General features: G+C 70.8%; 56 protein-coding genes, 3 tRNA genes and 1 pseudogene (2 of these 60 cut by a window edge). 20 read left to right on the forward strand and 40 right to left on the reverse strand.

Features of this window, described 5'->3' with window-relative positions; all coding sequences use genetic code 11:
* Together AAG827_RS01375 and AAG827_RS01380 are read left to right on the forward strand one after the other, a co-directional pair.
* Positions 1 to 498 carry the 3' portion of an adenosine deaminase gene (locus AAG827_RS01375; RefSeq protein WP_341924039.1) on the forward strand. 540 nt of this gene lie to the left of the window's left edge, so 498 of the gene's 1,038 nt are visible here — the last part of the coding sequence; its start codon lies off the left edge, out of view; its stop codon occupies positions 496 to 498.
* Between the two features lie 51 nt (positions 499 to 549).
* Positions 550 to 1,149, forward strand: coding sequence for a DUF4190 domain-containing protein (locus tag AAG827_RS01380; protein WP_341923979.1), 600 nt, complete (start codon positions 550 to 552; stop codon positions 1,147 to 1,149).
* 9 nt (positions 1,150 to 1,158) lie between these two features.
* Here AAG827_RS01380 and AAG827_RS01385 read toward each other — a convergent pair whose 3' ends face one another.
* The 12 genes from AAG827_RS01385 to AAG827_RS01440 all read right to left on the reverse strand — a co-directional run bounded on the left by AAG827_RS01385 (position 1,159) and on the right by AAG827_RS01440 (position 10,048).
* Positions 1,159 to 2,190, reverse strand: coding sequence for a UDP-N-acetylmuramate dehydrogenase (locus AAG827_RS01385; protein WP_341923980.1), 1,032 nt, complete (start codon positions 2,188 to 2,190; stop codon positions 1,159 to 1,161).
* The gene (locus AAG827_RS01390; protein ID WP_341923981.1) at positions 2,183 to 2,560 is read right to left on the reverse strand and encodes a MaoC/PaaZ C-terminal domain-containing protein; all 378 of its coding nucleotides are present in this window, start codon (positions 2,558 to 2,560) and stop codon (positions 2,183 to 2,185) included. Before AAG827_RS01390 ends, AAG827_RS01385 begins: the two co-directional genes overlap by 8 nt.
* Positions 2,557 to 2,961 carry a MaoC family dehydratase N-terminal domain-containing protein gene (locus AAG827_RS01395; RefSeq protein ID WP_341923982.1) on the reverse strand — a complete coding sequence of 135 codons (405 nt, stop codon included), beginning with the start codon at positions 2,959 to 2,961 and terminating at the stop codon, positions 2,557 to 2,559. Before AAG827_RS01395 ends, AAG827_RS01390 begins: the two co-directional genes overlap by 4 nt.
* A 126-nt stretch (positions 2,962 to 3,087) precedes the next feature.
* Entirely contained in the window at positions 3,088 to 3,258 is a 171-nt protein-coding gene (rpmG, locus tag AAG827_RS01400; RefSeq protein WP_170259177.1) for a 50S ribosomal protein L33, read from the reverse strand.
* Between the two features lie 34 nt (positions 3,259 to 3,292).
* Positions 3,293 to 3,366, reverse strand: a tRNA-Met gene (locus AAG827_RS01405).
* Between the two features lie 38 nt (positions 3,367 to 3,404).
* A tRNA-Thr gene (locus AAG827_RS01410) sits at positions 3,405 to 3,477 on the reverse strand.
* Positions 3,478 to 3,561: 84 nt separating this feature from the next.
* Complete coding sequence (locus tag AAG827_RS01415) at positions 3,562 to 4,965, reverse strand: amidase (RefSeq protein ID WP_341923983.1); 1,404 nt, start codon at positions 4,963 to 4,965, stop codon at positions 3,562 to 3,564.
* Positions 4,966 to 5,023: 58 nt separating this feature from the next.
* Complete coding sequence (locus AAG827_RS01420; protein ID WP_341923984.1) at positions 5,024 to 5,731, reverse strand: LrgB family protein; 708 nt, start codon at positions 5,729 to 5,731, stop codon at positions 5,024 to 5,026.
* Positions 5,728 to 6,084, reverse strand: a complete 357-nt coding sequence (locus AAG827_RS01425) for a CidA/LrgA family protein (RefSeq protein WP_341923985.1) — start codon at positions 6,082 to 6,084, stop codon at positions 5,728 to 5,730. The genes AAG827_RS01420 and AAG827_RS01425 overlap by 4 nt, the downstream gene beginning before the upstream one ends.
* Complete coding sequence (locus tag AAG827_RS01430; protein WP_341923986.1) at positions 6,081 to 6,656, reverse strand: DNA-3-methyladenine glycosylase I; 576 nt, start codon at positions 6,654 to 6,656, stop codon at positions 6,081 to 6,083. The genes AAG827_RS01425 and AAG827_RS01430 overlap by 4 nt, the downstream gene beginning before the upstream one ends.
* Positions 6,656 to 7,627, reverse strand: a complete 972-nt coding sequence (locus tag AAG827_RS01435; RefSeq protein WP_341923987.1) for a pirin family protein — start codon at positions 7,625 to 7,627, stop codon at positions 6,656 to 6,658. The genes AAG827_RS01430 and AAG827_RS01435 overlap by 1 nt, the downstream gene beginning before the upstream one ends.
* 30 nt (positions 7,628 to 7,657) lie before the next feature.
* Positions 7,658 to 10,048 (reverse strand): FdhF/YdeP family oxidoreductase, encoded by a 2,391-nt coding sequence (locus AAG827_RS01440; RefSeq protein WP_341923988.1) that lies wholly within the window; start codon positions 10,046 to 10,048, stop codon positions 7,658 to 7,660.
* Between the two features lie 121 nt (positions 10,049 to 10,169).
* Here AAG827_RS01440 and AAG827_RS01445 point away from each other — a divergent pair, with 121 nt between their 5' ends.
* Positions 10,170 to 11,045: a hypothetical protein gene (locus AAG827_RS01445; protein ID WP_341923990.1), complete on the forward strand. Its 876-nt coding sequence runs from the start codon at positions 10,170 to 10,172 to the stop codon at positions 11,043 to 11,045.
* 21 nt (positions 11,046 to 11,066) lie between these two features.
* On the opposite strand, the gene AAG827_RS01450 is transcribed toward AAG827_RS01445, so the two are convergent.
* Positions 11,067 to 12,254, reverse strand: a complete 1,188-nt coding sequence (locus tag AAG827_RS01450; protein ID WP_341923991.1) for a homogentisate 1,2-dioxygenase domain-containing protein — start codon at positions 12,252 to 12,254, stop codon at positions 11,067 to 11,069.
* Between the two features lie 76 nt (positions 12,255 to 12,330).
* On the opposite strand from AAG827_RS01450, the gene AAG827_RS01455 reads away from it, so the two are divergent.
* The 3 genes from AAG827_RS01455 (at position 12,331) to AAG827_RS01465 (ending at position 15,377) form a co-directional block, all read left to right on the forward strand.
* Positions 12,331 to 13,059: a hypothetical protein gene (locus tag AAG827_RS01455; RefSeq protein WP_341923992.1), complete on the forward strand. Its 729-nt coding sequence runs from the start codon at positions 12,331 to 12,333 to the stop codon at positions 13,057 to 13,059.
* Entirely contained in the window at positions 13,056 to 14,183 is a 1,128-nt protein-coding gene (locus AAG827_RS01460) for a fumarylacetoacetate hydrolase family protein (RefSeq protein WP_341923993.1), read from the forward strand. Before AAG827_RS01455 ends, AAG827_RS01460 begins: the two co-directional genes overlap by 4 nt.
* Positions 14,184 to 14,306: 123 nt before the next feature.
* Positions 14,307 to 15,377: a glycosyltransferase gene (locus AAG827_RS01465; RefSeq protein WP_341924040.1), complete on the forward strand. Its 1,071-nt coding sequence runs from the start codon at positions 14,307 to 14,309 to the stop codon at positions 15,375 to 15,377.
* Here the strand turns inward: AAG827_RS01465 and mptB are convergent.
* Positions 15,306 to 16,862 (reverse strand): polyprenol phosphomannose-dependent alpha 1,6 mannosyltransferase MptB, encoded by a 1,557-nt coding sequence (gene mptB / locus AAG827_RS01470; RefSeq protein ID WP_341923994.1) that lies wholly within the window; start codon positions 16,860 to 16,862, stop codon positions 15,306 to 15,308. The two genes, AAG827_RS01465 and mptB, sit on opposite strands and share 72 nt — an antisense overlap.
* A gap of 96 nt (positions 16,863 to 16,958) precedes the next feature.
* On the opposite strand from mptB, the gene AAG827_RS01475 reads away from it, so the two are divergent.
* A complete protein-coding gene (locus AAG827_RS01475) occupies positions 16,959 to 17,426 on the forward strand; it encodes a nitroreductase family deazaflavin-dependent oxidoreductase (RefSeq protein WP_341923995.1) in 468 nt (155 codons plus the stop codon).
* Positions 17,427 to 17,456: 30 nt separating this feature from the next.
* A complete protein-coding gene (locus tag AAG827_RS01480) occupies positions 17,457 to 18,395 on the forward strand; it encodes a metallophosphoesterase (protein ID WP_341923997.1) in 939 nt (312 codons plus the stop codon).
* 60 nt (positions 18,396 to 18,455) lie between these two features.
* Here the strand turns inward: AAG827_RS01480 and AAG827_RS01485 are convergent, their stop codons facing one another.
* Both AAG827_RS01485 and AAG827_RS01490 read right to left on the reverse strand, forming a co-directional pair.
* Positions 18,456 to 19,172: a hypothetical protein gene (locus AAG827_RS01485; protein ID WP_341923998.1), complete on the reverse strand. Its 717-nt coding sequence runs from the start codon at positions 19,170 to 19,172 to the stop codon at positions 18,456 to 18,458.
* A 162-nt stretch (positions 19,173 to 19,334) separates the two neighbouring features.
* Positions 19,335 to 19,417 (reverse strand) — tRNA-Tyr (locus AAG827_RS01490).
* 106 nt (positions 19,418 to 19,523) lie between these two features.
* Here AAG827_RS01490 and AAG827_RS01495 point away from each other — a divergent pair.
* From AAG827_RS01495 to AAG827_RS01510, 4 genes are all read left to right on the forward strand, one after another.
* Entirely contained in the window at positions 19,524 to 20,015 is a 492-nt protein-coding gene (locus tag AAG827_RS01495; RefSeq protein WP_309648345.1) for a YajQ family cyclic di-GMP-binding protein, read from the forward strand.
* A 143-nt stretch (positions 20,016 to 20,158) separates the two neighbouring features.
* On the forward strand, positions 20,159 to 21,247 hold the full coding sequence (locus AAG827_RS01500; protein ID WP_341923999.1) for a hypothetical protein: 1,089 nt from the start codon (positions 20,159 to 20,161) through the stop codon (positions 21,245 to 21,247).
* A gap of 176 nt (positions 21,248 to 21,423) precedes the next feature.
* On the forward strand, positions 21,424 to 22,071 hold the full coding sequence (locus AAG827_RS01505; RefSeq protein ID WP_341924000.1) for a hypothetical protein: 648 nt from the start codon (positions 21,424 to 21,426) through the stop codon (positions 22,069 to 22,071).
* Between the two features lie 155 nt (positions 22,072 to 22,226).
* On the forward strand, positions 22,227 to 24,485 hold the full coding sequence (locus tag AAG827_RS01510; RefSeq protein ID WP_341924001.1) for an MMPL family transporter: 2,259 nt from the start codon (positions 22,227 to 22,229) through the stop codon (positions 24,483 to 24,485).
* A gap of 101 nt (positions 24,486 to 24,586) precedes the next feature.
* On the opposite strand, the gene AAG827_RS01515 is transcribed toward AAG827_RS01510, so the two are convergent.
* The 4 genes from AAG827_RS01515 to AAG827_RS01530 are packed head-to-tail and all read right to left on the reverse strand — an operon-like array spanning position 24,587 to position 28,187.
* On the reverse strand, positions 24,587 to 25,558 hold the full coding sequence (locus AAG827_RS01515; protein ID WP_341924002.1) for a sulfate ABC transporter ATP-binding protein: 972 nt from the start codon (positions 25,556 to 25,558) through the stop codon (positions 24,587 to 24,589).
* A gap of 34 nt (positions 25,559 to 25,592) precedes the next feature.
* Positions 25,593 to 26,402, reverse strand: coding sequence for a sulfate ABC transporter permease subunit (locus tag AAG827_RS01520; protein WP_341924003.1), 810 nt, complete (start codon positions 26,400 to 26,402; stop codon positions 25,593 to 25,595).
* Complete coding sequence (gene cysT / locus AAG827_RS01525; RefSeq protein ID WP_341924004.1) at positions 26,395 to 27,273, reverse strand: sulfate ABC transporter permease subunit CysT; 879 nt, start codon at positions 27,271 to 27,273, stop codon at positions 26,395 to 26,397. The genes AAG827_RS01520 and cysT overlap by 8 nt, the downstream gene beginning before the upstream one ends.
* Entirely contained in the window at positions 27,270 to 28,187 is a 918-nt protein-coding gene (locus AAG827_RS01530; RefSeq protein WP_341924005.1) for a sulfate ABC transporter substrate-binding protein, read from the reverse strand. Before AAG827_RS01530 ends, cysT begins: the two co-directional genes overlap by 4 nt.
* Here AAG827_RS01530 and AAG827_RS01535 point away from each other — a divergent pair.
* The 3 genes from AAG827_RS01535 (at position 28,186) to AAG827_RS01545 (ending at position 31,638) form a co-directional block, all read left to right on the forward strand.
* Positions 28,186 to 28,317, forward strand: coding sequence for a hypothetical protein (locus AAG827_RS01535; protein ID WP_341924006.1), 132 nt, complete (start codon positions 28,186 to 28,188; stop codon positions 28,315 to 28,317). The two genes, AAG827_RS01530 and AAG827_RS01535, sit on opposite strands and share 2 nt — an antisense overlap.
* Positions 28,318 to 28,588: 271 nt before the next feature.
* Positions 28,589 to 30,538: a 2-oxoacid:acceptor oxidoreductase subunit alpha gene (locus tag AAG827_RS01540; RefSeq protein ID WP_341924007.1), complete on the forward strand. Its 1,950-nt coding sequence runs from the start codon at positions 28,589 to 28,591 to the stop codon at positions 30,536 to 30,538.
* Between the two features lie 29 nt (positions 30,539 to 30,567).
* Positions 30,568 to 31,638, forward strand: a complete 1,071-nt coding sequence (locus AAG827_RS01545) for a 2-oxoacid:ferredoxin oxidoreductase subunit beta (RefSeq protein ID WP_309650172.1) — start codon at positions 30,568 to 30,570, stop codon at positions 31,636 to 31,638.
* A 117-nt stretch (positions 31,639 to 31,755) separates the two neighbouring features.
* On the opposite strand, the gene AAG827_RS01550 is transcribed toward AAG827_RS01545, so the two are convergent.
* The gene (locus tag AAG827_RS01550) at positions 31,756 to 32,142 is read right to left on the reverse strand and encodes a hypothetical protein (RefSeq protein ID WP_341924010.1); all 387 of its coding nucleotides are present in this window, start codon (positions 32,140 to 32,142) and stop codon (positions 31,756 to 31,758) included.
* 64 nt (positions 32,143 to 32,206) lie between these two features.
* On the reverse strand, positions 32,207 to 32,593 hold the full coding sequence (locus tag AAG827_RS01555) for a hypothetical protein (protein ID WP_341924011.1): 387 nt from the start codon (positions 32,591 to 32,593) through the stop codon (positions 32,207 to 32,209).
* Between the two features lie 23 nt (positions 32,594 to 32,616).
* On the opposite strand from AAG827_RS01555, the gene rarD reads away from it, so the two are divergent.
* Positions 32,617 to 33,528: an EamA family transporter RarD gene (rarD, locus tag AAG827_RS01560; RefSeq protein ID WP_341924012.1), complete on the forward strand. Its 912-nt coding sequence runs from the start codon at positions 32,617 to 32,619 to the stop codon at positions 33,526 to 33,528.
* A gap of 6 nt (positions 33,529 to 33,534) precedes the next feature.
* On the opposite strand, the gene AAG827_RS01565 is transcribed toward rarD, so the two are convergent.
* The 15 genes from AAG827_RS01565 to AAG827_RS01635 are packed head-to-tail and all read right to left on the reverse strand — an operon-like array spanning position 33,535 to position 50,142.
* Positions 33,535 to 34,539, reverse strand: coding sequence for a polyprenyl synthetase family protein (locus AAG827_RS01565; RefSeq protein WP_341924041.1), 1,005 nt, complete (start codon positions 34,537 to 34,539; stop codon positions 33,535 to 33,537).
* Positions 34,540 to 34,544: 5 nt separating this feature from the next.
* Entirely contained in the window at positions 34,545 to 36,134 is a 1,590-nt protein-coding gene (nuoN, locus tag AAG827_RS01570) for an NADH-quinone oxidoreductase subunit NuoN (protein ID WP_341924013.1), read from the reverse strand.
* Positions 36,134 to 37,672 carry an NADH-quinone oxidoreductase subunit M gene (locus AAG827_RS01575; protein WP_341924014.1) on the reverse strand — a complete coding sequence of 513 codons (1,539 nt, stop codon included), beginning with the start codon at positions 37,670 to 37,672 and terminating at the stop codon, positions 36,134 to 36,136. The genes nuoN and AAG827_RS01575 overlap by 1 nt, the downstream gene beginning before the upstream one ends.
* The gene (gene nuoL / locus AAG827_RS01580) at positions 37,669 to 39,600 is read right to left on the reverse strand and encodes an NADH-quinone oxidoreductase subunit L (RefSeq protein WP_341924015.1); all 1,932 of its coding nucleotides are present in this window, start codon (positions 39,598 to 39,600) and stop codon (positions 37,669 to 37,671) included. The genes AAG827_RS01575 and nuoL overlap by 4 nt, the downstream gene beginning before the upstream one ends.
* A gap of 16 nt (positions 39,601 to 39,616) precedes the next feature.
* On the reverse strand, positions 39,617 to 39,910 hold the full coding sequence (gene nuoK / locus AAG827_RS01585) for an NADH-quinone oxidoreductase subunit NuoK (protein WP_091113380.1): 294 nt from the start codon (positions 39,908 to 39,910) through the stop codon (positions 39,617 to 39,619).
* Positions 39,907 to 40,734, reverse strand: a complete 828-nt coding sequence (locus AAG827_RS01590; RefSeq protein ID WP_341924016.1) for an NADH-quinone oxidoreductase subunit J — start codon at positions 40,732 to 40,734, stop codon at positions 39,907 to 39,909. The genes nuoK and AAG827_RS01590 overlap by 4 nt, the downstream gene beginning before the upstream one ends.
* Positions 40,731 to 41,318, reverse strand: coding sequence for an NADH-quinone oxidoreductase subunit NuoI (nuoI, locus tag AAG827_RS01595; RefSeq protein ID WP_341924017.1), 588 nt, complete (start codon positions 41,316 to 41,318; stop codon positions 40,731 to 40,733). Before nuoI ends, AAG827_RS01590 begins: the two co-directional genes overlap by 4 nt.
* Positions 41,311 to 42,660, reverse strand: coding sequence for an NADH-quinone oxidoreductase subunit NuoH (gene nuoH, locus AAG827_RS01600; protein ID WP_341924018.1), 1,350 nt, complete (start codon positions 42,658 to 42,660; stop codon positions 41,311 to 41,313). The genes nuoI and nuoH overlap by 8 nt, the downstream gene beginning before the upstream one ends.
* Positions 42,657 to 45,080: an NADH-quinone oxidoreductase subunit G gene (locus tag AAG827_RS01605; protein WP_341924019.1), complete on the reverse strand. Its 2,424-nt coding sequence runs from the start codon at positions 45,078 to 45,080 to the stop codon at positions 42,657 to 42,659. The genes nuoH and AAG827_RS01605 overlap by 4 nt, the downstream gene beginning before the upstream one ends.
* Positions 45,077 to 46,387 (reverse strand): NADH-quinone oxidoreductase subunit NuoF, encoded by a 1,311-nt coding sequence (gene nuoF / locus AAG827_RS01610; protein WP_341924020.1) that lies wholly within the window; start codon positions 46,385 to 46,387, stop codon positions 45,077 to 45,079. Before nuoF ends, AAG827_RS01605 begins: the two co-directional genes overlap by 4 nt.
* Positions 46,380 to 47,126, reverse strand: coding sequence for an NADH-quinone oxidoreductase subunit NuoE (gene nuoE, locus AAG827_RS01615; protein ID WP_341924021.1), 747 nt, complete (start codon positions 47,124 to 47,126; stop codon positions 46,380 to 46,382). Before nuoE ends, nuoF begins: the two co-directional genes overlap by 8 nt.
* Complete coding sequence (locus tag AAG827_RS01620; RefSeq protein WP_341924022.1) at positions 47,123 to 48,457, reverse strand: NADH-quinone oxidoreductase subunit D; 1,335 nt, start codon at positions 48,455 to 48,457, stop codon at positions 47,123 to 47,125. Before AAG827_RS01620 ends, nuoE begins: the two co-directional genes overlap by 4 nt.
* Positions 48,457 to 49,173: an NADH-quinone oxidoreductase subunit C gene (locus tag AAG827_RS01625; protein WP_341924023.1), complete on the reverse strand. Its 717-nt coding sequence runs from the start codon at positions 49,171 to 49,173 to the stop codon at positions 48,457 to 48,459. The genes AAG827_RS01620 and AAG827_RS01625 overlap by 1 nt, the downstream gene beginning before the upstream one ends.
* Positions 49,170 to 49,724: an NADH-quinone oxidoreductase subunit B family protein gene (locus AAG827_RS01630; protein WP_309647172.1), complete on the reverse strand. Its 555-nt coding sequence runs from the start codon at positions 49,722 to 49,724 to the stop codon at positions 49,170 to 49,172. Before AAG827_RS01630 ends, AAG827_RS01625 begins: the two co-directional genes overlap by 4 nt.
* Positions 49,725 to 49,782: 58 nt before the next feature.
* Complete coding sequence (locus AAG827_RS01635) at positions 49,783 to 50,142, reverse strand: NADH-quinone oxidoreductase subunit A (protein WP_341924024.1); 360 nt, start codon at positions 50,140 to 50,142, stop codon at positions 49,783 to 49,785.
* 234 nt (positions 50,143 to 50,376) lie between these two features.
* On the opposite strand from AAG827_RS01635, the gene AAG827_RS01640 reads away from it, so the two are divergent.
* On the forward strand, positions 50,377 to 51,129 hold the full coding sequence (locus AAG827_RS01640; protein ID WP_341924042.1) for an adenosylcobinamide-GDP ribazoletransferase: 753 nt from the start codon (positions 50,377 to 50,379) through the stop codon (positions 51,127 to 51,129).
* Between the two features lies 1 nt (position 51,130).
* Here the strand turns inward: AAG827_RS01640 and AAG827_RS01645 are convergent, their stop codons facing one another.
* Complete coding sequence (locus AAG827_RS01645; RefSeq protein WP_309647170.1) at positions 51,131 to 51,820, reverse strand: demethylmenaquinone methyltransferase; 690 nt, start codon at positions 51,818 to 51,820, stop codon at positions 51,131 to 51,133.
* A 146-nt stretch (positions 51,821 to 51,966) separates the two neighbouring features.
* Here AAG827_RS01645 and AAG827_RS01650 point away from each other — a divergent pair, with 146 nt between their 5' ends.
* Positions 51,967 to 52,872 carry a L,D-transpeptidase family protein gene (locus AAG827_RS01650; protein WP_341924025.1) on the forward strand — a complete coding sequence of 302 codons (906 nt, stop codon included), beginning with the start codon at positions 51,967 to 51,969 and terminating at the stop codon, positions 52,870 to 52,872.
* 15 nt (positions 52,873 to 52,887) lie between these two features.
* On the opposite strand, the gene AAG827_RS01655 is transcribed toward AAG827_RS01650, so the two are convergent.
* Positions 52,888 to 53,508 (reverse strand): hypothetical protein, encoded by a 621-nt coding sequence (locus AAG827_RS01655; RefSeq protein ID WP_341924026.1) that lies wholly within the window; start codon positions 53,506 to 53,508, stop codon positions 52,888 to 52,890.
* A 58-nt stretch (positions 53,509 to 53,566) separates the two neighbouring features.
* On the opposite strand from AAG827_RS01655, the gene AAG827_RS01660 reads away from it, so the two are divergent.
* Entirely contained in the window at positions 53,567 to 54,838 is a 1,272-nt protein-coding gene (locus AAG827_RS01660) for an isochorismate synthase (RefSeq protein WP_341924027.1), read from the forward strand.
* Between the two features lie 169 nt (positions 54,839 to 55,007).
* Here AAG827_RS01660 and AAG827_RS01665 read toward each other — a convergent pair.
* Positions 55,008 to 55,472 (reverse strand): annotated as a pseudogene (locus tag AAG827_RS01665) (MBL fold metallo-hydrolase); the annotation flags it as partial.
* 27 nt (positions 55,473 to 55,499) lie between these two features.
* On the opposite strand from AAG827_RS01665, the gene AAG827_RS01670 reads away from it, so the two are divergent.
* A protein-coding gene (locus AAG827_RS01670) for a GNAT family N-acetyltransferase (protein WP_341924028.1) crosses the window boundary here: on the forward strand, positions 55,500 to 55,646 show its beginning. The gene runs 348 nt beyond the window's last position; only the first 147 of its 495 coding nucleotides appear in the window; the start codon lies at positions 55,500 to 55,502; the stop codon falls past the right edge of the window.

Raw genomic sequence — 55,646 nt, forward strand, 5'->3', positions numbered from 1 at the left:
GCCGACTTCGGCGGCGCCTTCGCGATCGCCGAGCGAGCCGGGCTGCTGCTGGCCCCCCACGGCGGAGAGCTGCTCGGTCCCGACAGCATCCGCACCTGCCTGGACGCGCTGCACGCGGGACGCCTGGGCCACGGGGTGCGTGCGGCCGAGGACCCGGCGCTGCTGGAGCGGATCGTTGAGGCTGGTGTCGCCCTGGAGGTCTGCCCGGTCTCCAACGTCGCGCTCGGGGTCTACTCCGACCTCACCTCGGTGCCGCTGCCCACGCTCATGGCCGCGGGTGCCACCGTCGCGCTCGGTGCCGACGACCCGCTGCTCTTCGGGTCCCAGCTGGCCGCGCAGTACGCCACGATGCGGGCGGCCCACGAGCTCGACGACGCCGCCCTGGCCGAGCTCGGCAGGATGTCGCTGCGGGCCTCCTGCGCCCCGTCGGACGTGCTCGCGGCTGCGCTGGCCGACGTCGACGCCTGGCTGGCGGCGGGCCCGACGGACCCGGCGTAGGGATCGCCCGGCCTCCGTTTGTCCCGGAGGCCACCTGGGAAGATCCTCCCCGTGACCACGCAGGGGCCCTCCGAGCCCGACGAGACGCAGCCGTTCACCCACCAGCCTTACGGCGAGGGGTCGGGCGACGCGACTCCCCCATGGCCGACCTACGAGCCGGGTGCGACGACCCCGGGACCCGGCGGCCCCGACGTGCCGCCGCCGAACCCCTACGGCCCGCCGCCGACCTACGGCCAGCAGCCCTACGGCCAGCCCTATGCCGCGCCGGGCTACGGCCAGCCCTACGGACAGCAGCCGTACGGCGCCCCCGGCTACGGCGTGCCGGGCTACGGGTTCGCCCAGCAGAAGAACAGCACGGCGACGACCTCGATGATCCTGGGCATCATCGCGGTGGTGTCGATCCTCGCGACGCCCTTCTGCTGCATCACCCTCCCGGGCATGCTCACCGGCCCCTTCGCGATCTGGACGGGCGTCAAGGCCAAGCGGGAGATCGACCGCGAGCCCGGCCGCTTCGGCAACCGCGGTCAGGCCGTCGCAGGCCTGGTGACCGGCATCGTCGCGACCGTGCTGGCCGTGCTCCTGGTCATCGTGGTCGTGGTCTTCGTCGTCTCCACCGACTGGGACGGGACCTACGACCAGGGGATGTACTGACCGACCGCGTCAGAGCGTGCACCCGAGCAGCACCGGCTCGTTGACCAGCCGGATGCCGAAGCGCTCCTCGACCCCGTCGCGGACCTCCCGGGCGAGGGCCAGCAGCTCCTCGGTCGTGGCGCCGCCCCGGTTGGTGAGCGCCAGCGTGTGCTTGCCGGAGACGGCGGCGGCGCCGCGTGCATGGCCCTTGCCGAAGCCGGCCCGCTCGATCAGCCAGGCGGCACTCGTCTTGACCCCGTCGTCCACGGGCCACGCGGGGGCCCCGTCGGGCACGGCCCCGGCCGCGACGACCGGGTTGGTGAAGAAGGACCCGGCGCTCCACGTGTCGTGGTCGGCCTCGTCGAGCACCATGCCCTTGCCGCGACGCAGGCCCAGGACCGCGTCGCGCACGGCGGCCAGCGGGGCCCGCCGGCCGGGCTCGACGCCGAGCGTGCGGGCGAGCTCGGCGTAGCCCACCGGAGCCCCCAGCGAGCCCTGGGCGAGCTGGAACGTCACGCTGAGCACGACGTGGCGGCCGGGGGCGGCCTTGAAGCGGGAGTGCCGGTAGGCGAAGTCGCAGTCGGCGTTGGCGAAGGTGCGCACGGCCCGCTCCGTGCGGTCCCACACCCGCACGGAGGCGATGGTCTGCGCGACCTCCTGGCCGTAGGCCCCGACGTTCTGGATCGGGGTGGCGCCGACCGACCCGGGGATGCCCGACAGCGCCTCGATGCCGACCCAGTCGCGCTCGACGGCGGTGGCCACGAGGTCGTCCCAGGACTCCCCCGCGGCCACGGCCACGAGCACCCCGCCGCACGAGGCGTCGTCGCCCTCCACGTCCGGGACCACGCCCGTCGTGGCGACCTGCACGACCGTGCCGTCGAAGCCGGCATCCGCCACGACCAGGTTGCTGCCACCCCCGAGGACCAGGAGGGGCTCGCCGGCCTCGTCGGCCCGTCGTACGGCGTCGACCAGCTCTGCCTCGGTGCCCGCGACGACGAAGTGCCGTGCGGGGCCGCCGAGGTGGAGCGTGGTGTGGTCGGCGAGCAGGACGGACTCAGGCACGGACGACGGCCCTGGGCATGCCGAGCACCTTCTGGCCCTCGCACGTGACGGTCAGCGCGACCGTGGTCAGCCCGTCGTCGGAGCCCTTGACCTCGCCGGCGACCTCGATGTCGACCCCACCCTCGGCGGGGACGACGACCGGGTTGGTGAACTTGCAGCCGAACGTGACGACCTCGGCGCCGGGGAACCACTCGTCGACGGCCCGGGCGGCGAGCGCCATGGTGTACATCCCGTGGGCGATGACACCGGGCAGCCCGACGCTGGTGGCGACCGCCTCGTCCTGGTGGATCGGGTTGTGGTCGCCGCTGGCCGCGGCGTAGCGGACCAGGTCGGCGCGGGTGATGGTGAAGGTGCGGGTCGCGAGGCTCACGATGCCGCCCCCCGGTGCACGAGGGTGGCGCTGGTCGAGCAGACGACGTCGCCGGCCTCGTCGGTCACGACGCTGGTGGTGCCGATGATGTCGTTGCCGGCGATCTGGCGCAGGCTCGCGACCGTGAGCGTGGCCGACAGGACGTCACCAGGCACGACCGGGCGCTCGTAGGCGAACTTCTGCTCACCGTGGACGATGCGGAACAGGTCGACCTGCTCGGCCTCGAGGAACGCGTTCATCGCGTCGAAGGCCAGCACGATGGGGTACGTCGCGGGGGCGGGGCCGCCGTCGTAGGACGTGGCGCCGGTGGCGAGGACGAAGTCGCGGACCTGCTCCTGCGTCACGGCGCGCGGCGGTGTCGGGGGAAAGGTGCGCCCGACGAGTGAGGGGTCGACTGGCATGGCTCCAACCTAGTGCGGCCCGGCCGCGAGACCACAGCCACCCGGAAAACGCACGAACCCGCCACACGTGGTGTGGCGGGTCGGGTCACACCGGCTCAGCGAGCTGAGCCGGCGGGTGCAGCGACGTCAGCGAGTCTCGCGGTGCGCCTTGTGGGTGCGGCAGCGCGGGCAGAACTTCGCCAGCTCGAGGCGGTCGGGGTCGTTGCGACGGTTCTTCTTGGTGATGTAGTTGCGCTCCTTGCAGTCCACGCACGCGAGCGTGATCTTGGGGCGAACATCGGAGCTCTTGCTGGCCACGGGAAGTCCTTCGTCGAAGTGCAGATGTTGTGCGTAGCGAGGGCGGGACTCGAACCCGCGACACCACGATTATGAGTCGTGTGCTCTAACCACCTGAGCTACCCCGCCATGGGGTGGGGCGAGCTCTGGTGGAGCCCTGGACCCAGAGCCCCTTTACGGAATCGAACCGTAGACCTTCTCCTTACCATGGAGACGCTCTGCCGACTGAGCTAAAGGGGCAACGACGGAGAACTGTACAAGAGGTCCTGCCAGGGGAGAAATCGGCCCCCTGGGTGCCCTTCGCAGCGGTCCTGGGGGACCAGGTCAGTCCTGGATCCGGGCCCAGGGGAAGGCCTCCTCCAGCTCGTAGCCGAGCTCGAGCAGCGTCGCCTCACGGCCCGCTCCGGCGCCGAACATCATCCCCTGGGGGAGACCCTCGGCGGTGGTCGCCAGCGGCAGCGAGATCGCGGGGTCACCCGTGACGTTCTGCAGCGGCGTGAAGGCCACCCAGGCCATCAGCCGGTCCATGATCGTGTCGTAGTCGCGGGTCGGGTCGAGGTGCCCGACCTCGGGCGTCCGGGTCGCCAACGTGGGCGTGAGGACGACGTCGTGGCGCTGGTGGAACGCCGCCGAGAGCTGCTGGGTGGCCTTGAGCCGGCGGATGGTGCCGGGCAGTCGGTGCAGGTTGCGACGACAGTGCCGGTCGAGCCCGAGGGTCAGGTTGTCGAGGTTGTGCGGCGCCCAGCTGCGCCCGTGACGGCGACGCCCGGTGCGCACGAGGAACATCGCCAGCATCGACCAGTAGAGCAGGAAGTCCTCGCGGAAGGAGTCGGGCACCATCAGCGCCTCGACGGGCTCGACGCGGTGCCCCAGGGCCTCCAGGGAGGCCGCCACCTGCTCGGTCAGCGCGGCCACCTCGGGGCTCGCGGCCACCCCCATGCCGGCGGTGTTGAGGGCCACCCGCAGACGGCGCTTGCCGGGCCGGCGGATGTCGCCGATCGGCGGCATCTCCAGGGCCCGGTAGACCTTCTCGGACTCGCGGAAGAACGCCGCGGTGTCGCGCACCGAGCGGGTCACGACACCGTCGGAGACGATCCGGATCGGCATGTCCCGCATCATCTTGTCCTGCGCGGTCCGGTTCCTCGTGGGCTTGAGGCCGACCAGCCCGTTGACGGCCGCCGGGATGCGGATGGAGCCCCCGCCGTCGTTGGCGTGCGCGAGCGGGACGGCACCCGCCGCGACGAGGGCGGCCGACCCTGCCGACGAGGCGCCCGCGACGTGGTCGGTGGACCACGGGGAGCGCACCGTGCCGAGGCGGGGGTGCTCGGCCGCCCCGGAGAAGCCGTACTCGGACAGCTGCGTCTTGCCCAGGAGGACCAGGCCGGTCGCGCGGTACATCCGGGCGAAGTCGCCGTCACGCGGCTGGGTCCGCCCGACGTAGGAGTCGGTGCCGTCCTGGGTCGGCATCCCCTCGACGGCCACGTTGTCCTTGATCAGCGTCGGCACCCCGGAGAAGAAGCCGGCGCGGGGGTCCTTGGCCTCCAGGCGGGCGCGCTCGAAGGCGCGGTAGGCGACGGCGTTGAGGTCGGGGTCGACCCGCTCGACCCGGGAGATCGCCGCCTCGACGACCTCGGGGACGGACACCTCCCCCGCGTGGAGGGCCTCGACGAGCCCGACGGCGTCGTGCTCCCCCAGGGCGTCGTCGGAGAAGGCGTGGACGCGGTTCATGGGCCTCAAGGTACCGGCGCCAGCACGCTGCTCGAGGGTTGTCCGGATCGGCGGACCCTCAGAGCAGGACGGCCAGCAGCACTGGGAGCAGGAGGCTCATCGCCAGTGCCGTCAGCCCCATGGAGAGCCCCGCGAAGGCGCCCTCGGTCTCGTGGTCGGTGAGCATCCGGGAGGCGCCGATGCCGTGGGAGACCGCCCCCTGGGCGAGCCCCCGCGCCCGGTGGTCGCGCACCCGGAGCAGCGTGAGCACGGCCGGACCGGCCACGGCGCCGAGGATCCCGGCGAGGATCGCCAGCACGGCCGCGAGGGCCGGGATGCCGCCGCCGGCCTCGGCCAGCGCGATGGCCACGGGGGCCGTGGCGGCCTTGGGTGCCGTCGTACGGGCGAGAAGCTCGCTGCCGCCGAGGGCCTGCACCAGCAGCACGGCACTCGTGATCGACACCGCAGCCCCCAGCAGCACGGCGACCAGCATCGGGACCACGAAGCCGCGCAGGCGGTGGGCCTGGCGGTGGAGCGGGATCGCGAGGGCGACCGTGGCGGGGCCGAGCATGAAGGCGATGAGCTCGGCGCCCTGGCGGTAGTCGGCGTAGTCGACGTCGAGGAGCGTGATGACCGGCGCCACCAGCAGGATCGCGACGAGGACCGGCTGGGCCAGGGCGTGCCCTCCCGTCCAGGTCTGCACCTGACGGCCGACGCGGTAGGCCAGGAGGGTCAGCAGCAGCATGGCGACGGGCGAGGTGCGCAGCCACTCCCAGGTCTCGCTCACCGGGCCCGCTCCCCCGGCAGCCAGCGCTCCAGCAGGGTCGTGGTCCACCCGACGACGGCGAGGCCCAGCAGCCAGGAGCCCACCAGCGCGACGGCGAGCGGCAGCAGGTCGCGGATGACCCCGGCGTAGGCGACCACCCCGACCCCGGCCGGGATGAAGAGCAGCTGGAGATGGCGCAGCAGCGCCGTCCCGGCTCGTACGACGGCCGCGTCGTCGCCGACCTTCCTGGCCCGCAGGACCACGAGGAGGAGCAGCATCCCGACGACCGGGCCGGGGACCGGCACGTCGAGCAGCCGGACCAGGACCTCACCGACGAGCTGACAGGCCAGGAGCCAGGTCAGACCGGTGATCAAGCGACGCCTCGGCGGTGGCAGCCGACCAGGTGGGGGTCGAAGACCCCGATCGCCTCGCAGAGCGCATACATCGTCGTCGGACCGACGAACGCGAAGCCGCGCTTCTTCAGGGCCTTGGACAGCGCCAGCGACTCCGCGGAGGTCGTGGCCTGCTGGTCGGTGTCCGCCGGAGCAGGGGGGACCTCCGGCGCGAAGCCGAGCACGAACGCCTCGAGCCCGATGTCGTCGCGCAGCGCCTGCGTCGCCCGGGCATTGGTGATCGCCGCCTCGATCTTGCGACGGTTGCGCACGATCCGGACCTCGGTCATGAGCCGCTCCACGTCACCCTCGTCGAACTCGGCGATCGCCTCGGCGTCGAAGCCGAGGAAGACCTCGCGGAACGCCTCGCGCTTGTGGAGGATCGTCGACCAAGACAGGCCCGACTGGAAGGCCTCCAGGGTCAGCCGCTCGAGGTAGGCCGCCTCGCCGCTGACGCGCCGACCCCACTCGGTGTCGTGGTAGTCCCGCATCACGCCGGGACCGCCCGCCCAGGGACAGCGCGGCACCCCGTCCTCGCCCAGCACCGGGCCCATCAGTGCCGTTCCTTGAGCCGCACGTGCGGCATCGGCGGTGCCGGGATCGGCGGGTTGGCGTCGCCGACGGGCACCCCGAAGCGGCCGTCGACGAGGCCGGTGTCGGTGACCTGCGCCTGCCACTCCTCGCGGAAGCCCACGATCTCCTCGTGGGTGCGGCCCACGAAGTTCCACCACATGACGATCGACTCGCCGAACGGCGGACCGCCCAGCAGCAGGGCTCGGACCGGCTCGTCGCCGGCGAGGAGCCGGACGGTGTCGCGACCGGGCGGGACGTAGACCAGGTCGTGCGCCCGGGCCTGCGTGCCCTCCAGCTCGACGGCGCCGTGGTCGACCAGCAGCCCCAGCTCGTACGACGGGTCGACGGCGAGGTCGAGGGTGGTGCGGGCCTCGAGCAGCAGCTCCGCGCCGAGCAACGGGGTCGCGGTCTCGACCGGCGAGGTGTCGCCGAGCAGGGACCCGAGGAACACGCGGGCCTCCCAGCCGTCGCCCGTGACCGGTGCCGGCGCGTGGTGGGCGAACGCGGGGGCGGTGTCGCGGGCCGCGTCGGGCAGCGCCACCCAGAGCTGGGCACCGTGCAGGGTGGTGGTCGCGGGCGTCGACATCTCGGAGTGGCTGATGCCGTGGCCGGCCGTCATCAGGTTGACCTCGCCCGGACGCACCATCGCATGGTGGCCGGCGCTGTCGCGGTGCTCGATCTCGCCGGTGAAGAGCCAGCTGACCGTCTGCAGCCCCGTGTGCGGGTGGGGCGTCACGGCCATCCCGCCGGTGTCCCCCACGTCGTCGGGCCCGTAGTGGTCGACGAAGCACCACGCGCCGATCAGCGAGCGCTCACGCTGCGGCAGGGTGCGTCGTACGGTCATGGCCCGGGGGCCGCCGAGCGGCACGTCGCGGGGCGTCATGATCTCGACGCCGGCCGCGACGGCCGCCTCGCAGGTCACCTCGGCAGGGTCACGCTCCGGGTTGCTCACGCACCCATCCTGCCCCAGGAGGAGGCCCGGTCAGGCGAGGTGCGTGGGCTGGGGACTGCGCTTGGCCTCGTCGCCGCGCCCACCGGATCCTGCGGCAGCGCCCGTCGCGCCGGTCGGCCCCTCGGGACCGCCGTCGCACGGCTCGAGACGGACGACGACGGACTTGTAGGCCGGCTGGTTGCTGCCGTCGGCCTTGGAGTCCAGCGGGACCAGGGGGTTGGTCTCGGGGTAGTAGGCACCGGTGCAGCCGCGCGGGGTGTCGTAGGAGACCACGCGGAACGCCGGCGCCTGACGCTCGACGCCGTCCTCCCACTCGCTGACGATGTCGACCATCTGACCCTCCTCGAGGCCGAGGGAGACGATGTCGTCGGGGTTGACGAAGACCACGCGGCGACCGTTCTTGATGCCGCGGTAGCGGTCGTCGAGACCGTAGATCGTGGTGTTGAACTGGTCGTGGGAGCGCATGGTCTGCAGCAGCAGCCGCCCCTCCGGCACGTGGAGCACCGAGGTGGGCGTGCAGGTGAAGATCGCCCGGTCCTGGACCGTCGGGAACGTGCGGGTGTCGCGCGGCGGGTGCGGCAGCACGAAGCCGCCGGGCTGCGAGACCTTCTCGTCGTAGGCCGCGCAGCCGGGGACGACGCGGGCGATGCGGTGGCGGATCTCGCTGTAGTCGGCTCGGAAGGCCGACCACGGGATGCCGTGGCGGTCGCCGATCGTGGCCTGGGCCATCGAGCAGATGATGTCGACCTCGGACCTCAGGTGCGGCGACGCCGGCTTGAGCGGCCCGACCGAGGAGTGCACCGAGCAGAGCGAGTCCTCGACCGTGATCCGCTGCGGCGCGCCCCCACCCGTGAGGTCCTTCTCGCTGCGACCCAGCGCGGGCAGGATCAGCGCCTGCTTGCCCGTCACCACGTGCGACCGGTTGAGCTTGGTCGACACGTGCACCGTCAGGTCGGCGTTGCGGAAGGCGGCCTCCGTCACGGCCGTGTCCGGAGCCGCGGAGACGAAGTTGCCACCCATGCCGAAGAAGAACCTGGCCTTGCCGTCGCGCAGGGCCTTGATGGCGGCGACGGCGTCGTAGCCGTGCTCGCGTGGGGGCTCGAAGCCGAACTCGTCGCGGATCGCGTCGAGGAAGTGCTCCGGCGCCCGCTCCCAGATGCCCATCGTGCGGTCGCCCTGCACGTTGGAGTGCCCGCGCACCGGGAAGAGCCCAGCGCCGGGCTTGCCGATGTCGCCGCGCAGGAAGGAGAGGTTGGCGATCTCCTTGACGGTGGCCACGCCGTTCTTGTGCTGCGTGATGCCCATCGCCCAGCAGTAGATCGTCTTCTCGGAGTCGGCGATCATCCGCGCCGCCTGCTCGATCTCCTCCCGAGTGAGACCGGTCGAGGCGAGGACGACGTCCCAGTCGAGCTCACGCAGATGAGCGGCGTAGTCCTCGAAGCCGTAGGTGTGGCGCTCGATGAACTCACCGTCCAGCGCGCCCCACTCCAGCAGCAGCGAGCTGATCGCCTGGAGCAGTGCCAGGTCGCCGTTGATCCGCACCGCCAGGTGCAGGTCGGCCATCCCGGTGCCGTTGCCGACGACGCCTCGCACGTTCTGCGGGTTCTTGAAGCGCACCAGGCCCGCCTCCTTGAGCGGGTTGATGGCGATGACCTTGGCGCCGTTGGCCTTGGCCTCCTCGAGCGCGGTCAGCATGCGCGGGTGGTTGGTGCCGGGGTTCTGGCCGGCGATCACGATGAGGTCGGCGTGGTGGACGTCGTCGAAGGTCACCGACGCCTTGCCGATCCCGATCACCTCGGCGAGCCCGACCGAGGTGGACTCGTGGCACATGTTGGAGCAGTCCGGCAGGTTGTTGGTGCCGAAGGCGCGGACGAACAGCTGGTAGGCGAACGCCGCCTCGTTGGAGGTCTTGCCCGAGGTGTAGAAGATCGCCTCGTCCGGCGAGGCGAGGTCGTTGAGCTGACGCCCGATCAGCTCGAACGCGCCGTCCCAGGAGATCGCCTCGTAGTGCGTGGCGCCCTCGCGCAGCACCATCGGCTCGGTGATGCGGCCCTGCTGACCGAGCCAGTAGTCGGTCTTGCCACCCAGCTCATCGAGGGAGTGCTCGGCGAAGAAGTCCGGCGTGACGCGGCGCAGCGTCGCCTCCTCGGTGACCGCCTTGGCGCCGTTCTCGCAGAACTCGGCCGTGTGCCGGTGCGAGGGGTCGGGGTCGGGCCAGGCACAGCCCTGGCAGTCGAAACCGTCGGCCTGGTTGAGCTTGAGCAGCGTCTGCGCCGTCCGGCGCACACCCATCTGCTCGATCGAGCGCTTCATCGACACGGCCACGGCGGTCGTGCCGGCCGCCGCGTGTGCGCTCCCCCCGACCTCGAGGTCCGACTCGTCGATGTCCTGGCGCGGTGCTCTTCTTCCCATGAATGCCATGTACCCATCTTGGGCCGGTCGAACAACAGTACGTAACACCACTGTCCGAGGGGCCTTGCAGACGCTAGTTTCGAGCCGAGCCCGCGCCACCCCGGTCCTGCGGCGTCACGAAGGAGTCCCCATGTCGAACTACGGACCTCCGGGCGGCATGCCGCCCGAGCAGCCGCCCAACGGCGGCGACGGCACTCCCCCGCCGCCCCCGCCACCGCCTGCCGGTGGTTACGGCGCACCGCCGCCCCCGCCTCCGGGCGGCTATGGCGCGCCCCCTCCGGGCGGCTACGGAGCACCGCCGCAGGGCGGGTCGGGCTGGGACGTGGGCTCGGCGCTCAGCTGGTCGTGGGCGAAGTTCCAGGCCAACGTCGGGCAGATCATCATCGCCGCGCTCGCACTCTTCGTCGCGATCGCGGTGATGGTCGGCATCAGCATCGGCCTGCAGTCGCTGCTGCTCTCGTCGGCGACAGCGTCCTACGACCCCAACACGGGCGCCTACAGCTATGACGACGGCAGCGGCTTCTTCGCGGTCCTGATCGTGGGTGCGCTCTCGGCGGCCCTGATCCTGATCGTGGCCCAGGTCGTCGGCGCCGGGCTGATCCGTGCCTCGCTCGACGTCACCGAGGGCAAGCCCTTCCTCACCTCGACGGTGTTCAAGTTCGACAAGATCGGGCCGGTGCTCATCACCAGCCTGATCATCGCCGGGCTGACCTTCGTCGGCACCATCTTGTGCTACCTGCCGGGACTCGTGGTCGCGTTCTTCACCAGCTACAGCCTGCACTTCGTGCTGGACAAGGGACTCGCCCCGATGGACGCGATCAAGGCGAGCGTCAACCTGGTCAAGGACAACCTCGGCTCCGCCATCATCTGGTACATCGTCGGTGGCCTCGTCGCCGGCGCCGGCGCGATCGCCTGCGGCGTCGGCCTGCTCGTCACGCTGCCGCTGTTCCTGCTGGGCTCGGCCTACACCTACAAGCACCTCACGGGACAGCCGGTCGCACCCTGACCGCTGCCTGATCGCACGACCTCAGGGGAGGACCCGGCCCGCCCAGCTCCAGGCGTACGCCGGGTCCTCCGCTGCGATTCCGGCCTCACCGAGGTCGAGGGGCGCGAAGGTGTCGACCATGACGGCCGACTCCTCGAAGGCCTCCGCGCCGAGCGACGCCTCGATGGCCGAGGGCTGCGGACCGTGGGCGTGACCGCCCGGGTGGAGCGAGATCGAGCCGATCCCGATGCCCGACCCCTTGCGCGCCTCGTAGTCACCGCCGACGTAGAACATGACCTCGTCGCTGTCGACGTTGGAGTGGTAGTAGGGCACCGGCACCGCCAGCGGGTGGTAGTCGACCTTGCGGGGCAGGAAGTTGCAGATCACGAAGTTCCACCCCTCGAAGACCTGGTGCACCGGCGGCGGCTGGTGGATCTTGCCGGTGATCGGCATGTAGTCGTCGATGTTGAACGTGTAGGGGTAGAGGCAGCCGTCCCACCCGACCACGTCGAAGGGGTGCGTCGCGTAGGTCATGCGCGTCCCCACGATCCCCGCACTCGTGCGGTGCTTCACCAGCACCTCCACGTCGGTGACGTCGGGGCCGTCGGCCAGGTGGACCTGCGTGGGTCCGTGCAGGTCGCGCTCGCAGTAGGGCGCGTGCTCGAGCAGCTGGCCGTGCTTGGAGAGGTAGCGCTTGGGCGGGGCGACGTGGCTGTTGGCCTCGATCGCGTAGAGCCGGCTCGGCTCCGCCGGCACCCAGCGGTGCGTGGTGGCCCGCGGCACGACGACGTAGTCGCCGGCGCGGTAGGCCAGCACACCGAAGACGGTCTCGACCGTGCCGGTGCCGGACTCGACGTAGACGCACTCGTCGCCGATGGCGTTGCGGTAGAGCGGCGAGGGCTCGGCGCCGGTGACGACGTAGCCGATGCGGACGTCGTTGTTGCCGAGGACCAGCCGCCGGTCGGTCACCGGGTCCGTGCCGGTCTCGAGGTCGTGGAGCCGGAGGTGGCGCGGCTTGAGGGGGTGGTTGGGAGTGCGGGACTGGTCGGGCAGCTCCCAGACCTCGCTGGCGACGATCGCCGAGGGGACGCCGCGGTGGTAGAGCAGCGAGGAGTCCGAGGAGAACCCCTCCTCCCCCATCAGCTCCTCGTAGTAGAGGTGGCCGTCGGGGTCGCGGAACTGGGTGTGCCGCTTCTGCGGCACCTCGCCGACCTGGCGGTAGTAGGCCATCGCTCCTCCTCCTGCTCGTAACGTCCTATGAGCGGACGCGTGTGTCCGCTATCTGGCACCTCGTTAGGGTAGCCCCGTGACCGCACTCCTGGAACCCGTCTGGTCCGCCCTCCTCGACGAGGAGGCCGCGCAGCCGCCGCCGGCAGGTGGTGGCGAGCACCCCGCCGTGCGCGCCCTCGTCGTGCGCGACACCGACCTCCCCCTGCTGCGGGGGTCGACGCGCGCCCTGCACGTCGTCGTGTCCGGCGGAGCCGGTCAGCTCGCCGGCCCGGCCGGACTGGCCTCCCGCCTGGGGCTCACGCTGGTCGGGCTCGAGGTCGCGCTGCGCGACCACGACGACCTCGCCGGCAACGCCCGCCGCGTCGTGACCGCCGTGGACGTGGCCCGCGCGGAGGGCGTGCTCGACGAGGAGCTGCCGGTCCACGTCGGCCTGCCCGCGGGCGAGCCGACCCACGGCTGGCTGGCCGCGGCCGACGAGGTCGCTGCGGCCGAGCTGCGTCTGACGCTGGTCCCCGCGGGTGTCTCCCCCGTGGTCCTGGCCACGTGGATCGACGCCGCCCTCGACCGGGAGACCCCGTTCCGCACCGGCGGCGACGGGCCCGGCCCGCTCCCCCTGCTGGCGGCCACCCGGCTCGCCTTCGACGGGGCCGGCCGTGACGAGGTCGTCGCCGCGCTCGAGTCGTGCGACGCCGCCGCCCTGGCAGCCACCGACCTGACCGGCGTACGACGGTGGGTGACGGCGGTGGGGACCCCCGACGTCACCGCGGCGCTCGCCGACCTCCGGTCGCGGGGGCTGGTCGCGTGAGCGGGTCCGCCGGCTGGGGACCGGACCACCTGCCCTACGGGATCTTCTCCGTCGACGACGACGGCCCGCGGGTGGGCGTCCGCTCCGGCGACCGCGTGCTCGACCTGCACGCCGCGACCGGGCGCGCGTGCTTCGCCGAGCCGTCACTCAACGCCTTCATGTCGCTGGGTCCGGACGCGTGGGCCACGACCCGCGCCGAGGTCACCGCGCTGGCGCAGAGCGCCGACCCGCCGTCGTACGACGTCGGCGCGGTGCGCCTGCACCTCCCGATCGAGGTCGCGGACTACGTCGACTTCTACAGCTCGCTGCACCACGCCACCAACGTCGGCCGGATCTTCCGGCCCGACGACGACTCCTTGCCGACCGCCTGGCGACACCTGCCGATCGGTTACCACGGGCGCGCCGGCACGGTCGTCGTCAGCGGCACGCCGGTGGTGCGACCCAGCGGCCAGCTCGGCGCCGGGCTGTTCGGGCCGAGCCGTCGCCTCGACCTGGAGGCCGAGCTGGGCTTCGTGGTCGGGGTCGGCTCCGAGCCCGGGATCCCGGCGTCGCACGACGACTTCGCGCGGCACGTCTTCGGCGTGGTGGGGCTCAACGACTGGTCGGCGCGCGACCTGCAGGCCTTCGAGTACGTCCCGCTCGGGCCCTTCCTCGGCAAGTCGTTCGCCACCTCGATCTCGCCGTGGGTGACGCCGCTGGCGGCGCTCGAGGCGGCGTGGACCGACCTGCCGGGCCAGGAGCCGCGGCCGCTCGACCACCTCGCGCCCGACCGGGCCCGCGGCCTCGACATCGACGTGGAGGTGGTGCTGGACGGCGAGGTCGTCAGCCGCCCGCCCTACTCCTCGCAGTACTGGTCGCCGGCGCAGATGCTGGCGCACCTGACCTCCAACGGCGCATCCCTGCGCACCGGCGACCTGTTCGCGTCGGGCACCATCAGCGGGCCCGAGCCGGGACAACGCGGCTCGCTGCTGGAGCTCTCCTGGGGTGGCACGCAGCCTTTCGCCGGGGGGCGCACGTTCCTCGAGGACGGTGACGAGGTGGTCCTGCGCTACTCCGCCCCCGGCACCTCCGGCGGCCGGATCACCCTGGGCGAGGTCGTCGGTCGGGTCGAGCCGGCCCGCTGACCTGATCGGCACCCGTTCCGCCGGAGGTCGCGTCAGGCTCACGGCGCGTTCACCGGCACGCGGCAGGGTCGGGAAGTGCGCATCGCCCAGCTCGCCAACTTCATCGGTCCTGCCTCCGGCGGCATGAAGCACGCCGTCGACGCCCTCGGCCGCGGCTACGTGGCTGCGGGGGCCGAGCGGCTGCTGATCATCCCGGGCCCCGTCGACGACGTCACCAGCACCGACCACGGCGACGTGGTCCAGGTGCGGGCGCCGCGCGTGGGCAGCGGCTACCGCCTGATCGTCGAGCCGTGGCGGGTGATCGACGTGCTGGAGCAGTGGCGGCCGACCTCGGTCGAGCTCAGCGACAAGCTGACCCTCCTCCCGGTGGCCCGCTGGGCCCGTCGTCGGGAGGTGGCCAGCGTCCTGATCTCGCACGAGCGCCTCGACGACATGCTCGCGATGCGCACCGGCCTGGACGTGAGCGCCAAGGCCTCGATCAAGCTCCTCAACCGGATCCTGGTCCGCTCCTTCGACGCGGTCGTCGTGACGTCGCGCTATGCCGAGGGCGAGTTCCGCTCCGTCGCGGACGCCGCCGGTTGCCCCGTGCGACGGGTGCCTCTCGGCGTCGACCTGGCGACCTTCCGCCCCCACGAGGGCCCCACGCGCGGGGACGTGCTGCGGCTGGCCCACGTCGGCCGCCTCTCCCGGGAGAAGTCACCGCACCTGGCGGTGGCCACCGCCGTGGAGCTGCACCGGCGGGGGGTGCCGGTGCGGCTCGACGTCTACGGCGACGGACCTCACCTCGACGAGCTGCGGGTGCTCGCCGGTGACGCTCCGGTCCACTTCCGCGGCTTCGTCGAGAGCCGGGCCGAGCTGAGCCGGGCGATCTCCTCGGCCGACGTCGCCCTCTCGGTGTGTCCCGGCGAGACCTTCGGCCTCGCGGTGCTGGAGGCCCTGGCCAGCGGGACCCCCGTCGTCACCGCCGACCGGGGCGGGGCCCGGGAGCTCGTGGACCGGCACTCCGGGGCCTGGGGCACGCCCGACCCGAGCGCCCTGGCCGACGCCGTGCTGCGCGTCGCGGCCCGCCCGGAGCGTCCACGACGCGCGGCGGCTCGCCAGCGGGCCGAGCTGTTCCCGTGGTCACGCTCGGTGGAGCGGATGCTCGACGTGCACGCCGAGCTCACCGACCGGGCGCTGCGGCTTCCTGCCTGAGGCGCGCACCCGGGCCGGCACCACCGCCGGGGCCGGCGCAGCGGGTGGCCAGACGGCGCCCACGATCCGCTCGAGGCGGTCCCGAGCCCGTGAGGTGAGCAGCAGCACGGGCAGCAGGAGGGCCACGAGCATGCTGCCGAGCACGATGGCGAGGTAGGCACCGTGCAGCGACGAGTCCAGCGGCGCCACCAGGCCCGCGACCGTCGCGGTGGCGAGGAGCCCGACGGTGCCCAGTCGCGAGAGGCGCAGCACCGCGAGGAACGGCACGACCCACAGCAGGTACCAGAGGTGGACGACCGGCCCCAGGAGCACCGTCGCACCGACCATCAGGGCCAGCCCGTGCAACGCCTCGGGGCGCGAGCCCGTGCGACCACGCAGCGCGACGTGGAGGATCACCCCGACGGTGACCAGCGACCCCAGTCCGCGCACCAGGCCGAGGAACGTCGCGGGCCCCAGGTCGAGACCGACCACCGAGGCGGTCCAGTCGAGCGCCCCACCGAGCAGCGTCGTCACCGAGAGCGGGGTGTTGACCGTGCCGGGGACGGCGAGGCCGTGGACCCAGCCGACGCCCAGCCCGGTCACCACGCCGAGACCGGCCACGGTGCCGAGCGCGAGGGCCGCGGCGCCGGCCAGCCGTCGTACGCGGGCGGCGAGGGGGGCGCCCACCGGGAGCGACACCAGGACGATCGCGACGCAGACCAACCCCCCCGGCACCTTGACCGCGGCCGCCAGGCCCCCGACCACGACGCCGAGCCACCAGGTGTGCTCGACGGCGAGGACGAGCGCGGCGGCCATCAGCCCCACCATCAGCAGGTCGTTGTGCAGCCCGCCCACGCCGTGGGCGAGCATCAGCGGCGAGGCGAGGACCACGGCCGACGCGAGCGCCGGGTCGACCCCGCGCCACTGCGCCAGCCTCGGGATCGCCCAGGCGAGGAGGGCGAGACCGAGCAGGGCGACGACGCGGTGGCCGACGACGAGCACCCAGGGATTGCCGGTCTCGCCGGCCGCGAGGCCGCCCAGCGCGAGCGGCACCGGACCGTAGGGGGCGATCGTGTCGAGCCAACGGGGGTCGACCGCCTCGACGACGGGGCCGCGCAGCACCGACGGTCCGTGCTCGTAGGGCGAGAGGCCGACATGGGCGAGCATGCCCTGGGCGGCGTAGGACCAGCCGTCCCGCGAGAACAGCGGTGGCGCGAGCACCAGCGGCGCGGCCCAGACCACGGTGGCGTGACGCACCAGCGACAGCGCGTCCTCGCGGTCGTGCCCACGAGCGAGGGCGACGTGGCGGCACAGCGTGAGCCACTGGCCCGCGAGGAGTCCGAGACCGAGGAGCACGAGGGTCAGTCCGGCCATCCGACCGGCCTCCTCCCCGCGCAGGGCGCCGAGGAGGTCCCAGTCCATCACCGGCGACGAGCGGGGCAGGGTGGACACCACCAGACCGCCCAGGAGCACCAGGACGGAACCGACGAATCCACGAGTCAGCACGGATGCACGGTAGGGAGCGTCGGCGAGGAGCCGGCGGCGCGTTCCTGAACCGCAGACGAACCATCGGCGACGCGACGACTGCCCTACATTTCCCCCATGGGTCTCCTCACTCCGCTCGCCGTGCGCATCGGCGCGCTCTCCTGGATGCCGAAGCTGCTGCCCCAGGTCGTCTGGACCGACAAGACGCTCCAGCGCGCGACCAAGGGCCGGGTGACGATCCTCGACATCGCCGGCCTGCCCAACCTGATGCTCACCGTCGCGGGCCGCAAGAGCGGGATCCCCCGCACCACTCCCCTGCTGTGCGTCCCCCACGCCGGCGGGTGGCTGGTCGCCGGCTCCTACTTCGGCGGGCCGGACATGCCGCTGTGGGTCAACAACCTGCGAGCCGCCACGACCGCGACCATCCGCTACTCCGCCCGTGAGCACGAGGTCACCGCACGCGAGGTGGAGGGCGAGGAGCGGGCGCGGATGTGGCAGGTCATGCTCGCGACGTGGCCCAACTTCGCCAAGTACGAGGAGCGCACCACCCGGCTGATCCCGGTGTTCTACCTCGAACGCACCTGACGCACCTCGCCCCGGCCCTACCCTGACCGGATGCACCTCCAGCTCGGCCAGCACGCGCCGCCGACCCACGTCATCGCCCACCTCAGCGATCCCCACCTCCTCGCCGGCGGCGTGCTCCAGTACGGCGTCGTGGACCCCGAGGCCGGGCTCGTGCTGGCCCTCGAGCGACTGACCCACGTCGACCCGCCCCCGCAGGTGCTGGTCTTCACCGGCGACCTGGCCGACAAGGCCGAGCCGGCGGCGTACGCACGGCTGCGCGAGCTGGTGGAGCCGGCCGCGGAGGCCATGGGCGCGCAGGTGGTCTGGGTGATGGGCAACCACGACGAGCGCGCGGAGTACGCCGAGGGGCTGTTCGGCGAGGCCTCCGACGCGCCCCAGGACCGGGTCTACGACGTCGACGGGCTCCGCGTCATCGCCCTGGACACCAGCGTGCCGGGCTACCACCACGGGGAGCTCGAGGACAGCCAGCTCACCTGGCTGCGCGATGTCCTGGCCACGCCCGCAGAGCACGGCACCGTGATCGCGATGCACCACCCCCCGATCCCGCTGCCGATGCTGCGCGCCGCCGAGATCATCGAGCTGATGGAGCAGGACCGGCTCGCCGAGGTCGTCCGCGACACCGACGTGCGCTCGATCGTCGGCGGCCACTTCCACTTCTCGACCTACTCGCAGTTCGCCGGCGTCCCGGTCAGCGTGGCCTCGGCCTCCTGCTACACCTCCGACCCGGCACCCGTGGAGCGCTTCGTCTCGGGCGTCGACGGCCACCAGGCCTTCACGATGATGCACGTCTACGCCGACCGGATCGTGCACACGATCGTGCCGCTCGCGCAGGCGCCCGAGATCCAGGGCTACCCCTCGGACGTGGTCGCCCAGGTCGAGGCGCTGAGCCCCGAGGAGCGCCGCGAGATCCTGTCGCGCAAGGACTCGCCGTTCAACATCGACGGCGAGAGCCACGCCCCGCGCGCGTGAGCCCCGGACAGCACGATGCCCCCGGACCGTCGCGGTCCGGGGGCAACGCTGCGCTCTGGGTCAGGCGATGATGACGTAGAACGCCTTGCGGTTGGCGTCGGTGGTCACCGAGCCGTCGCTCAGGCGCGGGGAGACGACGAACGACTGGGCGTTCTGCGCACCGGACGGGGCGCAGTTGGTGCGACCCGCCGGCGGGGTCGTGGGCGCGCCGGTGTTGCAGCGGCTCACGGCGATCTCACCGGAGAACTCGGCGTTGGCGTCGGCGCCGGCGGTGCGGCCGGCCATGCCGCCGCCGTCCTGGTCGATCGTGTTCTGCAGGATGATCGACGCCACGATGGCGTTGTCAGCGAGGTCCTCGCCCGCGTTGATGTAGACGTTGCCGTTGGCACGCAGGCTGTTGTCGGGGGCCGGGGCGACCGCCGTGTTGGGCAGCGTCGGGTAGCCCGCGACGAGCGTGAAGCCGCCCGACTGCGCCTCGATCTGGCCGGCGGCGTTGATCAGCACCCAGCGGCCGGTGCCGTCGGCACCCGCGGGGCCGGCAGGACCCTGGGCGCCCTGGGCACCCTGGGGCAGCTGGCCCTCGCGGAAGTCGCGGGCCAGGAGACCCCCGTCGGCGATGTCGTTGGACTTGAGCTGGTTGTCCTTGACGTCCGCCGGCAGGATCGAGCCGTTGCGGATGTCTTCGGAGCCGATGGTCGCCACGGCGTAGGACGTGCCGCTGGCGGCGACGACGAGCGCTGCGATCGACACGAACATCGAGGGAGAGGGGAGTCGCATGGGAGGAGCCTTCCGGTCGGGAGCACGCGACCGCCTGTGGTCGCTACTCGTCCTTCGGAGCCGCCCCTGGAGCGGATTTGACGCAGATCACACCAGATCGAAATTCTTCTGGCCCTGAAATGACGGACGCCCCGGCATCGGATCGCGATGCTGGGGCGTCGGTGGCAGGTGCAGGATTCGAACCTGCGTAGGCATAAGCCGACGGATTTACAGTCCGTTCCCATTGGCCGCTCGGGCAACCTGCCGGGGTCGTCGCGCGCCCGGTGTTTGGTCGAGCGGCAACGAGGCGAAACAATAGCGCAGCGAAACCCGCGAGCGAAAAACGCACAGACCAGGAGCAGGTGATCTCAGATGGGCGACTCGTCCTTCGACATCGTGAGCAAGTACGACCGCCAGGAGGTCGACAACGCGCTCGGCCAGACCGCGCGGGAGATCGCGACCCGGTTCGACTTCAAGGGCACCGGCGCGACGATCGAGTGGCAGGGCGACGAGGCCATCGAGATCACCGCCTCGGCCGACGACCGTGCTACGGCCGTCCTCGACGTCTTCCAGGGCAAGCTCATCAAGCGTGACGTCAGCCTGAAGGTGATCGACGCCTCCGAGCCCCGCCAGTCCGGCACGGTCTCCAAGATCGGCATCGCCCTCAAGGAGGGCATCAGCTCCGAGGACGCCAAGAAGATCTCCAAGCTGATCCGCGACGAGGGCCCCAAGGGCGTGAAGGCGCAGATCCAGGGTGACGAGCTGCGGGTCTCCTCCAAGAAGCGCGACGACCTCCAGGCCGTCCAGGCCCTGGTGCGTGGCGAGGACTGGGACTTCGCGGTGCAGTTCACCAACTACCGCTGACCACGCTCGGCAACCGCGCAGGGCCCTTGAGCCGAACCTGACGGAGCGCAGACCTCCGCTGGACCTTCGAAATCTAGCGTTGGCACAGCCACCCCGCCGGGGCGGCCATCGCTCTTGAAGACTCGCGGAAGCAGGGACACCCCATGACGCCCAAGACCCACGTCACCTCACGCCAGAAGGTCGGATTCCTCGGCCTCGCCTCGCTCGCCATCCTGGGGTCGTTGACCGCCGCGGGCCCCACCAACTCAGCCTTCGCGGCGGCCAGCGCCACCTGCGACGCCGCTCTGTTCACCATCAGGGCGGAGGACTCGGTGACCGGCGCCGTCCTCGCCGGTGCGAGGTTCCAGGTCAAGAGCGACCTCGCCCTGGCCGCCACCACGTTCGTGCGCGCCGGCAACCACGTCGCGTCCGGCGGGGCCTTCAAGGACGCCTTCGTGGCGCAGGACGACGGCTTCTACACCACTCCCCAGGGGCAGGCACTGCAAGGCGCCTCCCAGGAGACACTGGGCACCAACAACAAGCCACTCAACCCGCCCGACATCACCGGCACGCTCAGCATCAACGGCCTCGCCGCCTACCTGGAGTGGGTCCTGGACGCGGACGGCCGCATCGCGGCATTCAAGGCTGACGTCGAGCGGCGGCTTGCCGCCCTCCAGGCCGCAGACGCAGCGTTCCCCGACCTGGCCACCCAGGACCCGCTCCTGGACGCCCACATCGCAGCGGAGATCGCCAAGCTCGTGGCGCTCCTGGTCAACATCGACGTCTCCTTGAACTCCGCGGGGAACCTGCTCGCGTTCGAGACCGCCTACGACCAGTTCACCAACCCCGCCAACTGGACCTACGGCCTCTCTGAGAACCCGTCGGTGGCCCTGAAGGACGACGTCGTGGCGCGCAGCTGGCCGGACTCCAGCAGCGCCGCCGCCGCGGCCGTGCAGGCCTTGCCGCTCGTGAGCGGTCTGACGACGGACGCAGGCGGCGAGACCGTGTTCACCACCTTCGGCGTCGCCCAGGCCTACGCCGACCGCAACACGCACGGTGACACCACGTGCTCCCAGCAGGTGGCACTCGTCAGTGCGATCGTCGCCCCTGTCGGCTACGTGCTCGACGGCGTCAGCAACACCTTCACCACCGTGGCTTCCGACGGCACCGGCATCGGCTCGATCACGTTCACGTTCACGCCGGAGAGCGTGGTCGACCCCGTGGTTCCCGTCATCACCTCCACGGGTCTCTGAGCTCCTCCCCGGACGCGCCGGGCGGGGCCCCACGGGGACCCCGCTCGGCGCTCGGAGCCGTGACAGGACGCGCGCTCGCGTTCCCCGCCCCGCCCCCGCCCCGCCCGAGCCCCCACCACTCGCATCCAGTCCTCTGCCACGGCCGAGGTCACTGAGCCCGTCCCGAAGGAGCACCCATGCGGCACCAGAAGACCGTCCTCGCTCTCGCCGTCCTCGTCCTCGTGCTCGTCGGCGGCAGCGCCTACCTGCTGTTCTGGGAGGACGAGCCGGTGGCCCCGGGCAACGGTGCCACCGTCGCCCAGGCACCCCCTCCGACCGGCACCGTCCTCTGGATCCCGAACGTGAACGAACAGGACAACGAACGCTGCGCCCCCGCCTACGACGGCAGCACCGTGGTCGACGGCCGTGCCGACAAGAAGTACAGGCCCACGGCCTGCGAACCGGTGCCGGTCCTCGCCATCCCCATCGACGGCCCCTGCCCGGTCGACCCCAACAACGGTGTGATCGGCGCTCCCTCCGACTGGACCCACGGGTGCTCCTACCAGCACGACAAGGGCGGCCTGGCCTACCTGGGACACTCGGTGCGCGGGCCTCGGGCCGGTGCCTTCGAGTACATCCACGAGCTCCGGCCGGGGCAGGAGGTCATGGTGGACGACTTCGAGTACACCGTGGTGTCGGTCAACAAGTTCCGAGCCGACGGCCTGCCGCAGCGCCTCTGGGCGAAGGGCCACTTCTCCTTGATCACCTGCTTCATGGACGCATCTGCCGACGCCGGTGGCGAGATCACCACCAACACCGTCGTGGAGCTCACCGACCAGCCGTGACCGCCCGCGACCAGCCGTGAGCGCCCGGGTGAGCTCACGGTCGGCCGACGGCATTTCGATCAGCGTTGCCCGGATCGCCTCGAACGGCGTCTCGTGCGCCGGCCGCTCATGCCGCCTGGCCGCGAACGCCTCCCCTCACCTACGGAGAACTCCTCATGGCCACCTTCCTCTACCGAGTGGGGCGCACGGCGTTCCGGCGCCGTTGGACCTTCATCGGCTCCTGGTTCCTCATCCTGCTTGCCCTCGGCGGGCTCGCCGGGGCGTTCGGCAAGAGCGCCGACGCGCAGCTGTCCATCCCCGGGGTGGAGTCGGTCGAGGCGACCGAGCTCCTCCAGGACCGCCTTCCCGACAGTGGGGCCGGTGGCCCCACCGCGAGGATGGTGTTCGCTGCCCCTGACGGCGCGAAGGTCACCGACCCGGCCTACCAGGCCGCCATCATGGAGAGCCTCGCCGCGGCGGGCTCGGCCGAGCTGGTCGCCTCGGTGAGCGATCCGTTCGAGACCCAGACCGTCTCCCAGGATGGACAGATCGCATACGCGACGGTGTCCTACAGCGGCACCTTCGAGGACCTGACTCCTGAGGTGCAGGACGAGCTGGTGGCCGCCGAGCAGCCGGCCGAGGATGCCGGGTTGCAGGTCGAGCTCGGCGGTGAGGCCACCCAGGCCACCGCCGAGCAGTCCGCCACCGAGATCATCGGTGTCGGGGTCGCCCTGATCGTGCTGGTGGTCACCTTCGGCTCCCTGCTCGCCGCCGGCCTGCCGCTGATCACCGCCCTGTTCGGCGTGGGAGCCGGCATGGCCGGCGTCACCGCCCTGTCCTCGGTCGTCGACCTCACCAGCACCGCCCCCACCCTCGGCCTGATGATCGGCCTCGCCGTCGGCATCGACTACGCCCTGTTCATCGCCATCCGGCACCAGGAGAACCTCGCCCAGGGCATGCCCGCCCACGAGGCCGCCGCCACCGCCGTCGGCACCGCCGGATCCGCCGTCGTGTTCGCCGGCGCCACGGTGATGATCGCCCTGGCCGGCCTGGCCGTCGTCGGGATCCCGTTCCTGACCACCATGGGCCTCGTTGCCGCCGGCATGGTCGCCATGGCCGTCCTGGTCGCCCTCACCCTGGTCCCCGCCGTCCTCGGCCTGGCCGGTGAACGGTTCTCCCGCTGGCCCGTCCCCGGCCTGAAGAAGCGCCAGGCGAACCTCGCCGCCCAGGCACAGGAGAACGCCGCCGGTGAGGGCAAGGAGCCGTTCGGTGCCCGCTGGGCAAGGATCGTCACCCGTCGCCCGGTCGCGTTCCTCCTCGCCGGCATCATCGGCACCGGCATGATGGCCGTCCCGGTGCTGGGTCTCGAGCTCGGCCTGCCCGACGACGGCAACCTCGCCGAGACCACCACGCAGCGCAAGGCCTACGACCTGCTCGCCGACGGCTTCGGCAAGGGGTTCAACGGCCCCCTCACCCTGGTCATCGACGCCCAGGACACCACCGGCGCCGGTGGTGTTCAGCAGGCCGCCGAGGCCACCGTCGATGCCATCACCGGTCTCGACAACGTCGTCGCGGTCACCCCGCCGGTCATCACCCCGGGCGGCGACACCGCGATCCTCAGCGTGATCCCCGAGTCCGGCCCCGCCGCGACCGAGACCAAGGATCTCGTCCACGAGATCCGCGAAGTCCGGGGCGACGTGGAGTCGGCCACCGGCGCGGACGTCCTGGTCACCGGCAACACCGCCGTCGGCATCGACATCTCCGACAAGCTCACCAACGCCCTGCCGATCTTCCTGCTCATCGTGATCGGGATCTCGCTGGTGCTGCTGATGATCGCGTTCCGCTCCATCGTGGTGCCCATCAAGGCCACCCTCGGGTTCCTGCTCAGCCTCGGCGCCACCTTCGGAGCACTGGTCTTCGTGTTCCAGCAGGGCCACCTCGCCGGGCTCATCGGCCTGGAGACCACCGGACCGATCATCAGCTTCCTGCCCATCCTTCTGGTCGGTCTGCTGTTCGGCCTCGCGATGGACTACGAGGTGTTCCTGGTCTCCCGGATGCGTGAGGACTACGTCCACGGCGCTACCCCGGTGGAGTCGGTGGTCGGTGGATTCCGCCACGGTGCCCGCGTCGTCACCGCCGCCGCCCTGATCATGGCCTCGGTGTTCGCCGGATTCATCCTCGGCGACGACGCGACGATCAAGTCCATCGGCTTCGCGCTGGCGTTCGGCGTCCTCATCGACGCCTTCGTGATCCGGATGACCCTCGTCCCCGCTGCCATGGCCCTGCTCGGCGACAAGGCCTGGTACCTGCCCGCCTGGCTCGAGCGGATCCTGCCCAACGTGGACATCGAGGGCGCCGCCCTCGAGCACCGCACTGGCAACACCACCAGCGCGGCCGACAGCGACTCCACCGAGGTGCGTCAGCCGGTGGGCTGAGCTGTCCCACCTCAACCTCCGCACGGCCCGTCCGCCCCGTCCCCGACACCCGGCGGGCGGTCCGCGCAGACCAGCTCACCGGCCACGACGGCCGGCAGTCGTCAGACAGCGAGCATGGCCGGCACCGTGGTCGCGCCCGAGGCCGCGGCGAGCCACACCTGGGAGCCCTCGACCAGCTCGAGCTGGCGCGCGTGCGTCCTCGTGAGCACGACGGTCACCTCGCCGCCCCCGGTGGTCACGGTGAGGCGCACCTCGAAGCCCACCCGCAGCACCCGGGTGACCTGACCGGCGATCGCGCCGGCGACGCCGGGGTGGGCCGACACCTCGATGTCGTGGGGCCGCAGGCGCACGGGGCCCAGCTGGGTGACCTCGCCCAGGAAGCCCATGACGAAGTCGTTGGCCGGCTCGTCGTAGAGCTGGTCGGGGCTGCCGATCTGCTCGACGCGGCCCTCGTTGATGACCACGATCTCGTCGGCGACCTCGAGGGCCTCCTCCTGGTCGTGGGTGACGAAGACCGTCGTCACGTGCACCTCGTCGTGCAGGCGGCGCAGCCAGTCACGCAGCTCCTTGCGCACCTTGGCGTCGAGGGCTCCGAAGGGCTCGTCGAGCAGGAGCACCTTCGGCTCGACGGCGAGTGCCCGTGCCAGCGCCATGCGCTGGCGCTGGCCGCCCGAGAGCTGCGAGGGCAGCCGGTGGGAGAACTGCGAGAGGTGCACGAGCTTGAGCAGCTCTTCGACCCGGTGCTCGATCTCGGCCTTGGGCCGCTTGCGGATCTCGAGCCCGAAGGCGACGTTCTTGGCGACGGTCATGTGCTTGAAGACCGCGTAGTGCTGGAAGACGAAGCCGACGTTGCGCTTCTGCGCGGGCAGCCGGGTGGCGTCGGTGCCCTCGATGCTGATCGTCCCGGTGTCGGCGGTGTCGAGACCGGCGATGATCCGCAGGAGCGTCGACTTGCCACCTCCCGAGGGGCCGAGCAGGGCCGTCAGCTGGCCGGTGGGCAGGGACACGGAGACGTCGTCGAGGGCGACGAAGTCTCCGAACTTCTTGGTGACGTTCGTGACGTCGATGCTCATGGTGGGTTCCTTCGGGGTGCGAGTGCGAGAGGGGTCAGTGAGCGCGCTTGGGGCGCAGGAAGGCGACGACGACCAGCGCGGCGATGCTCACCACGATCAGCAGGAACGACGTCGCGTAGGCCGTCTCCTGCTGGAAGTTCTGGTACTTCGCCTCGACCACGAGCGTCGCGGTCTGGGTCTGCCCGGTGATGTTGCCGGAGACGATCTTGACGGCGCCGAACTCACCGAGGCTGCGGGCCAGGCTGAGCACGACGCCGTAGACGACCGCCCACTTGATGCTGGGCAGCGTGATCCGCCAGAAGGTCTGGCGGGTGCTGGCGCCGAGGCTGCGCGCCGCCTGCTCCTGGTCGTCGCCGATCTCGTGGAGCACGGGGACGACCTCGCGGATGATCAGGGGCAGGGCCACGAAGCACGTCGCCATGACCATGCCCGGAGAGTCGAAGATGATCTGGAACCCACGGCTCTCGGCCGTGGGGCCGATCCAGCCGTCCCGCCCGTTGTAGACGAGCAGCAGTGCCAGGCCGACCACGACCGGGGACACCGAGAGCGGCAGGTCGATGAGCGCGGACAGCACCCGCTTGCCGGGGAACTCGAAACGCACCAGCAGCAGCGAGATCCCGACCCCGAAGACGAGGTTGATCACCACGGCCCAGAAGGCGACCATGAGCGTCAGCTGGAGGGCCCCGACGACCTGCTCGTCGCTGAGCGCGTCGGTCAGGTTGGAGATCCCGTTGCTGAAGGTCTGCTGCACGACCAGGCCCACGGGCCAGGCGACGAGGAAGAACACGTAGCCGACGGCGACCAGCCGCAGGAGCCACTTGGTGGGGGTGGAGACGTCAACCACGGCGGGCCACCCTCCGCTGCACGATGTCGAGCGCGACGATCACGACCAGCGCCACCGCGAGCATGATCGACGCCAGCGCGGCGGCCGACTGGGTGTTGCCGTTCTCGATGAAGGTGAGCACCCGCACTGAGACCACCTCGGTCTGGAACGGTCGGTTGCCGCTGAGCAGCACCAACGAGCCGTACTCCGAGATCGCCCGCGCGAAGGAGAGCGCCGCACCGGCCGCGATGGCCGGGGCCAGGCTGGGCAGGATGATCCGACGCACGATCGTGGCCCGGCTGGCACCGAGGGAGGCCGCGGCCTCCTCGACGTCGGCCTCGAGCTCCTCGAGCACCGGCTGCACGGTGCGCACGATGAAGGGCAGCGTGACGAAGGCCAGCGCGAGGGTCACGGCGTTGGGCGTGAAGGCCCAGTGCAGCCCCAGCGGGCTGTTGGGTCCGTAGAGGGAGAGCAGCACCAGCCCGGCGACGATGGTCGGCAGGGCGAACGGCACGTCGATGATCACGTCGAGCAGCCGCTTGCCCCAGAAGTCGTCGCGCACCAGCACCCACGCGATGATCGAGCCGATCACGATGTTGACCAGGGTCACGACCAGCGCCTGGGAGACCGTCAGCGTCACCGCGGCCCATGTCTGGTCGTTGCGCAGCACGTCGACGTAGCCCGACCAGCCACCCTGCCCGGCGGCGGCGATGACGGCGGTGAGCGGGATCAGGACCAGCAGGCTGAACCAGATCATGGCCACGCCGAGCCCGAGGCCGGCGCCCCGGGTCAGCGTGTTGCGTGGCGTCGTACGGCGAACGCGCCGCGGCCGGCGTCCCTCCAGGGACGCCGGCCCGGCTTCAACGCTCGCCCCGATCAGGGCGGAGGTCATTCCTCGCCGACCTGACCGGTGGTCTGCTGGAGCTCGGTGATGATGCCCAGCGGGTTGCCCTCTTCACCGTCGCCGAAGTAGAGGTCTGCGGCTTCGCCCCACCCGTTGAAGGTGTCGTCGATCGTGAAGAGCGTCTCCGGCGTCGGGAACGGGTCGGCCGGGTCGTTGGCACCCTCGACGTCCTCGATCTCGACTCCGTCGACGACCGGACGGAAGCCCGACTGGGCGTAGTCGGCCTGCGCCTCGGGCGAGGTCATGAACTCGAGGAAGGCCTGGGCGGTCTCGTCGGCGTCGACCGTGACGGTGGCCGGGTTCTCGATCAGGAGCGTGTCCGGCGGGACGACGTAGTCGATGTCGGCACCGCTCTGCTTGGCCAGGATCGCCTCGTTCTCGTAGGAGAGGAGGACGTCGCCGGACCCGTCGGTGAAGGCGGTGGTCGCCTCACGACCACTGCCGGGGAGCGCGATGGTGTTGTTGAGCAGGGAGGTGATGAAGGCACGGGCCTCCTCCTCGCTGCCACCGTTGCCGGTGATGTGGGCCCACGCCGCCAGGATGTTCCACCGCGCCGAGCCGGACGAGCCGGGGTTGGGCGTGATGATCTCGACGCCGGGCTCGACGATGTCGTCCCACGTCTCGATGCCGTCGGGGTTGCCCTTGCGGACCACGAACACCACGACCGAGGACGTGGCGATGCCGTTGGTGGCGTTGTCCTTCCAGTCCTCGGCGACCAGGCCCTCACCCACGAGACGCGTCACGTCGGTCTCGAGGCTGTAGTGGACGACATCGGCGTCCGCCCCGGCGACGACCGCGCGGCTCTGGTCACCCGAGGCGCCGTAGGACGTCTGGAAGGTCACGTCCGCGCCGTCGTCGGTGCCCTCGAAGTCGTCGAAGACGGGCTCGTTGGCCGCCTCCATGACCGAGAAGGCATTGACACTGATCGTCTCACCGGAATCGCTGCTACCACCCGACGTAGAGCACCCGGTCAAGGCCAGCACCCCGGTGACGGAAGCAGCCACCGCGGCCTTGATCGTCTTCTTCATCTGATCACTCTTTCGTTCGGTGCCGGACGCGGTCGCCCGGCATCGTTGTCCCTAATGTCGAGCAGACTACTCATCTTTAGTGAGTAAGGGCGAATAGAACCGCCGTGTCGCGAGTCACTGGTCCAGACGGGGAGACGGCCTTTGGTCCGGGCGAGGGCGGACTATCGTGGAGGGTCGCGACGGGGCTACGCCCATAACTGGAACGTGTTCCAGTTATCGCGATCCCCCGGTTACGATCGCGGGGCAAGGGAACGTGACGACGAAGGCGGGCGAGGGTGTCCAAGCAGGTCAAGCAGCTCGATCGGGTGATCATCCGGTTCGCGGGCGACTCCGGTGACGGGATGCAGCTCACGGGTGACCGGTTCACCCAGGAGTCAGCGGTGTTCGGCAACGACCTGGTGACGCTGCCCAACTTCCCCGCCGAGATCCGCGCCCCTCAGGGCACCCTGCCGGGTGTCTCGTCGTTCCAGGTGCACTTCGCCGACCACGACATCCTCACCGCGGGCGACGCCCCCGACGTGCTGGTCGCGATGAACCCCGCCGCACTCAAGGCCAACCTGGGCGACCTGCCCAAGGGCGCGCAGATCATCGTGGACACCCACGACTTCACCGCCCGCAACCTCACCAAGGCCGGCTACGACGCCAACCCGCTCGACTTCCTCGGTGACGCCAACGACTCCCTCGGCGAGTTCTCCGTGTTCCCCCTCGACCTGACCGGGATGACGGTCGAGGCCGTCAAGGAGTTCGGCCTGTCCCGCAAGGACGCCGCCCGGGCCAAGAACATGTTCGCCCTCGGGCTGCTGTCGTGGATGTACGGCCGCCCCACCGAGTCCACCACCGCGTTCCTGTCCAAGCGGTTCGCCAAGGTCCCCGACATCCGCGACGCCAACATCACCGCGTTCAAGTCCGGGTGGAACTTCGGGGAGACCACCGAGACCTTCGTGGTCCAGTACGAGATCAAGCCCGCCCCCATGGCGCCGGGCACCTACCGCAACATCACCGGCAACCTCGCCCTGTCCTACGGTCTCGTCGCCGCCGGTGTGCAGTCCGGGCTCCCGCTGTTCCTCGGGTCCTACCCGATCACCCCGGCCTCCGACATCCTCCACGAGCTGAGCAAGCACAAGTCCTTCGGCGTCACGACCTTCCAGGCCGAGGACGAGATCTCCGGGATCGGCTCCGCGATCGGCGCCTCCTTCGCCGGCCAGCTCGGCATCACCACCACCTCGGGTCCCGGGATCGCGCTCAAGGGCGAGTTCATCGGCCTGGCCGTGATGACCGAGCTCCCGCTGCTGGTCATCAACGTCCAGCGCGGTGGCCCCTCGACAGGCTTGCCGACCAAGACCGAGCAGTCCGACCTCCTCCAGGCGATGTACGGCCGCAACGGCGAGGCCCCGGTCCCGATCGTCGCCCCGCAGTCGCCCGGTGACTGCTTCGACGCCGCCGTCGAGGCCGCCCGCATCGCCATCACCTACCGCACCCCGGTGATGCTGCTCTCCGACGGCTACCTCGCCAACGGCTCCGAGCCCTGGCGGATCCCCGACGTCGACGAGCTGCCCGTCATCGACCCCGCCTTCGCGACTGCGCGCAACAAGACGGTCACCAAGAAGGGCAAGGACGGCGCCGAGGACACCTCGACCGAGGAGTTCTGGCCCTACCTGCGCGACGAGGAGACCCTCGCGCGTCCCTGGGCCATCCCCGGCACCCCCGGCTTGGAGCACCGCATCGGCGGGCTCGAGAAGGGCGACGGTCACGGCAACATCTCCTACGACCCCGCCAACCACGACCTCATGGTCCGCACCCGCCAGGCCAAGATCGACCGCATCGCCGACTCCCTGCCCCCGCTCGAGGTCGACGACCCCAGTGGTGAGGCCAAGGTCCTCGTCATCGGCTGGGGCTCGACCTACGGCCCCATCGGCGCCGGCTGCCGCCGCGTCCGCAAGGCCGGCTACCACGTCGCCCAGGTCCACCTGCGCCACCTCAACCCCTTCCCGAAGGACCTCGGCGAGATCCTCAAGCGCTACGACAAGGTCCTCGTCCCCGAGATGAACCTCGGCCAGCTGTCCCTGCTGCTGCGCGGCAAGTACCTCGTCGACGCCGTCGGCTACAACATGGTCCGAGGACTGCCCCTCAAGGCCGCCGACCTCGCCGACGCCATCGGCGCCCTGGTCGCCGACGCCGAAGGCATCACCGTCGACCTGACCCCCATCGCCGAGGAGGCGAAGTGAGCACGACCGAGAAGCTCCCGTTCCCCGGGCTGCGCTCCGGCGTCGACCTGGTCCCCACCAACGACCAGCCCCAGACCGGCAAGGAGTACACCTCCGACCAGGAGGTCCGCTGGTGCCCCGGTTGCGGCGACTACGCCGTGCTCAAGGCCGTCCAGGGCTTCCTGCCCCAGCTCGGCCTGCGCCGCGAGAACATCGTCTTCGTCTCCGGCATCGGCTGCTCCTCGCGTTTCCCCTACTACCTCGACACCTACGGCATGCACTCCATCCACGGGCGTGCACCCTCGATCGCGACCGGCATCGCAACCGCCCGCGAGGACCTGTCGGTGTGGGTCGTCACCGGTGACGGCGACGCGCTCTCCATCGGCGGCAACCACCTCATCCACGCCCTGCGCCGCAACGTCAACATGACGATCCTGCTGTTCAACAACCGCATCTACGGCCTCACCAAGGGTCAGTACTCCCCCACCTCCGAAGCCGGCAAGATCACCAAGTCGACCCCCATGGGCTCCGTCGACCACCCGTTCAACCCGGTCTCGCTGGCGCTGGGCGCCGAAGGGTCCTTCGTGGCCCGCACCATCGACTCCGACCGCAAGCACCTCACCGCCGTGCTCTCCGCGGCCGCCGCCCACCGCGGCACCTCGTTCGTCGAGATCTACCAGAACTGCCCGATCTTCAACGACGGCGCGTTCGACGCGATCAAGGACAACGACACCAAGGCCGACGCGATCATCCCCCTCGAGCACGGTGTGCCGATCACCTTCGGCACCCGCGACGAAGCGGGTCTGGGCGCCAAGGGCCTGATCCGCGACAGCGAGACCGGCGGCGTCAAGGTCGTCATGACCGCCGACGTCTCCCCCGACGCGCTCCTCGTCCACGACGCCCACAACCCCGACCCGTCGACGGCGTTCGCGATCAGCCGCCTCACCGACTCCGGCTACCTCAACCAGTCGCCCATCGGGATCTTCCGCCAGGTCGAGCGCCCGACCTACGACGACCAGACCCGCGCCCAGATCACCTCCGCCAAGGACGCCACCCCCGGCGAGGTCACCGACCGCCTCACCGCCCTCGTCAACGGCGGCGACACCTGGACCATCGTCTGACCGGACGCACCACCCCGACGAAATGACTCGAGGGCCCTGCCGGAAACGGCAGGGCCCTCGTGCTGTGTCAGGAGGCGGTCGGCTCACGGGCAGCGGGTGCTGACCGCCACGACACGATCAGGCAGCGATGATGCAGCCGACGGGGCGGTAGGCAGGCTTGTACTGCGAGGTGCCCGGGACCAGCACGCGGTAGCAGGTGCCACGCGGGCCGTCGAAGTTGAAGAGGAACTTGCCCGTGGCCGTGGTCTTCTTCTGCGACACGGGCTTGTAGGTGCACTTGTCGCACTTCTTCTTCTGCAGCTTCACGAACTTGTTCTTGTAGGTCGTGACCTGACCCTTGGCGAAGAACTTGCCGGTGTTGCCGTACTCGCCGGCCTTGAGGCCGATGATCTTGTGGGCCTGGCGCTTGGCCTCGACGTCGGCGGACGCGCTGCCACCGAACGACAACGCGACGAGCGCGAAGATGGCGAGGAACGAAGCGATGAGGCGGGCTGATGACCGCATGGGGATCTCCTTGTGATGGGGAACGACGTCCACTACCTATCCCCCACGACACCCCGCTAAACCGCTAGGGACGACATGTCTCGCGCGCACACGCCAGCCACACCCGCCCCTCGGTCCTCTCGTGCGTCGCCGTCGCAGCGACGTAGCCGCGGTAGCGCCAGGTGGGCTTCGGTGTCCCGGGGAAGTCGATGCGGATGCGGAAGCGTCCCTCGGTGTCGGTGCGCACCACCTCGTAGGGCTTCCAGGCGCACGTCGCGCAGAGACGCCGCTGGTAGCGGACCTGGCGCTCCGACGCATCGGGGGTCACCCGACCGACCAGGTAGTTGCTGCCGTCGACCTGCCGGGCCTGCTCGGTGAAGGTCTGCTGCTGCGCTGCAGCGCTGGGGCCCACGAGGCCGACCGTGAGGAGCACCGTCAGCCCGAGCGCCGTCGCCACCTGCTGAGTCGCCATGGACCGCAGCCTATGCTCGCCGGGTGCCGGAGTCGCAGAAGGGATTGCTGCTCGGCGCCTCCGCCTACCTGATGTGGGGGCTCTTCCCTCTCTACTGGCCGCTCCTGGAGCCTGCGGGTGCCCTCGAGATCCTTGCCCACCGCATCCTCTGGTCGTCGGTCACCATGGGTCTGCTGGTGCTCCTGCTGCGACGTACGACGCAGCTCCGGGCCTTCCTGCGCAGCCCACGCCTGCTCGCGCTGCTGGCCCTGTCGGCGGTGACGGTGACGTCCAACTGGGCGCTCTACATCTGGGGCGTCAACAACGGCCGGGTCGTCGAGACCTCGCTGGGCTACTTCATCAACCCCCTGGTCACGGTCCTCATGGGCGTCGTCCTGCTCGGCGAGCGGCTGCGCCGCGCGCAGTGGGCGGCGATGGGCGTCGGGCTGCTCGCCGTGGTGGTGCTGACCCTCGACTACGGCCGGCTGCCCTGGCTGGCCCTGGCACTCGCCTTCTCCTTCGGCACCTACGGCCTCGCCAAGAAGAAGGCCGATGTCGGAGCCGTCGAGGGGCTCGCGTTCGAGACCATGCTGATCGCGCCGCTCGCTCTTGCGTACGTCGGCTGGCTGGTCGCCACGGGCGCCTCCACCTTCGGCGCGGAGGGAGCCGGGCACGCGGTCCTCCTGGTCACGACCGGCCTCGTGACGGCGGTGCCGCTCATCTGCTTCGGCGCGGCGGCCACGCGGATCCCGATGGTGACGATCGGGCTGCTGCAGTACCTCGCGCCGGTGCTGCAGTTCGGCTTCGGGGTCTTCTACTTCGGCGAGGACATGCCGGCGGGCCGCTGGGTGGGCTTCGCGCTCGTGTGGGTGGCGCTGACGATCTTCACGTGGGAGGCCCTGCGGCACCGCCGCCGCCAGCTGGCGCTCAGCGTGGCCGGCGCGACCGCGGGCTGATCGTCCTCAGGCCGAGCGCACGGCCACGATGTCGGCGAAGGCCTCGAGCGCGCTGCGGACCGAGCCCTCGGGCAGGACCGCCAGGTGGCTCTTGGCCTCCTGTGCCTGGGCCACCACGTAGGCGCGGGCCTCCTCCATCGCGGGGTGCTTGCGCAGGAGGTCCAGCGCCTCGGCGTGGAGGGCGTCGTCGGTGAGGTCGGCGTCCAGCAGCTCGATCAGTCGGGCATCGGCCGGGTCGGTCGAGGCGCGGGCCATCAGGCTGGGCAGGGTGGGCACGCCTTCCCGCAGGTCCGTGCCCGGGGTCTTGCCGGACTCGTCGGACTCGGAGGCGACGTCGAGGATGTCGTCGGAGAGCTGGAAGGCCGACCCGACGATCTCGCCGTAGGCGGTCAACGCGTCCTCGACCTCGCGACTGGCACCGCCGAAGCGGGCGCCGTAGCGAGCCGAGGTGGCGATCAGGGAGCCGGTCTTGCCGGCCACGACGTCGAGGTAGTGCTGGAGCGGGTCGTCGCCCGGCCCCGGAGGCACCGTCTCGAGGATCTGTCCCTCGACCAGACGCGTGAAGGTCTCGGCCTGGATGCGGACCGCGTCGGCCCCGAGGCGCGCGGTCAGCTCGGAGGACTTGGCGAACAGGAAGTCCCCGGTCAGGATCGCCACGAGGTTGTCGAAGCGGGAGTTGGCCGAGTCGGCACCGCGGCGCAGGTCGGCCTCGTCCATGACGTCGTCGTGGTAGAGCGAGCCGACGTGGGTGATCTCCACGACGCAGGCCGCCGTGACGACCTCGTCGCTGTCGGGGTGCCGGCCCGCCTCCGCGGCGAGCAGCACCAGGAGCGGCCGGAACCGCTTGCCCCCGGCGGAGAGCAGGTGACGCGCTGCTTCGGTGACGTAGGGCGCGCGGCTCTGGGCGTGCTCGAAGAGCGCTCCCTCGACGACGGCCATGCGCTCACGCAGCCGGGCCGCCAGCCCCTCGTCGGTGACGGGCAGCGCCAGCTCTGCGGGACTGGGCGGGATCGAGCTCACCTGATGAATTGTCCTGCATGGGTCACGAGGTCGAGCACCGGGCCAGGCAGGACGCCGAGGAGGACGGTCGCAAGCACGCACACGCCCACCGTGACCGAGGTCAGCAGTGAGGGCGTCGTCACCGACGCAACCTCACCCTCCGGCTCGGAGAAGAACATCAGGCGGATGTGGCGGATGTAGAAGTAGACCGCGATGATGCTCGACGCGATGGCGACCAGCACGACCGGCCAGGCGCCGGCTGACATCGCCACGGTGAACACCGCCCACTTGCCCACGAAGCCGGCGGTCAGCGGGATGCCGGCCATCGAGAGCAGGAAGAAGGCGAAGGCTGCGGCGACCAGCGGCGAGCGACGGCCCAGGCCGGCCCAGCGCGGGAACGCCGTGGACTCGCCGCCGGAGTCTCGCACCATCGTGACGATGGCGAAGGCGCCGACGCTCGCGAACCCGTAGGTCGTGAGGTAGAACAGCACGGCCTCGAGCGAGGTCACCTGGCCGATCGCGAGGTCGCTGGTCGCCTGGAGGCCGAGGACACCCGTGAGCAGGAAGCCGGTGTGCGCCACCGACGAGTAGGCCAGCATCCGCTTGACGTCGGTCTGGACGACCGCGAGCACCACGCCGATCAGCATGGTCAGGATCGCGACGACCCACAGCATCGGCTGCCACGACCAGCGGTCGGACCCGAAGGCGACGTAGAAGAGACGCAGCAGGGCGCCGAACGCAGCGACCTTGGTGGCGGCCGACATCCAGGCGGTGACGGCGGTGGGTGCGCCCTGGTAGACGTCAGGCATCCACGACTGGAACGGCGCTGCACCGACCTTGAAGAGCAGGCCGACGGCCAGCATCCCCATGCCGATGAGCAGCAGCGCCTCGTTGTCGGCGTCGTTGCGGACCGCCTCGTTGATCGCGGCGAACTGCATGGAACCGGCGAAGCCGTAGACCAGGGCGACGCCGTAGAGGAAGAAGCCGGACGAGAAGGCGCCGAGCAGGAAGTACTTCAGCGCCGCCTCCTGGCTCAGCAGGCGACGCCGACGCGCCAGGCCGCAGAGCAGGTAGAGCGGGAGCGAGAGCACCTCGAGCGCGACGAACATCGTCAGCAGGTCGTTGGAGGCGGGGAACAGCATCATGCCGCCCACCGCGAACATCATCAGGGGATAGACCTCGGTGTGGTCCAGGCCCTGGGTGGAGGCCTGACGCTCCGCCTCGGTGCCGGGCAGCGCGGCCGCCTGACCGGCAAAGGCCGAGACCCCGCCCTCGAGCCGGCGCTCGGCGAAGAGCGCGACACCGGCGATCGAGAAGACCAGGACCAGGCCCCAGAGGTAGACGGTCGGGCCGTCGATGACCAGGGTGCCCTCGACGCCGAGGAGTCCGCGCGCGGCTCCGTCGCCGAGGGAGGTGAGGCCGGTGCCGACCAGGACGGTGCCGACGAGGGCGGCCACGAGACCAGCCAGGGCCAGGACGACCTGGACGATGCGGCGACGCTCGCGGGGCAGGAACGCCTCGACGAGGACACCGGCCGCCGCGACGCCGAAGACGAGGAGCAGCGGCCAGAGCTCGGCGTACTCGATGGTGGGCTTGACGAAGTCCATCAGCCCTCGCCTCCTTCCGTGGCAGCGTGGTCAGGGACGGAGCCGGCCGGCACGTCGGGTGGTGCGTCGCTGACGCCGACATAGGCCATCAGCGAGTCGATCGTCGGGTTGGCGACGTCGAGCAGCGGCATCGGGTAGAAGCCGAAGAGCACCAGCGCCAGCATCAGCGGGGCGATCGCGCCCAGCTCGCGCTTGTCGATGTCGGGGGTGCCCTCGACGTCGGCGGGGGTCGCGCCGGTCATGACCCGCTGGTACATCCAGAGGACGTAGATGGCGGCCAACACGATGCCGGTGACGGCGATCGCGCCGACGTACCACTGGTAGTCGAAGGCCGACATGAGCACGAGGAACTCGGAGACGAACGGGCTCAGGCCCGGCAGGCCGAGCGTCGCGAGACCGGCGACCAGGAAGAGACCGGCGAGGATCGGCGTGGCCTTCTCGATGCCGGCCATCTCGCTGATCAGGGTCGTGCCACGGCGGCGGATCAGGTAGCCCGCGAGCAGGAAGAGCGCGGCGGTGCCCAGGCCGTGGTTGACCATGTAGAGGATCGAGCCGGTGCCGCCCTGGCTGCTCAGCGCGAAGATGCCGAGGGTGATGAAGCCGAAGTGGCTCAGCGACGTGAGGCCGATCAGGCGCAGGACGTCGTCCTGGCCGATCGCGATGAGGGCGCCGTAGACGATCGAGATGAGCGCCAGGACCATGACCAGCGGCGTGGCCCACTGCGAGGCCTCGGGGAAGATGCCGAGGCAGAAGCGCAGCATCCCGAAGGTGCCGATCTTGTCGAGGATGCAGACCAGCAGCACGCTCGTGCCCGGGGTGGCCTTCTCGGCGGTGTCGGCGAGCCAGGTGTGCACCGGGAACAGCGGGGCCTTGATCGCGAACGCGATGAAGAACCCGGCGAAGAGCCAGCGCTCGGCGTTCTGCGACATGTCGAGCTGCGAGAGGTCGGAGAGCAGGTAGGACGGCTCGCCCTGCTGGGCGGAGACGACGTAGAGGCCGATGACCGAGGCCAGCAGGATCAACCCGCCCGCCAGCTGGAACATCAGGAACTTCACCGCGGCCCCGGCACGGCCCTCGCGACCGAAGCCGCCGATGAGGAAGTAGGCCGGGATGAGGGTGGCCTCGAAGACGACGTAGAAGAGGAAGACGTCCGTGGCGCAGAAGACCGCGAGCGACATGGCCTCGAGCGCGAGTGCCCAGGCGAAGAACGCCTTGGTGTCGCCCTCGTCGCCGTCGAACCAGCCGGCGACCATGACGACCGGGACGATCAGCACGGTCAGCAGGATCATCAGCAGACCGAGGCCGTCGACGCCCAGGGCGTAGTTGACGCCGAACGCGTCGATCCAGGTGTGCTGCTCCTGGAGCTGCATGCCGCCGTCCACGTCGTACTGGACGGCGATGGCGACGCCGAGGGCGAGCGTGAGGAGGCCGAAGCCGATCGAGAGCTGCTTGGTCAGTGCCGACGGTGCGAAGGCGACGACCAGCGCGCCGACGAGCGGGGCGAGGACCAGCAGGGTGAGCCAGGGGAACTCGTTCACGACAGGTTCACCGCCAGCAGCGCGAGGACGACCAGCAGGACGCCGGCGAGGACAGAGAGGGCATAGGAGCGCACGAAACCGTTCTGGATCTTCCGGAGCTGGCCACCGATCCCCGACACCGCCGAGGCGCCGCCGGTGAAGACGCCGTCGGCGCCGGATCGGTCGAAGGTGAGCAGGCCGCGCACGAGACGTCGGCCGGGATTGACGACGACAGCCTCGTTGATCGTGTCGCCGTAGAGGTCGGCACGCGCAGCGCGGGTCGCGAAGGAGACGTCCTGGGGCGGCGTCAGCGCGATCTCGCGCTTGCCGACCAGGAACCAGGCAGTGGCGACACCGGCGGCCGCGGTCAGGGTCGCGAGGACGGTGACGGCCAGGACCGGGATCGGGGGCTCGTGGTGCTCACCCTCGCCGACCACCGGGACCAGCCAGTCGACGATCCAGTCGCCGAGCAGCAGGACACCGCCCAGGACCGACAGGGCGGCGAGGACCACCAACGGGATCGTCATGGTGGCCGGCGACTCGTGCGGGTGCACGTCGGCCTTCCAACGCTTCTCGGTGAAGAAGGTCATCAGCATCAGCCGGGTCATGTAGAAGCCCGTGACACCGGCACCCACCAGGGCGGCGATCCCGACGAAGACGTTCTCGGCGAGCGCGGTCTCGATGAGCTTGTCCTTGGACCAGAAGCCGGAGAAGCCCGGGAAGCCGATGATCGCGAGGTAGCCCATGGCGAACGTCAGGAACGTCACCGGCATCGCGTGGCGCACGGCGCCGTAGCGGCGCATGTCGACGTCGTCGTTCATGCCGTGCATGACCGATCCGGCGCCGAGGAACATGTTGGCCTTGAAGAAGCCGTGCGTGAGCAGGTGGAAGATCGCGAAGGCGTAGCCGACACCGCCCAGTCCGGCGCCCAGCATCATGTAGCCGATCTGGCTCATGGTGGACCCGGCGAGCGCCTTCTTGATGTCGTCCTTGGCGCACCCGAGCACCGCACCCCACAGGAGCGTCACGACCGCGACGACCACGACGGTGGTCTGCGCGACAGGGGCGAGCTCGAAGATGAAGTTGGAGCGCACCACGAGGTAGACGCCGGCCGTCACCATGGTGGCCGCGTGGATCAGCGCCGACACCGGGGTCGGGCCCTCCATGGCGTCGAGCAGCCATGCCTGCAGCGGGACCTGGGCGGACTTGCCGCAGGCACCGAGCAGGAGCAGCAGCCCCACGGCGTTGAGGGTGCTCTCGGTGGCGCCGGAGGAGGCGGCGCTGATGCCGGAGAAGCTCGTCGTGCCGAAGGTGACGAACATCAGGAAGATCGCCAGCGACAGCCCCATGTCACCGACCCGGTTCATCACGAAGGCCTTCTTGGCGGCAGCGGCGGCGCTGGGCTTGTGCTGCCAGAAGCCGATCAGCAGGTAGGACGCCAGACCGACGCCCTCCCAGCCGAGGAAGAGGCCGACGTAGTTCTCCGAGAGGATCAGCATCAGCATCGCTGCCACGAAGAGGTTGAGGTAGGCGAAGAACCGGCGGCGGCGGGGGTCGTGCTCCATGTAGCCGATGGAGTAGACGTGGATGAGCGTGCCGACCCCGGTGATCAGCAGCAGGAACAGCGCCGACAGCGGGTCGTAGAGCAGGTCCATGCCGACGTCGAGGCCGCCGACCTGGATCCAGTCGTAGAGGTGCTGGCCGATCTGGCGCTCCTCCTCCCCGCGCCCGAGCAGCGTGAGGAACATCAGGAGGCTCAGGACGAAGGAGCCGAGGGCCGTGGCGGTGCCGAGCAGGTGGCCCCAGCGGTCGGTGCGACGACCGCCGAGCAGGAGGATCACGGCGCCGAGGAGCGGCAGCCCGATGACCAGCCACATCAGGGAGAAGACCCCGTCGGCCTGCGAGGGGTCGACCACCGGGATGTGGACGGACTCTGTCAATGCGTACATCTGGGTGTCGGGCCTCTCAGAGCTTCAGCAGGCTGGCGTCATCGACCGAGGCCGACCGGCGGGTCCGGAAGATGGACATGATGATCGCGAGCCCGACCACGACCTCGGCAGCGGCGACCACCATGACGAAGAAGGCAGCGATCTGCCCGTCGAGGTTGCCGTGCTGCTTGGCGAAGGTGACGAGCGCCAGGTTGGAGGCGTTGAGCATCAGCTCGACGCACATGAAGACCACGATGGCGTTGCGTCGTGTCAGGACCCCGACGCAGCCGATGGTGAACAGGATCGCCGAGAGGACGATGTACTCATTCATGAGCGGCCTCCGTCGGGCTGGTCTCCGGCGCGGTCGTCGGCCTGGTCGTCGCGCTCGGCGGCGGGGGGTCCGGTCTCTCCGGCCAGCGAGCGCTGGACGCCCTCGATGTCGGTGGCGAGCGCCGGGGCGGACCGCACGGTGCCGCGGGCGGCGAGCACGCGCGAGATCGAGGCCTCGGAGGCGGTGCCGTCGGGGAGCAGCGCAGGGGTGTCGACCGCGTTGTGGCGGGCGAACACGCCGGGGGCGGGCAGCGGCCCGAGGTGCAGGCCCTTGTCGGCGTAGTCACGCACGCGCTGGGCGGCCGTCTCGGCCTGGCCCGCCTTGGGCGTGAGCCGCTCACGGTGGGCGAGCACCATCGCCCCCACAGCGGCCGTGATCAGCAGCGCGCTCGTGGTCTCGAAGGCGAAGACGTAGCGGGAGAAGAGGATGTTGGCGAGGGCCTGGATGTTGCCCTCGCCGTTGGCCTCGTCGAGGCCGACGGCCGTGCCGAGCGTGATCTGGCCCAGGCCGATGACCAGCACCAGACCGAGCAGCAGGCCGCCGACGGCGGCCATGACGCGCTGACCACGGATGGTCTCGACGACCGAGTCGGAGGCGTCGACACCGACCAGCATCAGCACGAAGAGGAAGAGCATCAAGATGGCGCCGGTGTAGACGATGATCTGCACCGCGAAGAGGAACGGCGCCTCGAGCACGGCGTAGAGGATGGCGAGGCTGATCATCACGACCGCCAGGAGCAGGGCGGCGTGCACCGCCTTGCGCACGAAGAGGATGCCGAGGGCGGCGAGGACCATCACGGGGGCCAGCACCCAGAACGCGATCACGGCGCGACCTCCTCGCCGGACGGCGTGGCGACACCCGCGCCGGGGGCGGGGGCGGCGAACTCGCCGCGGTAGTAGGTCTCTGCGTCGTCGCCGAGGAGCATCGCGTGCGGCGGCTGCTCCATGCCCGGCAGCAGCGGGGCGAGCAGGTCGCTCTTCTCGTAGATCAGGTCGGCCCGGTTGGTGTCGGCCAGCTCGTACTCGTTGGTCATCGTCAGGGCGCGCGTGGGGCACGCCTCGATGCACAGTCCGCAGAGGATGCAGCGCAGGTAGTTGATCTGGTAGACGCGGCCGTAGCGCTCGCCGGGGCTGAAGCGCTCACCGTCGGGGGCGTCGGAGTTGGCATCGCCCTCGACGTAGATCGCGTCAGCCGGGCAGGCCCACGCGCAGAGCTCGCAGCCGATGCACTTCTCCAGCCCGTCGGGCCAGCGGTTGAGCTGGTGACGGCCGTGGAAGCGAGGTGCGGTCGGGAGCTTCTCGAAGGGGTACTGCTCCGTGACGACCTTCTTGAACATGGTGCGGAAGGTGACCCCGAAACCCGCGATGGGGTCCCAGAACTGCTCCTTCATGCCTTTGGACTCAGCCATCAGCGTGTGCCTCCTTGCCCGCGCCGGCTCCGGCGGGGCTCGAGATCGGGGTGTCGAAGGTGAGGGGGGCGGCCGCGCCGCGCACGGGACCGCCGGACGGCATGGTCGGCACCGGGAAGCCTCCAGGTGTCGACGCAGGCTGCGTGTAGGGCGTGGTGTCGTCGTCCTCGTCGGCCGCTCCGAAGAGGAAGAGCAGCAGGAAGCCGGCCGCGAGCACGCCGATGCCGATCAGGAGGTAGCGGCGGTCCACGCCGTCGCCCAGCGACACGACGCGGATGGTCGCCACGGCGACGATCCACACCAGGGCGATCGGGATGAGCCGCTTCCAGCCGAAGGCCATGAACTGGTCGTAGCGCAGCCGCGGCAGCGAGCCGCGCAGCCAGATGAAGCCGAAGATGAAGAAGAGCATCTTGCCGAAGAACCAGATCAGCGGGACGTAGCCCTCGTTGGCGCCGGCCCAGACCCGGTCGATCCAGAAGGGTGCCCGCCAGCCGCCGAGGAACAGCGTCGTCGCGAGCGCGGAGACGGTCGCCATGTTGATGTATTCGGCCAGGAAGAACAGCGCGAACTTGAGCGAGGAGTACTCGGTGTGGAAGCCACCGACGAGCTCACCCTCGGCCTCGGGGAGGTCGAAGGGCGCACGGTTGGTCTCCCCCACCATCGCGATGAGGTAGATGACGAAGGATGGCACCAGGATCAGGCCGAACCAGAGGTCCTTCTGGGCGTCGACGATCGCCGAGGTCGACATCGAGCCGGCGTAGAGGAAGACCGCGACCAGCGCGAGACCCATCGCGACCTCGTAGGAGATCATCTGGGCACTCGAGCGCAGCCCGCCCAGGAGCGAGTAGGTCGAGCCGCTGGACCAGCCGCCGAGGACGATGCCGTAGATGCCGATCGACGCGATCGCCATCACGAACAGCACGGCGACCGGCATGTCGGTCAGCTGCAACGGCGTGGTGCGATCGGAGAACGGCACCCCGACCTCGGGACCGAAGGGGATCACGCTGAACGTCACGAACGCCGGCACGGCCGCCAGGATCGGGGCGAGGAGGAAGACCACCTTGTCGGCGGCCTTGGGGATGATGTCCTCCTTGAGCGCCAGCTTGACGCCGTCGGCCAGCGACTGCAGGAGACCGAAGGGGCCGTGCACGTTGGGACCGATGCGGTGCTGCATGCGGGCGACGACCCGGCGCTCCCACCAGATGTTGAAGAGCGTCAGGAGCACCAGGACCAGGAAGATCAGCACCGTCTTGATGACGATCAGCCACCACGGGTCCTGACCGAAGGCGCTGAGGTCGTCGGCCGCCAGGGGGCTGAGCTGGCTGAGGATGGTGCTGGTCACGGGGTGCCTCCCTTGACGGTGACGCGGGATCCGGGCGAGGCCACGTCGGCCAGGACACCGTTGCCGAACGAGTTGGCCGGGAGCCACACGACCCCGTCGACGAGGTCGTCGGCGACCACGGCCGGCAGCGTCACGGACCCCCGGTCGCCGGTGACGGTGACCGTCGGACCGAGAGCGTCGAAGACCGTCTGCCCGACGCGGGCGACCGTCGGCCGTGCCGTGGCGGCGAGGTGCTTGTCGCCGTCCTGGAGCGAGCCGTTGTCGAGCATCTGCTTCCAGGACGCCAGCGCGAGGCCGGAGCCCAGGTCCGCGGTCGCGGCGACGGTGGGTGCGGCGGCGCGTGGACCGTCCCAGGGGCCGAGGTCGGCCATCTGGGCCCGCGCCTCGGCGACGTTGCGGAAGCCCAGGGGGGCGTCCAGCTCCTCGGCGATCCCCGCGAGGACACGCAGGTCGGGCAGCGCCTTGGGGTTGGTGAACACCGCGTCAAAGGTGCGCGGACGGCCCTCCCACGTGACGAACATGCCGGCCTTGTCGGTGACGGTGGAGACCGGGAAGACGACGTCGGCGACCCGGGTCACCTCGGTCTCGCGCAGCTCCAGGGCGACGACGAAGCCGGCCGCCTCGATCGCGGCCCGGGTTGCAGCCGGGTCTGCGGTGTCGTCGGGGTCGACGCCGCCGATGACCAGGCCGCCGAGCTCGCCGGCGACGAGCGCCGCGACGATGGCGGACGCGTCGCGTCCCTCGCTGTCGGGCAGGGAGTCGACGCCCCACGACGTGGCGACGTCGACGCGTGCGGAGGCGTCGGCGACCGGACGGCCACCGGGCAGCAGGTTGGGCAGGCAGCCGGTCTCGACCCCGCCGCGGTCGCCGGCACGGCGGGGCACCCAGGCCAGCCGGGCGCCCGACTTGCTCGCGAGGGCAGCAGCAGCCGAGAGAGCACCGGGCACGGTCGCGAGGCGCTCACCCACCAGGATCACGCTGGCCGCGTCGAGACCGTGGTCGGCGTGGCCGAGCAGGGAGTCGAGGGCAGCCGGCTCGTCACCGGGGACGGTCGGGATCAGCGTCCCCCCCATCTTGTGCAGGCCACGGGTGCTGAAGGGCGCGATGGCGAGGACCCGGGTGCGACCGGCCTCAGCGGCCTTGCGCAGGCGCAGGAAGATCGCGCCGGCCTCGTCCTCGGGCTCGAGGCCGACCAGCACGACGGTGGGAGCGGTCTCCAGGTCGGCGTAGGTCACTCCGCCGCCCTCGGGCGCCGTGAGCACCACCTGGGAGGCGAGGAACTGCGCCTCCTCCGCGGAGTGGGGGCGCGCCCGGAAGTCGATGTCGTTGGTGCCGAGCGCGACGCGGGCGAACTTGCTGTAGGCGTAGGCGTCCTCGGCGGTGTGCCGTCCACCCATGAGTACGCCGGCGGGGCCGGCCGCGCGCAGCCCGCGGGCCGCGACGGCGAAGGCCTCGGGCCAGGACGCGGGTCGCAGCGACCCGTCCTCGTCACGCACCTGCGGGTAGGTCAGCCGGTCGTCCTGCGTCGCGTAGGTGAACGCGAAGCGGTCCTTGTCGGTGATCCACTCCTCGTTGACCTCGGGGTCGTTGCCCGCGAGACGACGCATGACCTTGCCGCGGCGGTGGTCGACGCGGATGGCCGAGCCGCAGGAGTCGTGCTCCGCGACGGACGGGGTGGAGACCAGGTCGAAGGGGCGCGAGCGGAAGCGGTATTCGGCGGAGGTGAGCGCGCCGACCGGGCAGATTTGGATCGTGTTGCCCGAGAAGTAGCTCTGGAGCGGCTCCTTCTCGTAGATGCCGACCTGCTGGAGGGCTCCGCGCTCAATGAGCGCGATGAAGGGGTCACCGGCGATCTGCTCGGAGAAGCGGGTGCACCGGGCGCACAGGACGCAGCGCTCGCGGTCGAGCAGCACCTGGGCGGAGATGTTGATCGGCTTGGGGTAGGTGCGCTTGATGCCGCCGGCCGCCGAGAACCGGGACTCACCGCGGCCGTTGGACATCGCCTGGTTCTGCAGGGGGCACTCGCCGCCCTTGTCGCAGACGGGGCAGTCGAGCGGGTGGTTGATGAGCAGGAACTCCATGACGCCCTGCTGCGCCTTGTCGGCGACCTCGCTGGTCGCCTGGGTGTTGACGACCATGCCCTCGGCGACGGGCAGCGTGCAGGAGGCCTGCGGCTTGGGGAAGCCACGACCGTTGCCCGCGTCGGGGACGTCGACCAGGCACTGCCGGCAGGCACCGACGGGTGCCAGCAGCGGGTGGTCGCAGAAGCGCGGGATCTGGACGCCGATCTGCTCGGCCGCCCGGATCACCAGGGTGTCCTTCGGGACGCTGACCTGGATGCCGTCGATGGTGACCGAGACGGTCTCGACCTCGACGGTCGCCGGCGTGGTGGCGTTGGCCCGTTCGTTGGTCTGCGTCATGCGGAGGCTCCCTCGGCGGCGAAGAGGGTCGAGGCGGCCGGGTCGAAGGGGCAGCCCCCGTGGGTGAGGTGCGCGAGGTACTCGTCGCGGAAGTACTGGATCGAGCTGGAGATCGGGCTGGTGGCACCGTCACCCAGCGCGCAGAACGAGCGGCCCAGGATGTTGTCGCACTGGTCGAGCAGCAGGTCGAGGTCGCTCTCGCTGCCCTGGCCCTTCTCGAGCGCGGCCAGGGTCTGCACCAGCCACCACGTGCCCTCGCGGCACGGGGTGCACTTGCCGCAGGACTCGTGCTTGTAGAACTCGGTCCAGCGCAGCACCGCGCGCAGGACGCACGTGGTCTCGTCGAAGAGCTGCAGCGCCCGGGTCCCGAGCATCGAGCCGGCCGCGCCGACGCCCTCGAAGTCGAGCGGGACGTCGAGGTGGTCGGCGGTCAGCAGCGGCGTGCTGGACCCGCCCGGGGTCCAGAACTTGAGCTCGTGGCCATCACGCATGCCGCCGGCCAGGTCGATGAGCTGACGCAGGGTGATGCCCAACGGGGCTTCGTACTGACCGGGGCTCTTGACGTGGCCCGAGAGCGAGAAGATGCCGTAGCCCTTGGACTTCTCGGTGCCCATCGAGGCGAACCACTCGGCACCGTGGTCGATGATGCTGGGCACCGACGCGATCGACTCGACGTTGTTGATGACCGTCGGGCTGGCGTAGAGACCGGCGACCGCGGGGAACGGCGGGCGCAGGCGCGGTTGGCCGCGTCGCCCCTCGAGCCCCTCGAGCAGGGCGGTCTCCTCGCCACAGATGTAGGCGCCGGCGCCGGCGTGGACCACGACGTCGAGGTCGTAGCCCGTGCCGTGGATGTCCTTGCCCAGGTGACCCGCGGCGTAGGCCTCGGCCACGGCCGCCTGCACCCGGCGGATGACGTGGAGGACCTCGCCGCGGATGTAGATGAAGGCGGTGTTGGCGCGGATGGCGTAGGAGCTGATGATCACGCCCTCGACGAGGGTGTGGGGCGTCGCCATCATGAGCGGCATGTCCTTGCAGGTGCCCGGCTCGGACTCGTCGGCGTTGACGACGAGGTACTTGGGCTTGGGGTTGTCCTGCGGGATGAAGCTCCACTTCATGCCCGTCGGGAAGCCGGCGCCGCCGCGACCGCGCAGGCCCGAGTCCTTGACGGCGGTGATGACGTCGGCGGGGGCCATGGCGAGCGCCTTCTTGAGCGCGCCGTAGCCGCCCTGGGCCTCGTAGGCCGGGAGGGTCCAGCTGCGCTCGTCGCCCCAGTTGTCGGTGAGGACGGGCGTCAACACATCAGTCATCGGCCTTCTCCTGCTCGGTCTCGGTCTCGGCGCGCGAGGTGTCGGCCTGCTCGGCGGCCTCGACCTTGGTCTGGGCGACGGCGGGGGCGGAGCCCGAGGCGTCGGACGACGGGGCGGTCCAGCCGCGCTGGCGGGCGATCTCGCGACCGACCAGGCTCGCGGGGCCGGCGGAGGGACCCTCGTCGGCGAGGCCGTCGGGGAAGCCGGCGAGCACGCGCTCGGCCTCGCGCCAGGTGCACACCCGCGGGCCGCGCGTGGAGCGGACCTCGGTGCCGGCGCGCAGGTCGTCGACCAGCTGCGTGGCGGACTGGACGGTCATGTTGTCCATGAACTCCCAGTTGACCATCATCACCGGGGCGTAGTCGCAGGCCGCGTTGCACTCGACGTGCTCGAGGGTGATCTTGCCGTCCTCGGTCGTCTCGTCGTTGCCGACGTCGAGGTGCTGCTTGAGCCGGTCGAAGATCAGGTCACCGCCCATGACGGCGCAGAGCGTGTTGGTGCAGACCCCGACGTGGTAGTCGCCGACCGGCTTGCGCTTGTACATCGTGTAGAACGTCGCGACGCCGCTCACCTCGGCGGCGGTGATGTCGAGGATCTCGGCGCACGCCTCGATGCCCTCGGGCGTCACGCGGCCGTCGGCCGCCTGCACGAGGTGGAGCATCGGCAGCAGCCCCGAGCGCTTCTCGGGGTAGCGCGCCGCGATCTCCTGGAGCTCGGCGTAGGTGGTCTCGTCGATCATCGGTCGACGCCTCCCATCACGGGGTCGATGGAGGCGATGGCCACGATGACGTCGGCGATCATGCCGCCTTCGCTCATGACGCTCGTCGCCTGGAGGTTGGTGAAGGACGGGTCGCGGAAGTGCGTGCGGAAGGGGCGCGTGCCACCGTCGGACACCACGTGCGCGCCGAGCTCGCCACGCGGCGACTCGATCGGCACGTAGGCCTGGCCCGGCGGGACCCGGAAGCCCTCGGTGACCAGCTTGAAGTGGTGGATCAGCCCCTCCATGGACTCACCCATGATGTGGCGGATGTGGTCGAGGCTGTTGCCCATGCCGTCGCTGCCGATCGCGAGCTGGCTGGGCCAGGCGATCTTCTTGTCGGCGACCATGACCGGTGCGCCCTCGAGGCCGGCCAGGCGCTCGGCGGCCTGCTCGACGATCTTGAGCGACTCCCACATCTCGGCGAGGCGGATGCGGAAGCGGCCGTAGGCGTCGCACGTGTCCCACGTCTGCACGTCGAAGTCGTAGTCCTCGTAGCCGCAGTAGGGCTCGGTCTTGCGCAGGTCCCAGGGGTAGCCGGTGCTGCGGAGCACGGGGCCGGTGAGCCCGAGGGCCATGACGCCCTCGAGGTCGAGGTGACCGACCCCGTCGAGGCGGGCCTTGAAGATCGGGTTGGCGTTGCAGAGCGCGGCGTACTCCGGCAGGCGCTTCTTCATCAGCGCGACGAACGCGCGGATCTCGTCGAGGGCGCCGGGGGGCAGGTCCTGCGCGACGCCGCCGGGGCGGATGAACGCGTGGTTCATGCGCAGGCCCGTGATCAGCTCGAAGAGGTCGAGCACCAGCTCGCGCTCGCGGAAGCCGATCGTCATGACGGTGAGGGCACCGATCTCCATGCCGCCGGTCGCGATGCAGACCAGGTGGGAGGAGATGCGGTTGAGCTCCATGAGGAGCACCCGCATGACGCTGGCCTTCTCGGGGATGTCGTCCTCGATGTCCAGCAGCCGCTCGACACCCAGGCAGTAGGTCGCCTCGTTGAAGAAGGGGCTGAGGTAGTCCATCCGGGTGACGAACGTGGTGCCCTGCACCCAGGAGCGGTACTCCATGTTCTTCTCGATGCCGGTGTGGAGGTAGCCGATGCCGCAGCGGGCCTCGGTGACCGTCTCGCCCTCGAGCTCGAGGATCAGGCGCAGCACCCCGTGCGTGGACGGGTGCTGGGGCCCCATGTTGACGACGACGCGCTCGTCGGCGTCCTCGGCGAGCCCCTCGACGATGGAGTCCCAGTCCTGGCCGGTGACGGTGAAGACCTTGCCCTCGGTCGTCTCGCTGGTGCCGGCGTACATGTCGTGAGTCATCAGTTGTAGCTCCTGCGCTCATCGGGAGGCGGGATGCTGCCGCCCTTGTACTCCACGGGGATGCCGCCCAAGGGGTAGTCCTTGCGCTGCGGGTGGCCCGGCCAGTCGTCGGGCATGAGGATGCGCGTCAGCGCGGGGTGACCGTCGAAGATGATCCCGAACATGTCGTAGGTCTCGCGCTCGTGCCAGTCGTTGGTCGGGTAGATCGCGACCAGCGACGGGATGTGCGCGTCGGCGTCGGGGACGCTGACCTCGAGCCGGATCCGACGGTTGTGGGTCATCGAGAGCAGGTGGTAGACCGCGTGCATCTCGTTGCCCGCCTCGTCGGGGTAGTGCACCCCGCTGACGCCCGTGCACAGCTCGAAGCGCAGCTGCGGCGCGTCGCGCAGGTGCCGGGCGACCGCGACGAGGTCCTCGCGGCGGACGTGGAAGGTGATCTCCCCGCGGTGGATCACGACGTTGCCGAGGGCGACCGTGCTCTCGAGGGCGTCGGCCACCTTGTCGAACCAACCACCGAAGGGGCGCTGGGCCGGAGCGGGGAAGACGATCGGGGCGACGAGGCCGCCGTAGCCGCTGGTGTCACCGGTGCCCGAGGCGCCGAACATGCCGGTGCGGGCACCGACCGCGGTCACCTCGCCCGTCTGGGCCGGGACGTTCTCCGGGGACTGCTCGACGGCAGGCTGGTCGGGGGCCTTGTCAGGGGTCTTGTCGCTCACCGCAGCTGCCCTCGCATCTCGGAGGTCGGGAGGGCGCGCAGCGCCTCGGACTCGAGGTCCTCGATCTGGGCCAGGCGGTTGGCGCCCAGCTTGGTGGCCTGCACCTGGTCGTGGAGCTTGAGGATCGCGTCGATGAGCATCTCGGGACGCGGCGGGCAGCCCGGGAGGTACATGTCGACGGGGACGACGTGGTCGACGCCCTGGACGATCGCGTAGTTGTTGAACATGCCGCCGCTGCTGGCGCAGACGCCCATGGCCAGGACCCACTTGGGCTCGGCCATCTGGTCGTAGATCTGGCGCAGGACGGGGGCCATCTTGTTGCTGACGCGACCCGCGACGATCATCAGGTCGGCCTGGCGAGGGCTGGCGCGGAAGACCTCCATGCCGAAGCGCGCGAGGTCGTACTTGGGGCCGCCGCTGGTCATCATCTCGATGGCGCAGCAGGCCAGGCCGAAGGTGGCGGGCCAGAACGACGCCTTGCGCATGTAGCCGGCGACGCCCTCGACGGTCGTCAGCAGCACTCCGCTGGGGAGCTTCTCCTCGATACCCATCAGGTCGTTCCTCTCTGGACCAGCGATCGAACGTCGTCAGGCGCGTGCAGCGCCGCGGTCAGTCCCACTCCAACCCGCCGCGTCGCCACACGTAGGCGTAGGCGACGAAGACGGTGGCGATGAAGATCACCATCTCGACGAGCCCGAAGAGCTCCATCGCGTCGAAGTGGACCGCCCACGGGTAGAGGAAGATGATCTCGATGTCGAAGACGATGAAGAGCATCGCGGTGATGAAGTACTTCACCGGGAAGCGGCCGCCACCGACGGGCTGCGGCGTCGGCTCGATGCCGCACTCGTAGGAGTCGAGCTTGGCGCGGTTGTAGCGCGCGGGCCCGATGAACGCACTCATGGCGACGGACCCGACCGCGAACAACGCCGCGAGGAGGGCCAGTGCCAGCACTGGTGTGTAGAGCTCCATCCCAGCGCTCCTTCCGTGTCTCATGCGCCCGCTGGACTCCGCGATTGTGACTTTGTGAAGATAATCACGAGGTGGCGCAGCCCACATCCTGCCACTCGACGTCGCGCAGGTCACACCCAGGTCCGGGCCCCGTCACACCCCCTCGCGGACAGGCATTTATGTCACGGGAGCGTTCCCTAAATCGGGCCCTTCTCGCCGCCCCGCGACGCGAGTCGCTAGCCTCTCGGCGTGATCATGGACGTGGTGCGCTTCTCCGTCGGGACGCTCACCGCGATCCCGGTCAAGCCACCCAGCAAGGTCGACCGCTCGGTCACCGTGCCGGGGATGATCGTGGCGCCCCTCGCGGTGCTGCCGCTCGGCCTGCTGGTCGGCCTGGTGTGCTGGGGCGGGCGCGAGCTCGAGCTGGCCCCCATCGCGGTGGCGGCGACCGCGATCGCCGCGCTGGCCCTGGGCAGCCGCGCCTTCCACCTCGACGGGCTCTCCGACACCGCCGACGCCCTGACCTGCTCCTACGACGCCGAGCGGTCGCTGGAGGTGATGAAGCGCGGCGACGCCGGGCCCGCCGGCGCGTCCGCGCTCGTGCTGGTCCTCGGCATCCAGGTCGGGGCGCTGACCGCGCTCCTGGGGCTGGCGTGGGGGCCGTTGCTCGCAGGCACCCTGGTCTGCGTGTCCCGCGGCGTCACCGTGGTGATGTCGGTGCGCGGCGTCCCGGCGGCGCGCGACACCGGCCTCGCGGCGACGTACGTCGGCACCATCGCGCCGGGCGTCGCCGTGGCCTGCTGGGTGGTGCTCACCGCCGTGCTCGCGCTCGTCATGGAGGTCAACGACCTGCCCTGGTGGCGCGCGCTCGTCGCCACGGCACTGGCGCTCCTGGCCGTGGCCTGGCTGGTGCGTCGGGCGGCCAAGCGCTTCGGCGGGGTCGCGGGCGACGTCTTCGGCGCCGCGGTCGAGGTCAGCCTCGCACTGCTGCTGCTCGCGTCGACCTGACTCAGGCGGTGGCGCGGTGCAGCGCCACGATGCCGCCGGAGATGTTGCGCCACTCGGGCGCGAGCCAGCCGGCCTCGCCGATCATGGCCGCGAGCGCCTCCTGGTCGGGCCAGGCGCGGATCGACTCCGCGAGGTAGACGTAGGCGTCGGGCGAGGACGACACCGCGCGGGCGACCGGCGGCAGCGCCTTCATGAGGTACTCGATGTAGACCGTGCGGAACGGCGACCACGTGGGGTGGCTGAACTCGCAGACGACCAGACGCCCGCCGGGCTTGGTGACGCGGCGCATCTCGGCGAGGCCGGCCGCCGGGTCGACGATGTTGCGCAGCCCGAAGGAGATCGTCACCGCGTCGAAGGTGTCGTCGGCGAAGGGCAGCTGCGTGCCGTCACCCGCCGTGAACGGCAGGTGGGGCTTGGCCTTCTTGCCCACCTGCAGCATCCCGAGGGAGAAGTCGCAGGGCACCACGCGCGCGCCCCGGTCGGCGAAGGGCTGGCTGGACGTGCCGGTGCCGGCGGCGAGGTCGAGGACCATCTCGCCGAACTGGGGGTCGACGGCGTCGATGACGTCGCGTCGCCAGCGGCGGTCCTGGCCGAGGGAGAGCACGTCGTTGGTGACGTCGTAGCGGCGCGCGACCGCGTCGAACATCCGACGGACGTCGGTCGGTTGCTTGTCGAGCTCAGCGCGGGCCACGCGCAGAGCGTACGGGGGGCCCGGTCGTCACCCGGAGCCGGTCACGACTTGGTCTCGACCCGAGATTCCTCGCCCGCGGCTGCAACCCGCAGGCCCTGGTCGGCGTCACCTGAGTGTCGAACCACCCACAGACCAAGGGAAACGCCATGTCGATCGTCCGTCGTCTCACGCTCATCGTGGTCGTCGTCGCCCTGCTCTCCGGAGCGGCGTACGGCGTCGGCTGGGCCACCCACCGGTCCTCGGAGTCCTCGCCGACCACCGCGACGGCCACCGAGCCGACCGCGCCCGCCCAGCCGGTCGACGTCGCACCCAGCCCGGAGCCCACGCCCGAGCCCACGCCCGAGCCGGATCCCGAGCCGACCCCGGAGCCCACCCCCACGCCGAAGCCAGAGCCCGAGCCGGAGCTCCAGCCGGGGCCGGCCCTGCTGTCGCCCGGCGACGAGAGCGACGAGGTGCGCGACCTGCAGGCCCGACTGCGCCAGATCGACTGGTTCGAGGCGGACGTGACCGGCTTCTACGGCGACCTCACCACCGAGGCCGTGCGCGGCTTCCAGGCCAAGCGGGAGATCCCGGTCACCGGCGCGGTCGACCGGCGCACGCTCGACCGCCTGCTGGGCATGACGAGCGAGCCGACCGCGGCCGAGCTCACCAACCAGCTCGGCGACAACGTGCCCGGGGCGCTCGACCCGCGCTGCCTGACCGGTCGCGTGCTGTGCATCGACAAGACCAGCAGCACGCTGCGGTGGGTCGTCGGAGGTGAGGTCCTGCGAACGGTCGACACCCGCTTCGGCGGCTCGGCGACCCCGACGCGGGAGGGCACCTTTTCGGTGGATTCCAAGAGCCGTGACCACGTGTCCAGCCTCTTCGACACCCCGATGCCGTTCGCGATGTTCTTCTCCCGGGGGCAGGCGGTGCACTACTCCCCCGACTTCGCCGCGGTCGGCTACGCCGGCGCGTCCCACGGCTGCGTCAACGTGCGCGACTATGACGCGATCGCGTGGCTCTACGACCAGGTCGCGGTCGGTGACACGGTGATCGTCTACCGCTCCTGAGGCGGCGGGCGGACGTCAGCCGAGCAGGCCCTCGAGGATCTCGACGCCCTCCTGAGCGGTGATCCCGACGCCGATCAGCTGGTAGGTGCTCTCGTCGCCACCCACCTGGCACTTGACCGCCTGCGGGTCCGGCTCCGTGATCGGCTCGCCCGCCGGGACCGGCTGCTGCCAGATCAGGGAGCAGGTGCCCTCACCGACCTGGACGAGGTCGGTCTGGTTGCGCGCGTTGCCCAGGAGCGACGGGTCGACCGGCGGACCGTCCGGCACGAACGGCCCGGCTGCCTGCTCGAGCACCATGACGGTCACCTGCACCCCGCGCTCGGGGTCCTGGTAGGTCCGGGCATGCGCCGGCACGTCGTAGACCGCCTCGAGGCGGTCCTCCGCGGACGCCATGAGCTCGCGCTGCTGGTCGGCGAAGTCCTGGGCCGCAGCGGGGTCGCCCTGGGACTCGTCGAGGACGTCCGTCGCGGTCAGTCCGCCGGGCAGGGTGGCGGGCAGGTCGGTGTCGGCGCTCCCGTGCGCACGAGGCAGCAGCACGGCGAAGGCCACCACCGCGGCGAGCAGCACGAGGCCGACGAGGACCCCGAGCACGGCAGGGGTCGAGGAGGACGAGGGGCGAGATGAGGTCGCGGTCACGCGGTGACGTTACCCACGGTCCAGTCCGGTGGACCAATGCGCTCGGTAGGCTCGTGGAGTGACGAACGCTGCGACCCCGGGTGGGCCGACCCCCTCGCTGGTCGCGCGCACCGTCTCGATCGACCTGGACGCCGCGACGTCCCTGGTGTCGCTCCTCCCCACCGACCACCCGGTCGCGTGGCTGCGCCGTGGCGAGGGCCTCGTCGGCTGGGGCGAGGCGGCGGTGCTGCGCACGAGCGGGCCGACCCGCTTCTCCGACGCCGACAAGTGGTGGAGCGAGACCATCGCCCGCGCCGACGTCCGCGACGAGGTCGGCGAGCCCGGGACCGGTCCGGTCTGCTTCGGCACCTTCGCCTTCGGCGACCTCCCCGGCGACTCGGTCCTGGTCCTGCCCTCGGTCGTGGTCGGTCGCCGCGGTGACCGTGCCTGGCTGACGACGATCTCCACCACCGGGGTCGCCGCCGAGGCACCTGCCGTCACCGTCGCGGAGCCGCCGCGCCCCCCGACCGCCGTCACCTTCTCCGACGGCGCCCTCAACGGCGAGGAGTGGATGTCGGCGGTGGCCGACGCCGTCGCCCGCATCAGCGCCGGCGACCTGGAGAAGGTCGTCCTGGCACGAGACCTCCTGGCCCGGGCCAGCGAGCCCATCGACGTGCGCTGGCCGATGCACCGCCTCACCGAGTCCTACCCGATGTGCTGGACCTTCCACGTCGACGGCATGTTCGGCGCGACGCCGGAGATGCTCGTGCGCCGCGAGCGCGGCCTGGTCACCTCCCGGGTGCTGGCCGGGACCATCCGCCGCACGGGCGACGACGAGCGCGACCTCGCGCTCGCCGCGACGCTGGCCCGCTCGTCGAAGGACCTCGAGGAGCACGAGTACGCCGTCCGCTCGGTCGCCGACGCCCTCGAGCCGCACTGCTCGTCGATGAACGTGCCCGAGGCGCCGTTCGTCCTGCACCTGCCCAACGTCATGCACCTCGCGACCGACGTCAACGGCGTGGTCCACGACTCCGCGACCGTCTCGTCGCTGCGGCTCGCGGAGGCGCTGCACCCCTCGGCCGCGGTCGGTGGCACCCCCACCGACGTCGCGACCCGGCTGATCACCGAGATCGAGGGCATGGACCGCGGCCGCTACGCCGGGCCCGTGGGCTGGATGGACGCCCGGGGCGACGGCGAGTGGGGCATCGCCCTGCGCTCGGCCTCGGTCGAGGACGACGGGATCCGGCTCTTCGCGGGCTGCGGCATCGTGGCCGACTCCGACCCCGAGGCCGAGCTCGCCGAGGCCCAGGCGAAGTTCGTGCCGGTGCGCGACGCCCTGGGTGGGGTCTGACCTTTAGGTCGGCCCCGTCGGCCAGTCGCACGAACTCCTGGCCGTCGGGCAGCAGGTTGCCCATGTGGGTCTCGACCATCCCGAGCCCTGCCTCGGAGTAGACCCGGTCGTGGATGCCGAGCGAGCGCGGCGCCCCGACGGCGCGCACGAAGTCGATGGCCTCGGAGACCTTCAGCCACGGCGCCGACACCGGCGCGAGGAGCAGGTCGACCGGCTGTCCCGGCAGGGTCAGCGCGTCACCCGGGTGGTAGATGCTCGTGCCGGCCACGTCGAGGACGAAGCCTGAGTTGAAGAACCGCGGGTAGTCCTCGTGGATCACCGCGTGGAGCTCACCGACGGCCCGCACGGGGACCCCGACGTCGAAGCGCTCCTCGGGAGCCACGACCCTCACCCGCTCCAGCAGGTCCGGCGCGTCCTCGCGGATGCGGGCGGCAACCGCGGCGACGGTGAAGACCGGGGCGTCGCAGGCGCGCAGGTGGTCGGGCAGGTAGTGGTCGGGGTGCTCGTGGGTGATGAGCACGGCAGTGGCTCCGTCGACGGCCTCCGCGTCGGTGAAGACACCGGGGTCGAGGACGACCACCGCACCCTCGTGCTCGATGCGCACGCAGGCATGGCCGAGCTTCGTGATCCGCATGCCCGGCACAGTACCTAGAGTGAGGCCATGCCGACCTCCCGCCAGCCCGTCGTACGACGTGCCACAGCGGCCGACGCCGAGGCGCTGGCGCACCTGCACCTCGACGTCTGGGATGACGCCTACACCGGGCTGATGCCGCAGTCGATCCTCGACGACCGGCGCGACGAGACCGAG

It is taken from the genome of Nocardioides psychrotolerans, from assembly GCF_943371775.1.
Lineage (GTDB): Bacteria > Actinomycetota > Actinomycetes > Propionibacteriales > Nocardioidaceae > Nocardioides > Nocardioides psychrotolerans_A.

Coding starts and splice junctions, on each gene's coding strand:
- AAG827_RS01620 (WP_341924022.1), bottom strand. CDS start 48,457: ATGACTCACGACATGTACGCCGGCACCAGCGAGACGACCGAGGGCAAG.
- AAG827_RS01630 (WP_309647172.1), bottom strand. CDS start 49,724: ATGGGTATCGAGGAGAAGCTCCCCAGCGGAGTGCTGCTGACGACCGTC.
- AAG827_RS01635 (WP_341924024.1), bottom strand. CDS start 50,142: ATGGAGCTCTACACACCAGTGCTGGCACTGGCCCTCCTCGCGGCGTTG.
- nuoI (WP_341924017.1), bottom strand. CDS start 41,318: ATGGCTGAGTCCAAAGGCATGAAGGAGCAGTTCTGGGACCCCATCGCG.
- cysT (WP_341924004.1), bottom strand. CDS start 27,273: ATGACCTCCGCCCTGATCGGGGCGAGCGTTGAAGCCGGGCCGGCGTCC.
- AAG827_RS01475 (WP_341923995.1), top strand. CDS start 16,959: ATGGGTCTCCTCACTCCGCTCGCCGTGCGCATCGGCGCGCTCTCCTGG.
- AAG827_RS01465 (WP_341924040.1), top strand. CDS start 14,307: ATGAAGCACGCCGTCGACGCCCTCGGCCGCGGCTACGTGGCTGCGGGG.
- AAG827_RS01500 (WP_341923999.1), top strand. CDS start 20,159: ATGACGCCCAAGACCCACGTCACCTCACGCCAGAAGGTCGGATTCCTC.
- nuoF (WP_341924020.1), bottom strand. CDS start 46,387: ATGACTGATGTGTTGACGCCCGTCCTCACCGACAACTGGGGCGACGAG.
- AAG827_RS01530 (WP_341924005.1), bottom strand. CDS start 28,187: ATGGAGGCGGCCAACGAGCCCGTCTTCGACGACTTCGAGGGCACCGAC.
- AAG827_RS01550 (WP_341924010.1), bottom strand. CDS start 32,142: ATGCGGTCATCAGCCCGCCTCATCGCTTCGTTCCTCGCCATCTTCGCG.
- AAG827_RS01415 (WP_341923983.1), bottom strand. CDS start 4,965: ATGAACCGCGTCCACGCCTTCTCCGACGACGCCCTGGGGGAGCACGAC.
- AAG827_RS01395 (WP_341923982.1), bottom strand. CDS start 2,961: ATGCCAGTCGACCCCTCACTCGTCGGGCGCACCTTTCCCCCGACACCG.
- AAG827_RS01445 (WP_341923990.1), top strand. CDS start 10,170: ATGTCGAACTACGGACCTCCGGGCGGCATGCCGCCCGAGCAGCCGCCC.
- AAG827_RS01430 (WP_341923986.1), bottom strand. CDS start 6,656: ATGGGCCCGGTGCTGGGCGAGGACGGGGTGCCGCGCTGTCCCTGGGCG.
- AAG827_RS01510 (WP_341924001.1), top strand. CDS start 22,227: ATGGCCACCTTCCTCTACCGAGTGGGGCGCACGGCGTTCCGGCGCCGT.
- nuoL (WP_341924015.1), bottom strand. CDS start 39,600: ATGTACGCATTGACAGAGTCCGTCCACATCCCGGTGGTCGACCCCTCG.
- AAG827_RS01640 (WP_341924042.1), top strand. CDS start 50,377: ATGGACGTGGTGCGCTTCTCCGTCGGGACGCTCACCGCGATCCCGGTC.
- AAG827_RS01450 (WP_341923991.1), bottom strand. CDS start 12,254: ATGGCCTACTACCGCCAGGTCGGCGAGGTGCCGCAGAAGCGGCACACC.
- AAG827_RS01515 (WP_341924002.1), bottom strand. CDS start 25,558: ATGAGCATCGACGTCACGAACGTCACCAAGAAGTTCGGAGACTTCGTC.
- AAG827_RS01555 (WP_341924011.1), bottom strand. CDS start 32,593: ATGGCGACTCAGCAGGTGGCGACGGCGCTCGGGCTGACGGTGCTCCTC.
- AAG827_RS01505 (WP_341924000.1), top strand. CDS start 21,424: ATGCGGCACCAGAAGACCGTCCTCGCTCTCGCCGTCCTCGTCCTCGTG.
- AAG827_RS01485 (WP_341923998.1), bottom strand. CDS start 19,172: ATGCGACTCCCCTCTCCCTCGATGTTCGTGTCGATCGCAGCGCTCGTC.
- nuoE (WP_341924021.1), bottom strand. CDS start 47,126: ATGATCGACGAGACCACCTACGCCGAGCTCCAGGAGATCGCGGCGCGC.
- AAG827_RS01495 (WP_309648345.1), top strand. CDS start 19,524: ATGGGCGACTCGTCCTTCGACATCGTGAGCAAGTACGACCGCCAGGAG.
- nuoN (WP_341924013.1), bottom strand. CDS start 36,134: ATGGACTTCGTCAAGCCCACCATCGAGTACGCCGAGCTCTGGCCGCTG.
- AAG827_RS01440 (WP_341923988.1), bottom strand. CDS start 10,048: ATGGCATTCATGGGAAGAAGAGCACCGCGCCAGGACATCGACGAGTCG.
- AAG827_RS01605 (WP_341924019.1), bottom strand. CDS start 45,080: ATGACGCAGACCAACGAACGGGCCAACGCCACCACGCCGGCGACCGTC.
- AAG827_RS01535 (WP_341924006.1), top strand. CDS start 28,186: ATGACCGAGAAGGCATTGACACTGATCGTCTCACCGGAATCGCTGCTA.
- nuoK (WP_091113380.1), bottom strand. CDS start 39,910: ATGAATGAGTACATCGTCCTCTCGGCGATCCTGTTCACCATCGGCTGC.
- AAG827_RS01480 (WP_341923997.1), top strand. CDS start 17,457: ATGCACCTCCAGCTCGGCCAGCACGCGCCGCCGACCCACGTCATCGCC.
- AAG827_RS01650 (WP_341924025.1), top strand. CDS start 51,967: ATGTCGATCGTCCGTCGTCTCACGCTCATCGTGGTCGTCGTCGCCCTG.